This window comes from Longitalea luteola (genome assembly GCF_017356035.1).
In the GTDB taxonomy this organism is placed as follows: domain Bacteria; phylum Bacteroidota; class Bacteroidia; order Chitinophagales; family Chitinophagaceae; genus Niastella; species Niastella luteola.
The window spans coordinates 1-57671 of record NZ_JAFIQX010000005.1 but is presented as its reverse complement, the minus strand read 5'-3'; the positions used below and the strand labels follow the sequence as shown (position 1 = coordinate 57671).

The window sequence follows — 57671 nt, the reverse complement described above, 5'->3', positions numbered from 1 at the left end:
AGGGGAGCTTTACAGCTGATGACGGCAGCGGAGATCATCATTTGCTGGCTGCTGGTACTGGTAGCGATCGTAAAAAGAGAAAAACACTGGCGGCAGCTGTTGAAGAAACCCCTGCCCCTGTTCTGCCTTTGTTTCGGCATCACATTATATTTATTTATAGGATATACCATTCCATTTCCGGGGGCTATTGTACGGTACAAAGCCATTCCCGGGCTTTTATTGCTTACTGTTCCGATCGTTTGCACCAACTGGACCCTCCGGCGCCAGATTAGCAAAAAAATATATATTTAAAAAAATCGCATTTTTACCCATCATTTTAATTTAAAAGGCAGATTTGACCTCGTTTTTTCTGTGTTTTATCAAAAAAAACGGCTCATAAATTCAAAATTTTTTTTTGATACCGTATTTGTCGTTTATTTGCACAAAAGCAAAAATTTTAGTGATGGAATCATTACGTTTTAAAGCAATCAACGACCTGACTAGCCAGAACGGCCTGGATGTAGAGGGTTCTACCAAAATTACCGGCATATTCGGTGAGAATGTATTTACATTAAAAACTGCCCGTGAGTTTTTAAGTGATGAAGCGTACAAGAGTCTTAACGCCTCTATTAAAGGTGGTAAGAAGATTGACCGCGCTATGGCAAATCAAATTGCGGCCGGACTTCGCCAATGGGCAGAAACAAAAGGTGTAACACACTATACACACTGGTTCCAGCCACTGACAGGTACTACTGCAGAAAAACACGATTCTTTCTTCACATTGAAAGGCGACGGTACTGCGCTCGAAACGTTCGACGGCGATGCGCTGATCCAGCAAGAGCCTGATGCTTCTTCTTTCCCCAGCGGTGGTATCCGTGCCACTTTCGAAGCCCGTGGTTATACTGCATGGGATCCTTCTTCTCCTTGTTTCATTATGGAGATCGGCCAGGGTAAAACACTGTGTATCCCTACCATCTTCGTTTCTTATACCGGCGAAACACTCGACTATAAAGCACCTCTGTTGAAGTCACTGGAAGCTTTGAACAAAGCTGCCGTTGAAGTGTGCCATTATTTCGACAAGAATGTAACCAAAGTAAACGCTACCCTCGGATGGGAGCAGGAGTACTTCGTAATTGACGAAGCATTCTTCAATGCCCGTCCTGACCTGGTATTGGGCGGACGTACCGTATTCGGACACTCACCTGCCAAAGGCCAGCAGCTGGAAGACCATTATTTTGGTGCCATTCCTGACAGGATCTACGCTTTCATGCGCGATTTCGAGCAGGAATCTTACAAACTGGGTATTCCTTTAAGAACCCGTCACAACGAGGTAGCGCCTGCACAGTTCGAGTGCGCTCCTATCTTCGAAGAAGTTAGCGTGGCCGTTGATCATAACACCCTGCTGATGGATGTTATGGACCGCGTTGCCCGCCGTCATAAATTACGTGCGTTGTTGCATGAGAAACCATTCGCCGGCATTAACGGAAGTGGTAAACACAACAACTGGTCAATGGCTACCGATACCGGCATCAACCTGCTGGCTCCTGGTAAAACACCAAAGACCAACCTGATGTTCCTTACTTTCTTCGTGAACACCATCAAAGCGGTATATGATTATTCTGAGATCCTGCGTGCGTCTATCGCATCTGCCGGTAACGATCACCGCCTTGGCGCCAACGAAGCTCCTCCTGCGATCATCTCAGTATTCATTGGCCAGTACCTGTACAAAGTATTGAACGATGTAAAAGAAAGAGTAGGTGGTAAATTCGATGAGCAGGATGAAGCTATCCTGAAATTAGACCTGCACAGAAGCATTCCTGAGCTGTTACTCGATAATACAGACCGTAACCGTACTTCACCGTTCGCGTTCACTGGTAACAAATTCGAGTTCCGCGCTGTAGGTTCTACCGCCAACTGCGCCAACCCCATGACCACCCTGAACACGATCATGGCTGAAACGCTGAAGAAATTCAAAAAAGACGTAGATACACTGATCGAAAAAGGCGAGAAGAAAGAGATCGCTATCATGCACGTTATTCGCGAGTACATCGTAGCCAGCGAAAAAGTATTGTTCGAAGGCGACGGTTACAGCGATGAGTGGCACCAGGAAGCTGAAAAACGCGGCTTACCGAACGTACGCACTACGCCAAAAGCGCTGGATGCGATGGTTAGCGAAAAATCAAAACACCTGTTCGAAAGCAACAACGTGTTAACGCATGTAGAGCTGGAAGCCCGCCATGAGATCGAGCTTGAAAAATACATCAAGAAAGTACAAATTGAAGCCCGTGTAATGGGTGAGCTGGCTACCAGCCACATTTTACCGGCTGCTATCAAATATCAGAACGAACTGATCGCAAACATTAAAGGTTTGAAAGAGATCGGTCTGAAAGAAGAAAGCTACGCTAACCAGAAACAGATCCTGACCAAAGTATCTGAGCATGTAAGCAAAATGTCTGAGCTGGTTGAAAAGATGATCCAGGCCCGCAAAAAGGCCAATGCGATCACTGATACCCGCGAGAAAGCCATTGCTTATTGCGATACTATCAAAGAAGCGTATTTCGATCAGATCCGTTACCATGCCGACAAGCTGGAACTGCTGGTAGGTGATGAGTACTGGCTGTTACCGAAATACCGTGAGATGCTGTTCTTGCGCTAAGCCGCTTCCCACCCCTCTCCGGTAGAGGGGATAAAGAAGAGGATCTGGCATTACTATATTACAAGAAGGTATACTGACATGACAAGCAAGAGCCCTGTTCTGAATAAGGACGGGGTTCTTCTTTTACCCCCCGCCCCGTAAAGGGGGAGTGCTACCGCACCTTGCAAAGCATAGAAAAATTCTGCAGGCTGCCATAGCCGGAGTCAAAATAAAAGGCATGTTACCATCAGATAACATGCCTTTATTACTTTCAGAAGTTAAGACTGATGAAATCAGGTAATGACTTCTCAAAGCGTGCCGCCGCACTAAAAGTTACTGAATGACCCTGGCGACGGGCGGCGAATACACGGTCTGGTTACCCTTGCCGATGGCATATACGCGGAACCAATAGCGGGTAACAGAGTTCAGATTACTGAACGTATGCTCCCGGTTCAGGGAAGTTTCGCTTACCCATACGCTATCAGACAGGAGCGGGTCAGTCGTATACTGAAAAACATACGATCTTGCGCCCGTTACCCTTTTCAGGCGAATGGTTACAATACCAGGTGAATCACTTCCGACCACAATTTCTCTGATAGGCGGCAATTCCTGGGATTCATTCTTTAACCCCGCAATTTCAAAACCACTTTGCAACAACAGGGTTTTATCGCCCTTGCAGGTAGCTGTAAGGTAATCGTTCAGGACATCCAGGTGGCCGATCAAAACCGCTTTTTTATCGTTCTTAGCTGATAAAAGAGCCCTGTCTTTTCTTCCGGCCATAGAGCCTGCCAACCTGAAATCGTCACAGGCTGCCTGCAGAACGGATTGGAGCAACGGTGAATTGGCATAGATCGGATTATCCTTCATAGTATCCGATACCTGGTAACCATGTTTCAGCAGTTTTGGATCACTGCTGGTTCTGTATTTGGTGCTTATTCTGACTGACATAAAAAATAATTTAAAAAGTTAATAAAAGTGTTTACGCTTACGCTACGTTTCACAGCCGTACCAATTATCCATGACAATGCCTGTACATCACCCTGTTCCGGTAATATCGCTTTAGCACCATTGCTAAAGAAGTAACACACAGTTATTGAACGTTATGAATTGAGGCTTGGATGGAGTACGTATTGGCCAATACGGGAGGATCATAATCACCTGGCTGTATTACCGCTGTCACTGTCGGATTCCTTCTACCGGTAACAACAACTTCGGTTATTCATCCAGGTGTCATTGTTCATAACAAATATACGGTGGCTGTTATGCGATTTCCAAATAACGGCTCCCAAAATGGCGGGTTCTGACGGGTATTGACGGGTATTGACACCCTTTGTGTACTGTTTAACACAAGCAAAACTGATCATGGCAGCAGGATTTCGCCGGGCATTAACCATACCCCGGTATTATAATCCAGTCATTACTATACCGGCGATATCGTTTGAAGGCACACACCTGAGTACGTTCAATTACCAGCGGCAAAATTCACTTCACAATGCATGCAAAAAGCAAAAGTCAAGATGCCAACGTTGCCTGTTAACGACGACCAGCCGCTTGCGCTTTATCTTTTTTCTGATTCACCCATGCTTTTTCTGAATTCGATCGTCCTTTTGTTAAATCCTGTTATTCTTTTAATCAATACTATAAATCTTTAGTTGAATTGAATAGTGCATTTTCTTACTTCAATAAATCAATGGCAGGATTTTATAAATCTTTTATTGAATGATGTAAATAAATTTCAAGATCAGGTACACACATGAGCGAATGGAGCACAACTTTTTCCGAATAGGGATAACCATTTGACAAACTGTATGAACAATAAAACAAAAGACGCACTGCTTTTAGCGAAATGGCGTAACAAATAAACAAAAGAGAAACTCAATTTGCTAAAAGTATATATCAAAACTATAAACTATGTGCATCATTCAACAAAAGTGATCTTCAATTTCACTTATGAAGTATTAAAACCTCCAAATTGGTGATCAAAAACAATAAACAGGAATATCAATCCCGGAAATGAAGCACTCAGCTTGAAAAATGAAAGATCAAAACATGGAAAAGTGCGGTAACTTACTGGTATGAAAAAGCAAAGTGCCGGCATTTTGCCATACAAATTTGTGAAGAAGCAGCTGTACTTCTTTATAGCGCATCCGGGCGGTCCGTTTTACCGCAAGAAGGACAATGGCTATTGGAGTATTGTAAAAGGCGAAATGGACGAAGGGGAGGAACCGCTGGCTGCAGCCATCAGGGAATTTAAAGAGGAAACGAATATTGAGATCGATGGCAGGTTTATACCATTGACACCACGCAGGCAAAAGAGCGGCAAGCTGGTGCATGTATGGGCCATTGAAACTGATTTTCCAATCGATAATATTCGAAGCAATACCTTTTCATTGGAATGGCCGCCGAAGTCGGGCAAAATGATCGATGTGCCTGAGCTTGACAAATTTGAATGGTTTGATGCCGGGACCGCAAAATTGAAATTACTGCCGGCGCAGGTGGGATTTGTGGAGGAGGTGATGGGGATGGTGGGGAAGAAAGGATGATGGTTGTGTGAGGCCGGTGAGTGTATATAAAACACCAATCCCGCCTGTTGGCGGGACTACTGTAAAAGTTTTCACTGCGGAATAATCCTTATTGTGATTTACTTCAAAGCAAAGATATATAAATGATTCAATAAGTTTCAGTTTTCGGTATTGACTCAAGTCAACTAAATAATAAAAGTAAAAAATTTATTTTCCATTTTATAGTACTATTCGATCATTTTCTGTTTATATAGAAGAGCGAGTTAGAATTTTATGTCAGGCACATATGGCCTAACGTCTTCGTCGATCCCACACATACATTTAGTATTTAAGATACAACAAAATTGTATTAAATAGTACTAGTTGTGATTTACTTTAATTATTTATAATCGAAACGATTGCTATGCAAAAAATCCTTGGTTTAGACATTGGCACCAACAGCATTGGTTGGGCGCTGGTTGATTATGAATTTGGAAATAACGACAGTAAGATCCTTGGCATGGGTTGCCGCATTATTCCCATGGATGGGGAAATGCTTGGCAACTATGAAGCAGGTGTTTCTGTTTCTCAAACCGCTAACCGACGCCAGGCCCGGGGAAGCCGGCGACTCAAAGACCGGTATAAACTGAGAAGAAAAAGGCTGATTGCTGTTCTAAAGGTTCTTGGATGGCTCCCGGATAATTTCACCCCAGGCCATATACTACCGGTATTACCAGAAAGACTGGCTGAAATGCACACACTGTTCGGCACCACCCAAATAACCCAGGACTGGCTGGTGTATTATCTACGCAAAAAAGCATTAACCGAAAAAATAGAATTAACCGAATTAGCCAGAATATTACTGCACATGAACCAACGCCGTGGTTTTAAAAGCAACCGCAAGGCCAACAATGAAGCTCCGGCAGATAACAATAGTGAACAAGAAGATCAACTGCCAGCCAGGGAAAACAAAATAGAAGTAGTTTCTATAACAGCCGTAAAAGATACGGGTGAAATTACCCGCGGAAAAAAAGTATTTGAGATCACTTTAGCAAATGGCATTAGAGGAACGATTAGTAGAGATACTCCCCCGGATTGGGAAGGAAAAGAAATGGAACTGGAGATCAGAACGATCAGAAGCAAAAAAGATCCAACGCCCCGATACGAATTTGCCATGCCAAATAAAAGCGACTGGCAAAAAATGAAAGAAGCACTGCAAAAGGACATTTCTGCAGCTGGATTGCATATCGGGGAATACGTGCTTAATGAGATGTTAAAGAACAGGAACTACAGGGTCAGAGAAAGGATCGTCGATCGTTCCCTGTTCATTGCAGAGCTAACGGCTATTTGGGATACACAAAAACAATTTCATCCTGAGCTATCGGCTCTAAATAAAAACAATGAGATCGCAGATGCGCTTTATACTCACAACCAGGAAAAAAGGAAAGAGATCCAGGCAAACGACCTCCTACATGTGCTTCTTCACGATATCATTTATTATCAACGTCCGTTGAAATCAAAAATAAGCACCATTGGCGATTGCCGTTTTGAAAAAAAATCAGTCTGGTTAAAAGATGCAAAAGGTAATGACGTTCAACCTGCGTTAAAAGTTATTCCGGCCAGTGCTCCCCTTTTCCAGGAGTTCAGAATATGGAAAACCATTCACACTTTAAAAATATTCGTCAAAGAAAAGAAGATCAATGGTGAGTTGAAAACGGACGTAGATGAGACTGCGATCTATCTAACATCAGCCGTGAAAGAATCCTTATTCTATTTCTTCGACAACCGCGAAGAAGTTGAATTAAAAGATATTTTAAAATTTCTGAAGTTATCATCCGAAACGCACTACATCAATTATCCTGACAACACCAGATTTAAGGGTAATACAACAAAGTCCCAGTTCCGGAAATTATTTAACCGGTTGAAATTTGAAGCGGGCATTAACCTTATGCTGGACGCAGACAAAATGAACAGCTTATGGCATCTGGTATATTCTATAGACGACAGCTCAGCCATTGAAAATGCTTTAAAGCGAAAAAAATGGCAATTCCCTGAAAACGTTGCAAAAGCTGTAGCTAATCTACCTGCGTACCCATCGCAATATGGCGCTTATAGCAGCAAGGCGCTTAATAAAATGTTGCCTTTAATGCGATGTGGTAAACAATGGACTGCAGCAGCTATCGATACTGATACGCTCGGAAAGATTGAAAAGATATTAACCGGTGAATTTGATGAAAGTATTGATGATAGAATAAGAGGGCTGCTGACTCATTGTACGAGCCTTGATCAATTTCAAGGGCTTCCCGAACACCTGGCTACCTATGTAATTTATGGCAAACACAGCGAGAAGACAGGTGAACCGGTTGATAATCCAGACTTGATGAAAGGCTGGGAAGGCAAGGGCCCAGCCAACCCAATCGTGAAACAGGTTGTGAATGAAACGATCCAGGTTGTGAAAGCAGTATGGAAGCAATATGGCAGACCAGATGAAATTAGGATTGAGTTAGCGAGAGACCTCAAAAAAACCGCTGACGAAAGAAAGGAATTGTCTGCAGTTAATTTTAAAAACCAGGAAGACAAACGCCGGATAAAAGCAATTCTGCGGGAACTGAAACTGGGCGATCCTGAATCATTAGCTGACATTGACAGAATGCGCATATTGGAAGAAAATGGCAACTACGCAGCGCAGGCTAATTATTTAAAGTTCTTTAAAAAAGCATCTGAGCCAACCGGTGCCGAGATCGAAAAATACAGGTTATGGGTCGAGCAAAATTGTATTTCTCCTTATACCGGCAAACCTATTCAACTGTCACGTCTATTTACACGGGATTATGATGTAGATCACATAATACCGCGGTCAAGATATTATGATGATTCCATGGCCAATAAGGTAATTGTAGAAACCTGGGCAAATGCAGAAAAGGATAACCTCACTGCCATGCAATATATCCGGAGGAGAAGCTCAAAAGGAGACCTGCTCTCTGTGGAAGATTTCTCTGCTCACGTTAACAGAGTCTTCCGTCAGAAAAAACGCCGCCTCTTGCTAAGTGATGAAATTCCAGAAGGTTTTATTCAACGCCAATTGAATGACACCAGGTACATTACAAAAAAAGTTGTAGAACTGCTGTCTCAGGTCGTTGAAAGCAAAAAAGTAAAAACAACCATTGGGCAAATAACCGACGAATTAAAATATAAGTGGGGACTGAACGACATGATGAAACGTTTGCTGATTGAACGGTTTGAAAGGCTGGAAAAACTCACAGGAGACAGGAAAGTTGAATATGTTACTGATGAGGACGGCAAACGCCGCCTCCACCTGCAAGGTTATGAAAAGCGTATTGATCATCGACACCATGCAGTTGATGCCCTTGTTACAGCCTGTACATTACATGAACATATTCAATATATAAATACGCTCGAGGCACAAACAAAGGACGAAAACGAAAAATATAAATATCTAAAACTGCTCAAAAGCAAAAAGACAAGAGACTTTAAGGAACCGTGGCATTATTTTATTCCTGCCGCCGAAAAAGCGTTGGAACAGATCATCGTTTCATTTAAAAACCGTCACCGCATTTTAAACAAAGGTGTCAATAAACATCTTAAGTATATAGAAATAGATGGACACTGGGTTAAGGATTTTGTATCACAAACAAAAGGAGAACTATGGTCTGTAAGGCAACCATTGCATAAGGAAACGGTCTCAGGGAAACTGCAGTTCAGAAGATATAAATCAGGCAGCATTGGAGATGCTATTAAACAGCCCGAAAAAATCGCAGACAGAAAAGTAAAAGCACATTTATTATACCTCATACAGCAGTTAGGACCGGATGAAAAAAAGATCAAAAAAGCACTTAGAGAAAATCCGGCTTTTGACAGCAATAGCAATCCGATAGATAAGGTAACGATGTGGTACATGAAAGAATACTATGGCAACAGGGTAAATCTCGATGAAACTTTTACTGCAGAAAAAATAAAGGAAAAAATAGCGACCTACAATACAGAAAGTAAAAATGGTTTAAAAAACATTCTATTGACACATCTGGCCAAATGGAATAACGACCCTAAAGCCGCTTTTACAGGCGAAGGAATGGAAGCCCTGACGAAAACAGCTGGCAAACCAATCACGAAAGTCACCATCTATGAAGATTCAAAAGGAAAATTTGAGATAAGGAAAGGGCAGTTTGTTGAAGCTGCAAAAGGCACCAACCTTTTCTTTGTTATCTACGAGAATATACAGACAGGAGAAAGGGAATATGAAACGTTACGGTTAGATGAGGTGATCATAGCAAAAGCCAATGGATGGCCGTTGGTAGAGGCCAGAGAAGGCTTTAAGCACTTTATACTTTCACCAAATGATCTTGTGTATGTACCGGAGGAGGGGGAAAATACCAAAATGATCAATTGGTCAACTGAAAGGGAAAAGATCTCGAAAAGAATCTACAGAGTAGCCAGCTTCACAGGACCACAATGTTTCTTTGTTCCACATAATTATTCCAAAACGGTAATAGAAAAAGTAGAATTAGGATCATTAAACAAACAAGAAAAATCGCTGGACGAAATAATGATCAAAAAATGCTGTATCAAATTGAAGGTAGACAAGTTGGGGAATGTTTTGGAATTGTAAAGTTTAAGCTATTGGAGAATGTGGTTCAAAACTTGTCAATAATCAATAATTGATGTCAATGCATGCTCCTGGAAAATAATAGCAATATTCTGCCCGTTACAGTTAAATAACTCCAACCCTCATGATAAAGCGGACGCTTTATTTTGGCAATCCTGCCTATTTAAAAACAACGAGCGAACAATTGGTCATAGAAATGCATGATAGTGGAGAAATTAAAACAGCTCCTATTGAAGACATTGGCATATTGATTCTTGACCATCAACAAATAACTATTACGCAAGCCCTTATAGCGAAGCTTTTGGCAAATAACACAGCAGTTATAACTTGTGATCATACCCACCACCCTACCGGTTTGTTATTAAATCTTGATGGGAACAGCCTGCAAAGCATGAAATACCAGGCACAAATAGAAGCGTCAATCCCGCTTAAAAAACAATTATGGCAACAAACAATTTCTGCCAAAATTCAGAATCAGGCCACGCTATTGGCGATTCAAAGGGAAGAAAATAAGTATTTATTAAATTTGGCTTCTGCAGTTAAAAGTGGAGATCCTGATAATTGCGAAGCCAAAGCAGCTGCTTACTACTGGAAGCATATTATTCCGGATTTCCTCCAGTTCCGGCGAGAGCGTTATGGGCCGCCGCCTAATAATCTACTGAACTATGGCTATGCTATTTTACGAGCTGTGGTTGCACGGAGCCTTGTAATATCAGGTTTGTTGCCAACCCTTGGTATCCACCACCGAAATCAATATAATGCTTATTGCCTGGCTGATGATATTATGGAACCTTACCGGCCGTATGTTGATCAGGTAGTCTGTCAGATCATTCGGGGCAACGGCCGGTTTTTGGAAATGACCCCCAATATGAAAAAAGCGTTGTTGGCTATTCCGGCAATGGATGTGCAAATTGACGGGCAGAAAAGTCCGCTCATGAATGCTGTGCAGCGTACTACAGCCAGTTTGGCTAAATGTTTTGAAGGGAGATCCCGCAAACTCTTATATCCTGAAATGGAATGACTTTCATCCGACTATATCTCTTTCCCAACGGTGGAGATGGAGGAAGCCAGCATTTTGAACGCTTAAATGCCTATCGGATTATGTGGGTACTCGTATTCTTTGACCTGCCGACCGAAACCAAGAAGGATCGGAAAATTTACGCGCGATTCCGGAAGGATATATTGGCATACGGCTTTCAGATGTTCCAATTTAGCATTTATTTACGGCATTGTAGTAGTAGGGAAAATGCCAATGTACATATAGCAAGAGTAAAAAAGATACTGCCAGAAAGGGGGCATGTTGGCATAATGTGTATTACCGACAAGCAGTTTGGGATGATGGAAATCTTCCGCGGGCATGACCAGGTAAAAGCTCCGGAAACAGTTCAACAGTTGGAACTATTTTAAAAATCCGTTTCCCAGGATTGAAAAAAGCCATTTTTCCGTCAATTTTTCATTCTAAAAAACAGCCAGAACGCAGAACAGGACTGGGTTTTAGCCAATTCTGCTGTCGCTGATCCAATGTACAGAATAATTTGAAAGTAAATCACAACCTACTGCTGGTGGTGTTGCTGGTAGGTCCGGCTGTCGCTGATCCAATGTACAGAATAATTTGAAAGTAAATCACAACTTTGAGACATATTCATGCCGATTCCTAATGGCTGTCGCTGATCCAATGTACAGAATAATTTGAAAGTAAATCACAACAGCAATAAACGAATATGAAATACAAATCAAGCTGTCGCTGATCCAATGTACAGAATAATTTGAAAGTAAATCACAACGGTGAGTAATACCGAAGACGTTTAAAGAAGGCTGTCGCTGATCCAATGTACAGAATAATTTGAAAGTAAATCACAACAGCCGGTTGACGGGGAAGTATGCAAAGGAGGCTGTCGCTGATCCAATGTACAGAATAATTTGAAAGTAAATCACAACGAATATGTTATGCTTAAAGGTGAGTGCAGGCTGTCGCTGATCCAATGTACAGAATAATTTGAAAGTAAATCACAACTGAACTGGAACCTCATGCCATTAGCCTTATGCTGTCGCTGATCCAATGTACAGAATAATTTGAAAGTAAATCACAACGATTGCTACTTAGGTTTACGCGTATCGGATGCTGTCGCTGATCCAATGTACAGAATAATTTGAAAGTAAATCACAACTGCTGCCGTCGATTAATACAAAATCGTTTAGCTGTCGCTGATCCAATGTACAGAATAATTTGAAAGTAAATCACAACCCCATGCCAAATGTGCCTAGCTTGGGTGCGGCTGTCGCTGATCCAATGTACAGAATAATTTGAAAGTAAATCACAACTGACATGCACATTAAGTCGATGAAAATATCGCTGTCGCTGATCCAATGTACAGAATAATTTGAAAGTAAATCACAACCACCATTGGTATAAATCGTCCCTTGAAACTGCTGTCGCTGATCCAATGTACAGAATAATTTGAAAGTAAATCACAACCGGGCCGCGCTATAGGTACGTCCGATGAAGGCTGTCGCTGATCCAATGTACAGAATAATTTGAAAGTAAATCACAACAAGGATGAAAGGAATACATTTCTTATTGTAGCTGTCGCTGATCCAATGTACAGAATAATTTGAAAGTAAATCACAACAAGAAAGCCGCTGAATATCCAGACGAATAGGCTGTCGCTGATCCAATGTACAGAATAATTTGAAAGTAAATCACAACCGCATTGTTATAGTTTACCGGTAGTAGAAAGCTGTCGCTGATCCAATGTACAGAATAATTTGAAAGTAAATCACAACCAACATGATAGCAAGGATACACTGATTTATGCTGTCGCTGATCCAATGTACAGAATAATTTGAAAGTAAATCACAACCCAAAGGTTATTGAAAAGAAAGATTATACGCTGTCGCTGATCCAATGTACAGAATAATTTGAAAGTAAATCACAACGCAATTGCCGATGCGTTTATTACGTAATCAGCTGTCGCTGATCCAATGTACAGAATAATTTGAAAGTAAATCACAACGAAGGGTATGATGGTGTTGAGGGTGTTGTTGCTGTCGCTGATCCAATGTACAGAATAATTTGAAAGTAAATCACAACAGGGCTTTTCGTAAGATACTTATAAATCCTGCTGTCGCTGATCCAATGTACAGAATAATTTGAAAGTAAATCACAACTTAAAAGACTTTTGAACTGTCTTGTAGACAGCTGTCGCTGATCCAATGTACAGAATAATTTGAAAGTAAATCACAACAGATGATGCAGGCGATTTTCACCCTGCTGAGCTGTCGCTGATCCAATGTACAGAATAATTTGAAAGTAAATCACAACTGTTATAGTCCATCGCCTTTTCAGAAAGTTGCTGTCGCTGATCCAATGTACAGAATAATTTGAAAGTAAATCACAACCAATCACGAAAGCAACCGGTAAGGTGTTTCGCTGTCGCTGATCCAATGTACAGAATAATTTGAAAGTAAATCACAACACTGAAACGATATACTTTGAACCTTCCCAGGCTGTCGCTGATCCAATGTACAGAATAATTTGAAAGTAAATCACAACCAGGAGGCCATCATAATCGACAGCGGTTATTGCTGTCGCTGATCCAATGTACAGAATAATTTGAAAGTAAATCACAACGGAACCATTACAATCTTACATGAAAAAATAGCTGTCGCTGATCCAATGTACAGAATAATTTGAAAGTAAATCACAACTATGTTCTTTTATTCTGTCTCTTAATTGCTGCTGTCGCTGATCCAATGTACAGAATAATTTGAAAGTAAATCACAACATTGGGAATTGTTAAGTTATATAATCTGTAGCTGTCGCTGATCCAATGTACAGAATAATTTGAAAGTAAATCACAACTATAACCCCTTATATTGATTTTTACAGCCGCTGTCGCTGATCCAATGTACAGAATAATTTGAAAGTAAATCACAACTGTCGATCATAATTCCAATGTTTCAGTTTGCTGTCGCTGATCCAATGTACAGAATAATTTGAAAGTAAATCACAACTAAACGTTGGTGTGTATGGTACCGCGTCCGAGCTGTCGCTGATCCAATGTACAGAATAATTTGAAAGTAAATCACAACACTTCAATTGTTTTACCAACCGTTCTATCAGCTGTCGCTGATCCAATGTACAGAATAATTTGAAAGTAAATCACAACGAGAAGGAGATTTGAGCAAGTGCCGCCAAAGCTGTCGCTGATCCAATGTACAGAATAATTTGAAAGTAAATCACAACCAAAGCGAGGCCGATGCGAGATCACAGACTGCTGTCGCTGATCCAATGTACAGAATAATTTGAAAGTAAATCACAACTATGGCTTCAAGAGCTTTTCTACGGATACAGCTGTCGCTGATCCAATGTACAGAATAATTTGAAAGTAAATCACAACAAAACACGAACGCGACAGGCTGGACGGGTAGCTGTCGCTGATCCAATGTACAGAATAATTTGAAAGTAAATCACAACTGTCCTGACTGGACGGTAATCGATTATACAGCTGTCGCTGATCCAATGTACAGAATAATTTGAAAGTAAATCACAACTGGCGGAGCTGGCGGGGGTAAATCCTGGCTGCTGTCGCTGATCCAATGTACAGAATAATTTGAAAGTAAATCACAACACACCGAAGCGCAAGGATCAGAAGGATCTCGCTGTCGCTGATCCAATGTACAGAATAATTTGAAAGTAAATCACAACGTGCAACGCATAATCTTATTGTTTGAAAAGCTGTCGCTGATCCAATGTACAGAATAATTTGAAAGTAAATCACAACTCGTTCAGACATTAATACCTATCGTCCATCGCTGTCGCTGATCCAATGTACAGAATAATTTGAAAGTAAATCACAACCAAATTATTGTTAGATAAGAAACAATATGAGCTGTCGCTGATCCAATGTACAGAATAATTTGAAAGTAAATCACAACTAGTATGGGCTTCAGGTCAATGTAGTCCTCGCTGTCGCTGATCCAATGTACAGAATAATTTGAAAGTAAATCACAACTGCGATATTTTTAATTGATTTTAAATCAGGGCTGTCGCTGATCCAATGTACAGAATAATTTGAAAGTAAATCACAACAGCAGTAAACGGTATGTTCCATAGCCTAAAGCTGTCGCTGATCCAATGTACAGAATAATTTGAAAGTAAATCACAACATGTGGGGAGGTCCTGTATATCGAGACAAGGCTGTCGCTGATCTAATCTACAGAATATTTGCAAGCAATTCACAACGGGCCAAGGCATAATTAAGCGAGACCAACCCGCTGTCGCTGATCCAATGTACAGAATATTTTGAAAGTAAATCACAGCCCGCTGCCCCAAAACCCCACTACAACTTCTTAAACATTTCCAACATGGTCAGTTTATCTAAGGGCTCCATATCAACCAGCTTTAATGCCTTGACCATCTTCTGGGTAGACGTTTTGTAATGTTTGAAATGAGGCGTTCTTAAATGGGATTCATACGCGTCCTTATTCGCATAAATTTCGACAATCCTGATCTGATTAGGCTCACCTTGCTTAAACATCGGAAATATGGCAATTACGCCCGCTTCCTTTTTTACAGACGCGGCCGCCTCCTCTCTAAGTATATCTTTATAGTCATTGAGATATTCAGGAAAGATCTCTATCTCAGCAATCCGCACCATCATATCTTGATTAGCCTCCTGCTGTTGTGCGCTAGTTCTTGATATGCTTAAGATTAATAAAAGAACCAAAATGATTCGTGTACTTATACTTGAAGCCATTGCTATTCATTAATATAATTCAGGATCAATGCCGGCTAAAGGTAGCCTCCGTTTTGACTTATCGTTCAGCTCAATGTACTGAATAATCCGAAATAAATCCCAATGCAGCTTCAGCACGTCTGCAATACCGCCTGATCCAAACTTCATAATAATTTCAAACAAACCCATGTTGAATATACATTTTCCCTAATTTCACCCCCTAAAACCATTCTCATGGAAATAAAACCGAAAAAAGGCATCGGAGAATTCACCTTCGGCATGAAAGCTGACCAGGTAGTTGCTAAACTCGGCAAACCCGATAAAACGTACCAGGACGAAGATGATGAAAACCAATTGCTCTATCAATATAACAAACATAAACTCCGGCTCACTTTTTACCAGGACCATGACGGTAAATTAGGCTATATCAGATCGGCCAATCCTAACCTCACTTTCCAGGGAAAACCCGTCATGAATACTCCCATCGATAAAGTAAAGAGCGAAGTGTTTGGAAAGTTTATCGAAGAGTGGGAAGAAGAAGACTACGATTTCTTTGTAACCTATGTCAATGAAGATAACTGGATCGTGCTTAACGTTGAATACGATGAGGTCACTGAGATCGAACTCGGCGTGCCGGTAAAAAATGATGACGAGTACGACTGGTAATATAACATATCCATAAAGATCGTTTAAAAGGCAATGCTCAACCACCTCTGGTAAGCATTGCCTTTTTAAAAAAATAAAGTGCCGCATAACCTTAACGGCTTGACCGCTGTCAATAAATCTCCCCTCCCCGCGCTCATAATCAACTGTTATACACCGGTATAATATTCATCCCAGCGGAACTTGTTCTTCGTCAATAGGCCATCCCGCGCATAATTTCTATCATTACCCATTAATTCAACACTTTATGAAACGAATGTTTGCTGTATCCGCCCTGGTGGCTGCTGCCGCCTTTGTTACTGCTTTTTCCGGTTATCATTTCAGTGTAAAAGATCATCACGCTACCTGCAAAGGTTCGCGCTATTGCACAGCGTGTAAGAACTGTAAGGCCTGCGGCCACTGCGCCAAAAATGGCGGTTCCTGCGGCGTTTGCCGGTAAGGTCAATTTACTTCATTACCCTTTCACCCAAAACAAAAAGCCCCGGCACGCCGGGGCTTTTGTGTTCGCCTTTCGGCTTATTTCCCTATAAAACCACAATCTTCTGCACCATTCTTTCGCTGGTGGCCCTGTTATTCACCATCAGCATATATACCCCGGCCTTCAATCCACTCAGCACCATGTTGTCTTCATTATAATTGTTCCATTGCTTAATCGTTCTGCCGCCAAGATCGGCAATGATAATATCCCGCACTGCACTGCTGCCAAACAACACATTCATATTACCCGCTTTGCCTGGATTCGGATATACAGTCAGTTTACTTATCTCTTCCAGTCCGCGTACGCCTTTAACCGGTGTCACCGTGCTTTTACCATCTTTATCGATCTGCATAATACGGTACCAGCTATTCGCTTTCGCCATATTAGTTTCTTTGAACTGATAATACAAGGGAACGCTGCTGTTGCCATCGGGCGCTTTGCTGGCTACAAAGCCTACTTTTTCATATACGCCATTGCCGGTGCTGCGCTGGATCTCAAATCCATTGTTATTGCTTTCCATATTGGTTCTCCACTGCAGCGTTACATAGTTGCCGTTACGGCTGCCATTGAAATTAACCAGCGCCACAGGTAAAGTAGAAGCTGCAGGCCAGGTAATGGTCACCGTAGCTTCGTCGTACATATTGTCTGCCGATGTATTGATGTCATTGTCCGGACCGTTATCCATCATCCGGTACGTGAAGCTCAGTTCCGTTACGGTCGTTGAAGTACGGGTTACAGTAAAGGTTCCATCACTATTGATAATAACGCTTCCTTTGCTAACCAGCGGCGGCGTTACCAGCTCCCATTTCAGATCCGTATACGCATCATTCTGATCGTTATCGGTACCACCGGCGTCTACGTTACTGCTTACGGGGTAATTTAAATTGGAACCATACAAAGCGCCACTAAAAGAAGTTTCCAGCCCATTGCCGCGATTAAACACATCGTTGAGGGCTTCTGGCGCACAATTCGTTTCGGCGCATAATTCCTGTACCCCGCTGATCTTTACATTGTCGATATGATATTTAATGCTGCCCTGGCCACATCCTGCTTTAAAAGAGATGAACACCTTGAAATCTGACGCTGTTACAACGGCAGGAAAAGTAAATGTAAAACAGGTTGTACCGCCATTGGTGGGCAACAGGTAATTGTCCTGCCGGGCATAAATACTATCCGGCACCTCTGCCTGGTTCGATGTTTCTACTGTTGACTTGACAAATAAAATGTCTGCATACGAATCACAGGGGAAGGGAACGGCCTGGTCATTACCATTTACCTTTTTATAGGCATAAATGTCAAAACATACCTTAACGGTGTTGGAGGTCTTGCTTACCGGAGGCGTTCCGATATTAGCGGGGTTATTACCTCCTACACCGGGCGTTTGAATAACAACGTTATTGTTAACAGCATTAAAGTTGGCGCCTTGTGATAAGATCCAACCGGAAGGCGCCGGATCAAAATCTTCTTCCAGCTGGGCATGGGCAAGAGCTGTCATAGCTACAAATACAACGGATAGTAAATACCGCTTCATAAATAATACATTTTGTGGTTAAAAGGGATGTTAGGGGTGGTTTACAGCGGTATATTGGTCTCTGTTCTTTTCAAGGGGTATAGGCAATAATATCCTGTACTCCGGTTTACCGGAGGATATACAATCTGTGTTACTGATAAATAAAATGATGGGCTGACTGACTGCAATAGCCGCAGGTATATGCACAGAAGAATAGTCAGTGCATACTTTCTTTTAACGGTTAAAAAAGGTCAGGTACAGCCGTTCAGCGGATACTGAATGAAATTTTTAAGGAATGCAAATGATCAATAGAAGGTAAAATTGGTTTGAGAACGTAGGAGCGTTGGATAGAGATAGATCAAAAGTATAATGCGTTTGTCATATATGCAATGATGGCCATATTTAATTGACTTGAAACAAGTTTATCTTAAATAATAAGGGTTTGGCGTTAAGCGTTTTGCGTTAAACGTTCCTGCACCCATTTCTTGGCAATATCAAGCTGTTCTTTCATGGTTACATGGGAATTATCCAGCTCCAGGGCATCGTCGGCCTTGCGCAGCGGGCTTACTTCGCGGTGAGAATCAATATAATCGCGCATTTCCAGGTTGGCCCTTACTTCTTCCATGGTCACGTTGGGGTTCTTTTCATACAACTCCTGGAAGCGGCGCTTAACCCTGATATCGTTATCGGCTGTCATGAAGATCTTCAGCTCTGCATGCGGAAATACGACAGTTCCTATGTCGCGGCCATCCATTACAATACCTTTATTTTTACCCATATCCTGCTGCTGCTTCACCGCAAATTCGCGCACCTCCCGGATGGCAGCTACCTCGCTCACCTTTTCGGCCACCACCAGATCGCGGATCACATATTCCACGTTCTCGCCATTCAGGTACATCTCGCTCTGGCCGGTCTTATGGTTCGACATAAACGTAAGCTTTATATGCTGCAAAGCTTCATGTACCGCATCGAGATGGGTCCAGTCAACGTGATTACGCAAAAAATAAAGGGTGATTGCCCGGTACATGGCGCCACTATCTATATACAGGTATCCCAGCTCCCGGGCCAGCTGTTTGGCCAGTGTACTTTTTCCGCAGGACGACCATCCATCGATGGTGATAATGATCTTTTGTTGCATAGGTATTGTTGCAAAAGTAAAGCACAAGACATAAGAACCAAGACCCTGGCCTTTAGATTTTTACCAGTCTCAGCATCATCAAGAACGTTGATTTCTAAGCTAGTGCCTTTATGCCTTGCCCGCCGTAGCCCTGGCGAAGGCGGGCCCGTGCCTTTTAAGAATAATGTCGCCCCTGGTCAGGGACGACATCCATTTTGTAGTGGGACTAAATCGGCACACTACGCTGTGTCACCTGGTTAGCAGTCACCACCTTAGAGGTAACCCGAATAATATGCCGGCACATCGATAATGCCCATAATACCCGGGAATAATGTAAACCGAGGGACACGTTCTATTAACGTTGGGTCTGCTGATTAGTTGTTTACAATCCGGAAAATGCATAAAAAAACCCCTCCCGGTACACCGGGAAGGGTTATATATTATTTCTTATCGACTGCTTAGTTTGCTTCTGATCTTTCCTTGGTCGCCTTCAGCGAGAACTGGATCTTCGAGTTCTCTTTATCAAGGTCGGCCACCAGGGTGTCGCCTTGTTTAATGTGCAGGCTCAGGATCTCTTCTGCAAGCGGGTCTTCCAGGTATTTCTGGATCGCCCGGTGTAAAGGACGGGCGCCGAATTGCTGGTCGTATCCTTTTTCAGCGATGAAGTGTTTTGCTTCGGTGGTTAACTCCAGGGTAAATCCTAAGTTAGCCAGGCGTTTCATCACCCCTTTCATCAGGATGTCGATGATACTGAAGATGTGGTCTTTATTCAGTGAATTAAAGATGATCACATCGTCGATACGGTTCAGGAACTCAGGCGAGAAAGTGCGCTTCAACGCTTTTTCAATAACGGCTTTGTTATTTTCATTGGCGCTTTGCGTACGTGCCTGGGTTGCGAAACCTACACCATCACCGAAATCTTTCAACTGACGTACACCAATGTTCGAGGTCATGATGATGGTCGTGTTCTTGAAGTCCACTCTTCTGCCTAATCCGTCTGTAAGCTGTCCATCATCGAGCACCTGTAACAGGATGTTGTAAATATCCGGGTGTGCCTTTTCAATCTCATCGAGCAGGATCACCGAATACGGTTTGCGGCGGACTTTCTCGGTCAACTGACCACCTTCTTCATAACCTACATATCCCGGAGGCGCACCAATTAAACGGCTAACCGTAAATTTCTCCATGTATTCACTCATGTCGATGCGGATGAGCGCATCTTCAGAGTCGAACATGTAGCGGGCCAGTGAACGGGCCAGCTCGGTTTTACCAACCCCGGTAGGTCCCAGGAAGATGAATGTACCGATCGGCTTTTTCGGATCTTTCAAACCTACGCGGTTACGTTGGATTGCTTTCACCACTTTTTCGATCGCATCATCCTGACCGATCACCATACCACGCATATCTTCGGCCATGCGGCGCAGTTTTTCGCTTTCTGCCTGCACCATCCGCTTAACCGGGATGCCGGTCATCATGCTCACTACTTCGGCAATGGCTTCATCGTCTATGGGATAGCGTTTATGTTTGCTTTCTTCTTCCCAGCTTGCTTTTGCTTTTTCCAGCTCTTCCTGCAAACGTTTTTCGGTATCGCGTAAAGAAGCTGCTTCTTCAAATTTCTGGCTCTTTACGACTTTATTCTTTTCCACCTTTACATCTTCGATCTTCTTTTCCAGATCGAGGATCTCTTTCGGCACGTTGATGTTCTTCAGGTGAACACGGGCGCCTACTTCGTCCATCACGTCAATTGCCTTGTCGGGCAACAGCCGGTCGGTAATGTAACGGTCGCTTAATTTTACGCAGGCGTCGATCGCATCGTCACTGTAAGTAACGTTGTGATAATCCTCGTATTTGGATTTGATATTGTTCAGGATCTGAACAGTTTCATCAACACTTGGTGGCTCTACCATTACTTTCTGGAAACGACGATCGAGGGCGCCGTCTTTTTCGATGTACATTCTGTACTCGTCCAGGGTAGAAGCGCCAATGCATTGGAGCTCGCCACGGGCCAGGGCTGGTTTGAAGATGTTGGAAGCATCCAGCGAACCACTGGCGCCACCGGCTCCTACTATGGTATGAATTTCATCAATGAACAGGATCACATCCCTGTTTTTCTCCAGTTCATTCATGATGGCTTTCATGCGCTCTTCAAACTGACCACGGTATTTTGTACCGGCTACGAGGGCAGCGAGGTCTAATGAAATAACGCGTTTATCAAATAATACTCTCGATACTTTACGTTGAACGATCCGCAGTGCCAAACCTTCCACGATTGCTGTTTTACCTACACCGGGCTCACCGATCAGGATCGGGTTGTTCTTTTTACGGCGCGACAGGATTTGTGATACCCTTTCTATTTCTTCTTCACGTCCTACGATCGGGTCAAGGGCACCGCTCTCGGCTAAACGTGTAATGTCGCGGCCAAAATTGTCCAGTACCGGTGTTTTACTTTTTGTATTTCCGGCAGAGCGTGATTTCTGCTGCGAATATTTCTTTTCATCATCAAAATCGTCTTCGTTCTCGTCGGCATATTCACTGCGTACGTCGTTGCTTTTTACAACGCCTAATTCGTTTCTGAATAAATCGTAATCCACGTCGAACTGATTTAAGATTTGAGTTGCTATGTTTTCCTTATTCTTTAGAATGGAGAGCATTAAATGTTCCGTTTCTACAGTCGGACTCTTTAGCGCTTTTGCTTCCAGCACAGTTACGCGAATCACCTTTTCGGCCTGCTTGGTGAGTGGCAAACTGTTTATGTTAGCAATGTTTTTACCGGTTTTGTCTTTTACTGCCAGTTCTACTTCTTTCCGCAATTCGTACAGATCCACATTAAAGCTTTTCAATATACGGACAGCAGTGTTCTCTCCTTCACGGATCAACCCCAGCAACAAATGTTCAGTTCCGATAAAATCGTTCCCAAGCCGTAAAGCCTCCTCTCTGCTAAAAGAAATGATCTCCTTTACCTGGGCTGAAAAATTGTTGTCCATTTTATTTATAATTTGTTGTGTGTTATACAATAATAACGAATATTTTTGACATTCTGTTGTTCCCTTTTATTAACGGATTCCAGCTAATTAAAGTACTTAAAAGGTCTATATGCAGTTCAAAATTGATACCAGTGAGAAATTCCATGCCATTAGGATCAAAGAACCGGTTTTATCTGCTAATATGACAGGAGAATTGGATGCCTGTTTAAAGCCGCTTTTGAAACAGGATATTAAAAACGTGGTGCTTATTTTACAAGACATTCAAAACATCGATAACGCTGCCGGTGAACATCTTGTGCAATTGCAGCAAAGCTTTTATGAGCAGAGTGCATCGTTCGTGATCTGCTGCCTTCAAAAGCCCGTTGAAAAAGCCCTTGACGATGCCGGGCTGCTCGAATTATTGAATGTTGCCCCCACCGAAAGTGAAGCATGGGACATCGTTCATATGGAAGAGATCGAACGCGAACTGGGCGACGCCCTGTAGTTTGAATTTTGCAAGTGACCAGGCATTACAACCTCAAAAAACCGGACCATGACTAGAACCGCCGTTTCGTCACCTGGATTTGTCAAAAGTCTTTCTTTATTTGATATGTTAAAATTTGGGGGATCGGGAAATATAGGGATATGTTACAGGTTACAAGTTGCATGTTGCAGGGAAATACAAACAATTTAGCTGGAACCCGTGTGATATTCAGGACCTGTTATGTAGGAAGGTGTTACAGGTTACAAGTTGCATGTTACAGGGAAATACAAACAATTTAGCTGGAACCCGTGTGATATTCAGGACCTGTTATGTAGGAAGGTGTTACAGGCTTGCCTGCCGGCAAGCAGTTACAGGTTACAAGTTGCATGTTACAGGGAAATACAGTCTACTATAACCTGTAACCCCTGGTACCTGCAACCCATGTACCCCCTGAAACCTGTAACCTGGAACCTGTAACCATTGAAACCCCTGAAACCTGAAACCTGTAACCTGGAACTTGTAACCCAAGAACCTGTAGCTCCTGAAACCTGTACCCTGGAACCTGCAACGCAATACTAAGATCAGACAGCTATCATCTTATTCCCAGACAATAAAAGAACGCATAAACTTGAAAAAATACGCCATAATCGTCGCCGGAGGATCCGGTTCGCGGATGGGCACTACACTCCCCAAACAGTTCCTGCCGCTCTGTGGAAAGCCGGTACTATGGCATTCGCTCAACAGTTTCCTGCTTGCCTGGACCGACCTCGAGATCATTCTCGTATTACCACAGGATCATCTTACCGTCGGCCAGGACATCGTGAACACCACCAGCCACCCGGCCCGTATAACGATCACAGTAGGTGGCGAAACCCGCTTTCACTCTGTAAAAAATGGCCTCTCACTGATCAACGAACCCGCCATCGTCTTTGTACATGACGCCGTGCGCTGTTTGATCACCACCGATCTCATTCATCGCTGTTATGATACAACCCTCGAAAAAGGAAATGCCATCCCCGCCATTCAACCGATCGATACACTTCGGATAACAACGCCTGACGGCAATCAGCTGCTCGACCGCGACAAGGTGCGCATCATTCAAACACCCCAGACCTTTTACAGCGACATCATCAAAAAAGCGTTTCAACAACCTTACGATCCCTCCTTTACCGATGAAGCCAGTGTGGTGGAAAAACTCGGCATACCCATTCAGTTGATCGAAGGCGAATCGACCAATATCAAAATAACCCGCCCCCTCGATCTGCTGCTGGCGGAAAAAATACTCGCATCGAACAGTGCTTCCTGATGGGGTGCTTATTCCGTTCCGCTTCTTCGCTCGTAAGGTGATCGCTTTAACCAGCGTACTACAGGTGGTAATTTATTAATGGCCAGGTGCGGATACCAGTTCAACTGTCCGCCCAAACACTCGAACACAAAGGCAATGCCCGGCACATCGGACCCTTCAAAATCGAACAGATAGCCGCTGCCGGCATATTTTTTAATGAGGTTATCCAATACAAAATAGAAGCCGCCACACTCGTATGCCTCCGGCCTGTTACCGGCGAGCAGACTATACACGCGTTGTTTATGAACAATATAGGCATCGCTGGCAATGATGTTGCCGGCCCTGTCAACCGCGGCCATCGTATTACAGGCTTCTACATGCGGTTTGATATTTTTAAATAAGCTGATGAATTTCTCATACGCCTGCATAGGCACATGATCTTTTTCCGCCATCATCTGGTACGACAACTCCGTTATCTTCTCAATAGCTATTCCTTCTGCCGGCTGCAAACCCGCTTCTGCTGCTTTACGCAATTTGCGGCGGGCATGGCGGTTATAGTTTTCGTATAAGGTCGAATACGGGCTCTTCAATGGCAACACATAGTTCCGTCGTTGGGTAATGGCTGGTCCGTCGAGCACATTATTACCTTCGTTGAGGTCAATATCAATGAGTTTGAATATACCAGGTATGCTGCTGATGAAGGTTTCCATCAGCTGTTTATCAACAGGCCGCCCTGAAAATACACCCAGGTGCGCCGTTGTAAAGGGCTGGCACAAATACTTAATGCCATACTTCTTTCGCCACGTCAGGGGCATCACCGCTTCATAATCGCCCAGCACCAAAGCATCCCAGGCATCGGCCATATAGTCGAGGTAAAAGGAATACCCATACAACAAACCATTCGCTGCATGGCTGATACATCGATCCCATTTGCCGGTATCGATCTGGTGGCGTTGCAGGTATTGTATGTTGGGGTAAGCCATCTAAAACGGGATCTTATTACCTGTTGCCTTGCGGATATTAAACCGGTGTACGTCTATGCTGAAGGAGATCTTTTTAAAGAATGTATTTTCTTCCGGTACGGTCTTCATATTATCCCTGAACTCCCTGCTGTATAACACGGGTGCATAAATGTGCACCAGGTCTTTGAACAGGGTCAGCTGCAAACCGGCTACATACAGGAACCGGCTGGTGGCGGCATTCTTTTTCCACGCATCGGCATACGTACCTGCATCGAGGAAGATCTTCACCGGTAATGGGACCGGAAACATTCCTTTCGGCAAGGTCGTGGTCAGGTTCATGGAGGCGATCCAGTTATCTGAACGGCCCTGCAGTCCCTGGAACAGATCGGTACGCAGTTTGAGGCCGCCATCGCGCATCATGATCTGCTGGCTTGATAGTCCATCCGGTTCATTACGGCCGATGAAATAATTGCTGTAGGTATAATCTTCATAACCCCGCACAGCGGTTAACTTAGGCTGGTAGATCGACGTACGGGCCTGTTTCAGCACTGTTTTTTCACCCAGGTAACCGAATTTGGCAGCGAACACCCGCATTTGCAAGCCACCTGCATTCGCATAATTAAAGAAGTAATGGCCGGTGGCGGAAGCACGGTAAAAACCTTCGCCCTGCTGCACCTGCAGTTGCACATCATACGGATATAAAGCCCTGTAATCGGTGATATTGAAACTAAGCTGGTTCAGGTAACGATGGCTGGTGGGTCCTTCGGTGGGATAGAATTCCCCATCCTCATTTTTCATAACATAACGGAAACCGCCCTCCCAGATCAGAAAGCTGCGCCATTCCAGCCACTTTTCAATACTACTTCGGGGATTTTTATTGTTAAAGGTGAACCGCAAAGCCGGAGCGATCTTATGAAAGCCGGCATATACTTTATGGCCGTTGCTGTCGACCCCTTCACGGGTAGAAAAGCGGGCGCCGCTTACCGACAAATCAATTTTTTCAAACGCCCCGTCTGGCCGCCAGGTATAACCGACGCGGCCCAGGCCCATCAACTCTTTTGTACCGGTTGCGTACAGGGGCGCCACAAAGAACTGCAGTTTATGCGCCGGTAAGGTATAATTGTGCAACGCCAGTCCCACCATGAACTTATCATATACATTATACCCGGCCGCCGGCATCCAGTTGAGATAATTTACGCGGTCGTAATCTTTAAAGGAGAACATAAAAGCCGGCCGTAATTTTTTGGGCCTTTTATCCGGATTAATGCCTCCTTTTTGATCTAATGAATCAAACAAATGCTGCACGGCTTTTCCATCACCTACGGTAAAATGCTGTTTGAAATCTGCCGGGGAAGGATGTTTGAACTGCCATTGCTGATAATAGGCCTTCATACAACTATCGAAGCGTTGGGTGCCCATGGCCTGTTCCAAACGCTGCAATAATATCGCCGTCTTGGTGTAGCTCATGACCGCGTAATTCAAAAAAGTGAAATCAGCAGAATGAGTGGCAACGGGCTGGTCTTTTTTGATCTTTGCCAGTGCATCTATGAACAGGGCCCCTTCATTTTCAGGCAGTCTTTTTTGCACCCAGGCCACCAGATTGGATTTCTCATATTTACGCGCTTTATACCGGGTGTCGTAATAGCTGTTCACGCCTTCGTCGAGCCAGGGATGTGCGCGTTCATTGCTGGCCAGGATGCCATAGAACCAGTTATGCCCCACTTCATGTTCAATGGTCATGTCGAGCTGTTTGGCATCCATGCCCGGCGACAGACTGGTAATGGTGGGATATTCCATACCGCCGTCAAATCCCATTTTCGCTTCTACCACGCTTACTACATTATAAGGGTACTCGCCAATGAGGTTCGACCTGAAATGCACCGCATCTTTAATGTATTGAACGCTGTTCTTCCAGGCTTCGCTGCCGGCCGACCGGTAAAAGCTCATGGCCTGCACTACCCTGCCCGATGCCAGTTTGATGGTATCCTGTAACACGATGAAACTGGAATCGGCAAACCAGGCAAAATCATGGACGTTATCCTGTTTGTATCTCAGGGTTTTGGTGGTTTGTGGGATCAGGTTGGCGGGTCGTTTCGATGGAGGCGTTTGTGGTTTATGGTTTGTGGTTTGTGGTTTGTGGTTTGTGGGTTTTGGTTTCGCAGCTTTGCCCGCCGAAGCCCTGGCGGAGGCGGGCCGTTTAACGTTTGCCGTTTCACGTTTGCCGTTTGCCGGTTGCCGGTTGTCTATCGATTTGCCGTCTGCCGGCTTCGATTTCGTTTTCAACCAATTGATTTCCGATTCATTTTGTAATTCGCCGGTAGCTGCCACCACATACTGATCGGGAACGGTGATGCGCACATCAAAACTGCCAAACTCGCTGTAGAATTCGCCCTGATCGAGGTAAGGCATCGGATGCCAGCCTTCCCGGTCATACACCGCCGGTTTGGGATACCATTGGGTTACCTGATAGGAATGGCCGGTATGTCCGCCCCGTGAAAAATTAGCCGGCAGCTGTACATGAAAGGGTGTGGTTATTTCGGTTTCCTGTCCGGGTAACAAAGGCGCCGGCAGGTTTACTTTTATAATATCGATGTGTACCGGATGATCTTCTGTTTTAAGCGTATTATTGGCCACCCTGAAATCGAGCCGGTTGATATAGCCTCTTTTCTCGCGGGGAGAAAAATAAAAATCCGTCTTGCCATTGCCAAGGGCCTGATCGCTGAATGCGGTGCGGTCGTTCTTGAAGGCATTGGGCCATAAATGGAACCAGATAAAATGCAGCGTATCCGGGGAATGATTGATATAACGCAGCTTTAAAAAACCTTCCAGCGTATGCTCCCGGTCGTTCAGGGATACGTCAATGGTATAATGCACTTCCTGTTGCCAGTAAGGCGATTGGCCGATGGCCTTTCCACTGACTATGGCTATTAGTAAAAGAAGGTAAAGCTTTTTCATGGTGAATGGTGAATGGTCAATGGTGAATACGCTGAACCTGCCTGCCGGCAGGCAGGCGCCGAACGCAAATACAACTCAATAACTTAATAACTCAATAACTTGCCCTATAAACTTTGAACTCTGAACTTTGAACTTTGAACTATTTAACCAGCTTGCCTTCTTTATTCAACAAAGCAAAGTATTCATCTAAATTCTTACCGCTTACTTTCTCCAGTTCTTTCTTCAGATCTTCGGGTGTAGGATGTTTGTACTGCCAGTTGGCGAAATAGGCCTGCAACCCTTTGTCAAGCACATCGCGGCCCAACACATTCTCCAGGATATACAACCATACCGCTGTCTTCACATAAATAACCAGCCCATACTCATCTTTATTCGAAAAACCGGTTGATCCGGTGCTGATCGGCTGATCGGCCGGAATGGAGTTCAACACTTCGTAGATCCTTGCCTGGAAGGCCGCCACATCCAGCTCCTTCACATCCCTGGGGATCATCGATCCGAACAGGCTGTTGGTACGGTATTTCTCTGCTTCATACCTGAACTGGAAATAGGTATTGATGCCTTCATCCATCCAGGGAAAATCGCGTTCATTGGTTCCCAGGATGCCCATGAACCAGTTGTGGCCCACTTCATGCGTGATCACGGCATCCATCTCTTCTTCTTTTGCGTTCGGACTGGTAATTAACGTGATCATCGGGTATTCCATCCCGCCGGATGACAGGTTCTTCGGTCCTTCCACGGCCTGCACCACGGGATATGGATACTGACCGATCCATTTGGAATAATGGCGTACGGCGTCCTTAATATAATTGACACTATTCTTCCAGGTCTTATTACCCGCCGACTGCCCATAGGAAAATACGTTCACCGTATCCCGTTCGGTCAGCTGCAGGGTATCGTAGCGAATGATAAAATCCTTGCCGGCAAACCAGGCAAAATCATGGATGCGATCGCCGGTGTATTGCAAGGTCTTTAATTTTCCGGGCGTAGCCGTTTTATAAGGTACTGTTTTAATCCCTTTGTTATTTTCAATACCGATCTGTTTGTATTTGTTCAGTTCGCTTAATGTTTGCAGGGTGCCGGTGGCGCCTACTACATACTCGGAGGGCAATGTAATATTCACCTTGAAGCTGCCGTATTCACTGTAAAATTCTCCCTGGTCGAGGTAAGGGAAAGCATGCCAGCCCGTGCGGTCGTACACCGCCGGTTTGGGATACCACTGGCAGATCATGAACTGCTGGCCGCTGTAACCTGAGCGGGAATAATAGTTCGGCAGTTTTACATAGAACGGTGTGGAAATGGTCACCTGTTTGCCGGGCAATAAAGGCTGCGGCAACACCACCTTCACCACATCGATATTGGAATCGCTTTGGGTAACGGCTGCTTGTCCGTTGATCGTGAACCGCAGGCTGTCGATATAGCCGGGTTCGGTTTCAGTAACTTTCTTATCGCTGCTTTTATCGGCCGCCAGCTGTCTGGCCAGTGCGGTGTTCTTATTCTTATACGCATTGGGCCATAAATGGAACCAGATATAGGTAAGCGTATCGGGTGAGTGGTTGATATAGTCTACCGACAGGTCGCCTTTTAAACTATGCTGTTTATCGTTCAGCGCTACCTGGATATTATAATTCACTTCCTGCTGCCAGTAATCGTTAACCTGCGAAAAACCTACAGATGGCAAAGCCGCTATCAACAATGGGGCAATCTTTCTTTTTAAGTTCATTTTCCGAATTATGTATTTTGTATTCCATTAGCACATCAGCAAATTAGCTAATTAGCTAATTTGCTAATTAATTAGCGTCCTTTTCCAAGAAATATGATCCTCAAGGTATGCACCATGATCTTAAAATCAAGGGCCAGGGAGATGTTCTCGATATAGATGAGGTCGTATTTCATGCGCCTGATCATTTCGTCAACGTTCTCGGCATAACCGAACTGCACCATGCCCCAGGAGGTTAAACCGGGTTTTACTTTCAGGAGGTACGAATAATAAGGCACTTTCTGATGGATATGGTGAATATAATAAGCCCGCTCTGGCCGGGGGCCCACCAGGCTCATCTCGCCTTTGATGATATTCCACAGCTGGGGCAATTCGTCGAGCCGCCATTTCCGCATAACCCGCCCCCAGGGCGTTACCCGCGGATCGGTTTCAGACGACAACTGCGGTCCGTTCTTTTCCGCCGGATGGTACATTGAGCGGAATTTATAAATGCGGAATTTCCTGCCTTTATACCCTATTCGCTCCTGCGAATAAAAGACCGGTCCGGGCGAACCCATTTTAACCCGGATGACCGCATACAACATCAGGGGCAGCAGGAAGATCAATCCCAATATAGCCACTGAAACATCGATCACCCGTTTGATGTTCTGTTGCCACTCGGGCATGAGGCCCGATTTAATTTCGGTGAGCACAGCGCCAAACAGGTTGCTGGTCTTTACCGAACCCGATAGTATATCCAGGATATCGGGCACGATCTTCACTTCCACATCCATTTCGCTCAGCCGGTTCACGATCTTTTCTACCTCGTGTTTTTCTTCTTTTTGCAGTGCAATCACCACCAGCTGAATGTGTTGCCGCTGTACGACTTTTTCCATTTCAGGCAGCAGGCCAAACCAGGGAATATGTTTCCGCAGCCCGTTGGGTTCACCGGTGGTAATAAAACCGGTATAATGATAGCCGGCGAGCCGCAGTCCGTCGCGGGTTTCCAGGTAGATCTTTTCGGCAATGCTGTTGCCGCCGATCAACAGGGTATTGAAACGTACATGGCCTTCGCGCAGCTGATGCTTTACTTTATCTAATAATATGACCCGGCCGATCCAGGTAAAGACCAGTTGGGCGGCAATATAGGTGCTCAGGGCCTTGTAATAATAGGTGTATTCTTTTTGGGGGTCATTGATCACGATGGCGAAGAAGATGATGGTGCAACCAACGATACAACACAGGGTTGTTAATACGAATTCATTTAGCCGCGATTTTCCGTACAGGGAGTGATAGGCCCCTACCAGGGCGTAAAAGATGATCCAGGTAATGGGGATCAGGCTGATGCCCCACCAGAACCGGTTGTTGAGCAGCAGCTCGTTCTCTATAAAGATGTGTTCATTCAACAAATATCGCCGCGAGAAGTACAAAACGATCCAGGCCAGGATGGCCGCAAAGTAGTCCCCAAGCAGGTACCAGGTACTATGGATGCGTTTTACAGAAGGCATGTATAGGGTTACACAATAATATTATTGCTTTTGATCTTTTGTAAAATCTGGTGTGCTACATCCATGGCCCGGTAACCATCAACTTCCGATACCAGGGTTGGCGTATTGTTCACAATTGCATCTCGAAACGATTCGAGCTCTTTTTTTATTGCATTTACTTCGGGAACCTGCGGATTTACTACTGCAATGGTCTTTTTGCCATGCACCGTATCCAGGTCAAAGGAAAAAGCGTCGATGTCCTGGGGTGACTTTAATTTAATGATCTCGGAGGTTTTTGCCAGAAAGTCGATCCCAATATAGGCATCTTTCTGGAACAAGCGCATTTTGCGCATTTTCTTCATGGAAATACGGCTGGATGTGAGATTGGCCACACAGCCATTATTGAACTCGATGCGCACGTTGGCAATATCGGGGGTATCGGTCATTACGGCCACGCCGCTGGCGGAGATCTGCTTCACCTCGCTTTTTACCAGGCTTAAGATAATGTCGATATCGTGGATCATGAGGTCGAGGATAACGCTTACCTCGGTGCCCCGCACATTGAACTGCGCCAGGCGGTGCACTTCGATGAACATGGGGTTCAGCTCCATATTTTTTACGGCCAGGAAGGCGGGGTTGAACCGCTCTACGTGGCCTACCTGCAGCTTAATGCGGCTTTCCTTTACGAGGTTCACCAGCTCCCGCGCCTCCTGCATGGTATGGGCCATGGGTTTCTCCAGGAACACATGTTTGCCTTTACGGATGGCCATTTTGGCCAGTTCGAAGTGATAGTTGGTGGGGGCAATTACGTCAATCACATCTACGGCATCGATCAGCCGCTCTGCGTCGAGGAAACGGGGAAGCTGGTACTTTTCTGACACATCCTGGGCCGCATCATCGGATGGATCACAAAAACCAACCAACTCTACGCCTTTGATCTCCTTCCAGTTATTAAGGTGAAATTTCCCAAGATGTCCTACGCCGAATACACCGATCTTTAGCATACGTTCAATTAAGGCGCAAAGATAACAGCTTGCACAGTTTGCTTCGTACCTTTTTTATAACCAATAGTTACACTGGATGTTAATAAGTTACATGAAGGATTTCTGATTGCGAGATTTTTAGATTTTGAGATTTAAAATCCAAAAATCGCAAAACCTGCCTGCGGCAGGCAGGTCTCAAAATCTCCAAATCCCAAATCCCAAAATCTCAAAATCTCAAAATCAAATCCCGAAATCATAAATCTCAAAATCAGAAATCATTTTACAAGTTGTGATTTGGCCATATAGGCAATGCTGGGGTGATAGATAAACAGGCAGGAGCCTTCCTTCAGCAGGTCGATCAGCTGTTGCGATAGTTCGGGCGCCACGGCCGGGCAACCCCAGCTGCGGCCGATATAACCCTGGCTGTTGATCAGGTCTTCGTTCACATAATCGGCCCCGTGGATCACAATGCCCCGCCGCATGGCGTAGTCATTGATGCCTTTCTCCATCCCCTTCAGCTTCAGCGAATACCCATTACTGCCCTGGTAGGCATAACCGGTTACATAAAAACCCAGACTGCTTTTATTAGAAGATGGTTTATTACTGAAAGAAACCGCTTTTTCCTTACCGGTCTTCATGCCATGCGCCACCCAGGTATTGAACAGCAGCTGGTACGAGTTGAGGTCGATCACGTATAACCGCTTGTTCACGCTGGGCTGACTAAAATCTACGATCGCCAGCAGGTTGTCTTTGATATGCCGGGTCTTCACCAGTTTGGCCATACCCTTCAGGGCCATGGTAAATACTTTTTTCGACAGGCCCGCTTCCTGTAAATGAAGGCTGTCGTACACATTCAATTTGTTCTTAATGGAAAAAAAAGAAGGCGCGGCGGCCGGGGTGGCCGAGGTGTCGGAAAACAGGCGTTTACCCGTTCCCGCTTCCCCATGCGCGGGGGAGAATAACAGTAAGATCAAACCTGCTACAATGGCGAGGTTCAGCCGTTTTCCCGGTTTCACGATTAATGGTTTTCGCATGGATCCGTTCCCGTTTTGTAGATAGTTGTACAGAAATATTGCTGCTCTTAAGCGGCTATCCCGGCTACCCTGAAAACTGCCGGGCACTTCTAAAAACAGCGCTTTTTAGTAACAATAATCAGTCCGGTAACGGCATTACCCACGAATTAAGTATATCACTAAACCGTTTTTAACTTTTTTACAGCCCCGTTTAAGTGAAAATGTGAATAAATTTTAGGGGTTACCGGGTACCGGTTACGCAACAGTCTCTAGTAACCATGCCCCTGTAACCTCCACCTTGTAACCTGTAACTCATGCTAAGGAGAAAAGTCATCCACTTTAATGAAAGCTATCTAGGTCGATTTATCCTTATTAAAGAGATAGTTCACCACTACGTAGAAGAAACCGAACACATTGGCGGTGGTGGTGGTAATAAGGGCGATCAGTACGCCGTCGGAAAGGACATACACTTTGCGGCTGCACTGCACCACGATGAACAATACCAGGAACATCCACAGTACGGTGATCGCAAAGATGATAATGCTGAAGACCTTCCGTGCCCGGTTATCGTCGAGCAGCCGTTTCAGTTGCGCCCGCGAGAATGCCTCTTCCATGTCGAGCCCCTTCACCTCATTTACATTCGCCTCCTTGACATTTACTTTGGGATCTGCCGGCTTTTCCAACAAGGTATGCAACAGGTTCTGCGCCTCGTGTTCCGAGGCTACGCTGGGATGAGGCGGAGTTTTCATCAGGCTTTGATTAGCAATTTTTCGAAGTAGTGTTGTATTTCATCGTTGTGAATGGGGGTTGATTTGGCATCGGGGTTATAGACTTTTGACCAGGGCCCGTTGGGCTGGTGTGTCCAATGCGACAGTGACATGGCGGAGAAATCTTTCAGGACGCCCCAGGTATAATTGATGGATTCGAGTGCCCGGTCATCGAGGCGAAACGGCGGCTTATAACTGGCCGATGGAGTGACCTCGGCGGTATCGGTGATAGGGCGGCTGCCATAGAGTTTAAAATCCTGGTAGATCTCGGGAATGACCGGACCATACATCCATGCCTGAAAGGTTTCATTGATCAGGGGCTCATGGTATTTGGCCAGGTGATAGCCCTGGGCAAAGTATACCAGTTTTTGCAACTTCATTTGAGTTACAAACTTCCCTTCATCGATGCCTTTTTTCACAAAGGCAAAAGCGATCAGTGATGCAGGATAGGCCATTTGGTATTCAGGTTTTTGATTTTCCTTTCACACCAAATATAAACATTTATTTTTAATTACTAATTTTCTTAGGAAAACGCTCAACGCTAAACGCTTAAGGCGGAACGCTTGCTCCTCTTAATTTGAACGATTGGCTTGAATAGCCTTGTTTGTATTAGCCTTCAGCCTTCAGCTCTCAGCCTTTTGCCTTTAGCGTTTAGCATTAGGCGTTTAGCATTAGGCGTTCCGCGTTGCGCGTTGCGCGTTAGGCGTTCAGCGTTAGGCGTTCAGCGTTCAGCGTTTAGCGTTCAGCGTCTTATAGTTTCTCCCCAATAACAGCGTATAAGGCATTCCGGTAATGCTCGCTGCAGGGCAATTCGGTTTCGCCGAGCAGCACGGCTTTGCGCGAAACGGTATCTACCTTACGCAGCGAGATAATATACGAGCGGTGAATGCGAATGAACTCATCGTGCGGCAGGCGGTTCTCAAAATACTTCAGGCTTTGCAGCGTAATGAACGGCTTCTTGCTGTCGACCAGGTGGATCCTGGTATAATCTTTCAACCCTTCGAGGTACAGGATATCGCTGTAAAAGATCTTCTGGATCTTGTGCGATGTTTTGATGAACATAAAATCATCTTTTTTCAACAACGACCTCGCCTTTCTATAGCTGATATACTCATACGCTTTGTTCACGGCCGACATGAACCGGTCGAACGGAACGGGTTTCAGCAGGTAGTCGATGGCATCGAGCTCGAAACCTTCCACGGCGAACTCATTGTGCGCGGTTACAAAGATCACGGCCGGCCGCTTGTTCAGGGTTTTCAGGAACTGCGTACCGCTGAGGTCGGGCATGCGAATATCGAGCAGCACCAGGTCGATCTCTTCTTTTTCAAAATAAGGAAAAGCCGATACCGCTCCTTCGCAGCGGGCTACCAGGTTCAGGTAAGGCACCTTCCTGATAAAATCTTCCAGCAGGTCAAGCGCCCAGGGTTCATCGTCGATGATAATGCAATTAATGGTCATGGTCCAGTTCAATTTTCAGATTAACAATGTACAGGTGATCGTTCTCAATAACATCCAGCAGGTGCCGGCCGGGATAAAGTACATCCAGCCTTCTGCGGGCATTGATGAGCCCCACACCGCCGGTGGATCCCCTGTTTGATCGGATTATGGCGTTTCCCACTGTTAGCGCTAGCGTATTGCCGGTAACGGCAATGGATATGTTGATAGCTGATGGTGCTGTGTAACTGATGCCGTGTTTAAAAGCGTTCTCTATAAAGGTGATGAGCAGTAACGGCGCAATGAATAAACCGTTTACCGGTCCTGAAACGTCATAATGAACAGAAATATTTTTCGACAGCCGTAGTTGCTGCAGATCAATATAATTACTAATATATTCCAGGTCCTGTGACAGCGGAATTTTACCGGCCGCCGAATCGTATAACACATACCGCATGATGCGCGAGAACTTCAGGATGCTGTGTTCGGTTTGGTCTGACCGCAAATGCGCCTGCGAATAAATGCTGTTGAGGGTATTGAACAGGAAATGCGGATTGATCTGCAGCTTCAGGAAGTTCAGCTCGGCATTGAGGCGCTCATTTTCCAGCAGTTTTTTCTGTTTCTCACTGATGTACAGCGAATGGGCCAGTTTGAAATTGATAAAGAAGAGAACGATGAGGAAAGACTTGTTGATTAGTTCGCCGTAGAAGAAACCGGTATCGGGGGTATTCATCCGGTATAAGAGCACAGGCAGTATGAGGAACAGGCCCCATAGCAGAACATGCACGCTAATTACCAGCAGTTTGTGCCGCACCCTTTTTACCGGTTTAAACCCCAGCACGGAAGCCAGGGCATCCCGGACCTTTTCTTTGGTCATTACTCAGATTGAGCAGCTGAGACGCCCGGACGTTGCTCCGGCTTTCGACCAAACAGGGGATCATTGCCTGATTTTATACTTTCTATAACAGTTTTAGCGCGGGTGGCCGCTTCCTGTTCGGTAGCGAAACCATCGCTGCCCGATTTACCGGGTATGAATGGCTGGTGAATGATGATGCGGTCGTTGAACAGCACATCGTAGCCCCAACCCTTTGCTGTTTTGAAACAGGAGTAGTGTAATCCTTTGGGAGATGCCGGTTGTATCACCAGCATAAAAAAAGTACTGCCGGCTGCAAAAAGGATTGCCGCCAGCAGTACCAGTTTATGTTTTTTAGAGATTGTCATTGTCATCGTCTTCAACACCAGGCTGCAGTTCGTACATATTGTCGAATGGAGCTGTACCGCTGCGGCCGCTTACCACGAAACCACGGTTCTTCAAAGTAAAACCGATAGCGCCGGTACGGGCAGCGCCGCTGAAAGTTGTTTTTTCATCCCAGGTATCAGTAGCGGGATCATATTCCCAGGTGCGGGTGTTCAGGCTTCCGGATTCCCCGGTAACGAGGTAACCTTTACCATCGATCACAAACGTAGCGCCATTGAAGCGGGCGATGGTCGTGTACTCATCATCGTAGCTCTCATCGCTGGAGTTGGTGATCTTTCTGAGGTTGGTCCAGCTATCAGAATTCTGATCATATACCTGCATATCGGTCAGTGCAGCGCCATTGCTTTCACCACTGATCAAATACGCCTTATCGTTGATAACAAATACCTGGGCCTTGCTTCTTTTGGCGCCGAGGATGCCGGCTTTCTGGGTCCAGCTGTCGGCAGCAGCATTGTATTGCCAAACGTCTTTCAGGTAGCTGTCATCGTAACCGGTAGCTACATAAGCATTGCCGCCTACCACAAAAGCAACCGCATCAGCACGGGCAGTACCGCCAAAATCATTTCTGGGCGCCCAGCCATTGCTGTCGGGGCTGTATTGCCACATGTCTTTTTTGTAGTTGGCATCGAAGTCGTAGCCGGTTCCCACATAGCCTTTGCCATTTACGGCAAAACCAATGGCCGAGCTGCGTTTGCCGCCTTTAAAGTCGGCGATCTGTGTCCAGTATCTTTTATCCAGGGAATATTTCCAGAAATCTTCAAAACGTCTTGTATTGGTGTTGGTGAAACCAGTGCCAACGAACACGGTATCGTTGATAATGAATGATACCGCTTCACTGCGGGCCGGACCATCAAAAAAATCGCTGATTGCCCAGTTACCCACCAGGTCGCTTGTTGAATCATTAGAACTTTTACTACAAGCTGGAATGATCAAAAGTGGTGCGGTAGCAATCACAAGGGCCAGGGAGTAAACTAGAACATTCTTCATTTTTGTTTATTTTCTGTTTTGTTTTTTTAGCAGTTGGCCGGGATCCGGGCGACGCCGGGGCGGCTGCATGGTTACATGCGTTCGCTAGTTAATCTATTATTTCGACAGGTAAAAATATTTCCGGCTATTCCAAACAAGTTTATAAAATAGATCAATATGGTTTTGGACTCGACGAATCCGGCGCAAAAATCTTCCATTTTTTTGGCCGGCGTCAACATCTAAACAATTTTTTTTTGTAAAAAGCTGCAAGCTTACACAAACAACTTATAGGTTAAATATTGTAAACCACAAGATTAACCAAGTATTAACATATCCGGCGGCCCATATCATTTTCCTGTATGCACTTTTGCACAACTTGTTTCAAAGAGGCCGGGAATATTTCCGGGCTTATTATAAATTTGCAAATTTGCAAAATTTCGGTCGCCAATCAGAAATTTAGTTTTCGCCGGCAAAAATAAACGGTTCGTCGATTATCCGGCGGCCATCATATATAATAACAAAATTTCGTGTTGAAGGCCTGATAAATTGCTCTTTGTTCCCGTAATGGCGCGCAGCAAGCTATATCAAGACGGGTGGAATTGAACACAAAGAGGTGTTAAAATGAAAACAAATATAACGCAGCGCAGAAAGTTTAAACCTTATATTCCATTACTTTACACCTTGCTCGCCGAAGCTTTAGCGAAGGAGAGCCCAATATTTAACCAGTAAACCTTGAACTAATTCAGCTTAACAATCACTCACTAACCATAATATGTATATACACAAAAGGGTACCTGTCATTCTCACGCTCTGCTTCCTGTTCTCCGGCCTGTTGTCATCCTGTTATAAAAAAGATATCCAGGTAGGTAGCGAACTCGCAGAAAGCCATACCCGCATTATTACCGTAGACACCGTAGGGGTACTGCTATCGAGTTTTGTGCTCGATTCTTTTCCAACCAATGGAAATTCTTTTGCTCTCATAGGCAACTATCACGATACATACACCGGTAAGACCAATGCCAGCACCTTTTTTCAACTGGGTTTGCCTACGCTGGCGGAAGACCTGCTGCCCAAAAGCGCCGTATATGATTCCCTCGTGCTGTTTTTGAAACCCAACGGGTACTATTATGGCGATACTACGCAGCCGCTGGCTATTTCCATTTACCAGCTGGCCGAACAACCCGTTGCCAAGGTCCTTTCGAACGGACAGCAGGAGATCTACAATCGCAGCAGTTTTGCCCTGAAAGGCGCTCCCCTGGCCAGCTTTTCGCGACTGATCAGGCCGCGCAACGAAACAGATACGATCACCGTGCGTTTACCACAGGCCATGGGCGAGGAGTTTTATCAGAAGATCCAGAACAAGGCCAGCGAATTTACCAGCAGCACCAATTTCCTGGATTATTTCCGGGGACTTTGCCTGCAGCCTACCAACAACAATGCCGGCGCCGTTTACGGGTTCAATATGGGCGACAGCAGCATCAGCATGCGCCTGCATTACCACCTGACGGTTCCCGATAAACAGGATAAAGTACTGGAGTTTGTGATGACCAACTCCAGCCTGCAGTTCAACCGCATTCTTACCGACCGGCAGGGCACCCTGCTGGAAAAGACTTTCGCCAATCAACAGGAATTTGTGTCGAACAATACCCACCCCTATGCCATTACCCAAAGCGGCACCGGGGTATACCTGAAAGCCAGGTTCCCTTCCCTGCGCGATGTGCTTAAGATCAATGAAGTGGTGCGGCTGATGGATGCCCGGCTGGAAATTAAACCGATCAGAGGCAGCTACAGTATGTTTGTGAACCAGCTGCCCGGCACCTTATTCATGAAATCGACTGACATCACCAATGTACCCGGCGGCATTCTCACCGATACCACCGGCGGCGGAACGCCGATGATCAGGCGGCCGGAGATCGATTACCTGTATGGCGCCTCCACCAAATACACGTTCCATGTAACCAGTTATATCAATGCCTTGCTGAACACCCCCGGCAGTATAGACAACGGCCTGTTCATCCTGGAAGAGGATCCGGCAGCGGCCAAACAGATCAACCGCGCCGTTATCGGCAATTATCTGAATGGCACCAACTACCAAACCAGACTGATCTTAAATCTTTTGACAATCGAATAACCACTATATAATGAGAAAAATATTTGTACTGACCGGGTTCTTTGTGGTGCTTGCAGCTGCAGCCAGCGGGCAGAATATGAGCTCACCGTATTCTGTGTATGGCGTTGGGGAGATCCAGGCCCAACACCCCGATCGCAGTAGTGGCATGGCCAACACTTCTGTCTCGTTACTGTCGACCCCGGGTTTTATCCTCAACAAAAACCCCGCTTCCATCATCGGCCTCGAAAGAAGCCTGGCCCAGATTGACCTCGGCATCGTTGGCAAGATCGTTTCTTTTAAAGGCAACGTGATCAATGGCGACAACAGTTCTACCCGCGATGTTACCATCAAACGCATTTCTTTATCGGCCAAACTGAATAACCACTGGGCCAGCAGCATCGGCCTTATGCCTTTCAGTTATGTAAATTATTCATTCAACGCCCCCAAGACCGTGGAAGGCGCGCCCACCACCTATACCGGCCTGTACGAAGGGAATGGCGGCCTGAAACATATCTTCTGGACCAACGGTTTTGCCCTGGGCAAAAACCTGGCCCTCGGCGTACGCTCTTCCTTCATCTTCGGTTCTATTAACCAGATAGAGACCCTCGCCGGCGGCGGACTCAACTCTTCGGTAGTGACACAGCTCACCGATTATTACAGCGGGTTCCGCTTTGAAGGCGGCGCCATCTATGGCGCCAAACTGAGCAAGGACTGGCGGGTTTCCTTAGGTGGAAAAGTGACCACCAAAAGCGATCTTACCTCTAACAAGACCATCACGGTTACCGAAGGCGGCAGTGTGGTAGAACAGGATAAACAATTAAGCGATGGCACCTTCACCCTGCCCTGGCAGTATGATGCCGGGATCTCGTTTGTAAACAAAGGCCGCACGACCTTCACCGTTGACTATTCGTATGGCGACTGGAACAAACTGAACCCCGGCGGCGGTACCTGGACCATGGTGAACAATGAACGTATATCTGCAGGTGTTCAATTCTCGAAGCAGGTACAACGGTTTGGGATGGTGGCGGAGAAAAGTTATTTATCGGCCGGTCTGTTCTCCGACAAATCGTACCTGCAGGTAAAGGGACAACATATCGAGGGCTATGGCGCTACTATTGGTTATGGTGGTTATTTAAGCCGCGGCCTGGCGTATAACCTCGCCGTAGAGGCCGGCCGCCGTGGTACGCTTACGAATAATCTCATACGGGAGAATTACTTTCAGTTTACGTTGTCTTTGTCGTATAGGGAAGTGTTGTATAGTAAAGGAAGAAAATATGATTAGTGATGGTTACCGGATACCATCATGCCGTTACAGGTTACATGTTGCAGGTTACAGGGGGCTTAGGGGCGGGGGCAAAGTTTTGCCGGTGAATAAGTTTGAGGTTTGAAAATTAGTCCCTGGAACATGCAACCTGGAGCTTGTAATGCTTGTTTCCCAGCGATGGCCTGTTGTGATCAAATTACTTTCATAACGGAACAAAGCCCTGCAACCTGTACCCTGGAACCTGTAACGCTCGCTAAACCACGTTAATTTCTTTTATAAAAGTAAATCTTCACTTTCGAGGCTAAAGCTTTCTCGCTTAGCGTAAAGTATCCCGAATCACTATTATCGAATACGATCGCCTCGCCCTGCGGTTCCTGCACATAGGGCAGTTTAACCGGTTCTTTATGCAGCGCCTGCACGATCGTTTCGCCGGCTGAACGATGGTATTGATAAATGGCATCGTAGGTCTTCACCACGATCTCGTTTCCACCGGGCGATAAAGCGGCACTTACCGCATAATTAAAACCAAGCGTAGCCACTTCTTCTACCCGGTTCATGTGGGTGGTGCTGTAGGGATATTTCATCCGGAAGACCTTTGACCGGATCTCTGTTTTCGTGATGATATAGATATCTTTTGTAGCCGGATCCACGAGGATCGCTTCGGCATTATGACTGCCATCCGGATAAAAGAAGGCGATCCTGTCTACCTGCTGCACGGTATCCGCAGCCGCCAGCGGTTCTTCCAGGCGGTAGATCGCATAATCGGCATATACCAGCAGGTTATCGCCTGTTTCAGCAATATACAGGTAATTGGTAGCCGGTTTGGGACCTGACGACAACACGATGTCTTCCCAATCGCGGTTGATCACGTGCGGCAGGCGAATGGACTTCCCATCCGTTCCATCCTTTTTTACCAGGGCGATTTCAGGCGGATTACCACTGTCCTGCTGCACCCATAAATAACCGGGGTTTGCTTTGCTGTCGGCAATACCAGACACTTCATTCAGGCGGGCATTGGTGAGGGTATATTCCTGCGGCTTTTTTTCAAAGCCGGTCGCTTTCTGGCTCGACTTTGCCTGGTTGCAGGCGATCAGACCCATAAAACCAAGTAACCACAAATAGCGCGCATCGCACAGGGCGGGACATCTCTTTATAACCATAGCGGCAAGGTATTAAAATTCCCGGCATTGTGGTTTGCCAAATCCTTTAGGCATTTGTGAAATTCTCAGCAGGTAAATATTCTCCCGATTTCATAATCAAAAAACCGAACGGTTAATTATATTGCCCGGGTCGCGTGCAATGGCGGCCACCTAAAACTACTTCTATTCCGGCAGTTACCTGACCAGGTCGCCGGGATCTTATTCCCTTTATCGACCAGGATCTGATTTTTTCAGAACGCCCGGCGCAGGCGGATCATGCGTTCCGTGTTTTTGCGTTGAGCGTTAAGCGTTGAGCGTTTTGCGTTTCGGTTTTGCGTTAAGCGTTAAGCGTTAGGCGTTAAGCGTATTAAAATGAATGCTATTGCCATGAATACAACCTTATCTTTATACACACCACTTGTGCCCGGTAATAAATACGATCCTGTGTACCGGCAATCCTTTGCCAAAGGAAACGTGACCATCACGCTGCGTCCTTTACAGCTCACGGAAGACTGGCCGTTTATTTCGCGGTGGTTACTGCGCGAAATAACGCGCAAACTGCCCATGACCAGCCACCTGCCCGAAAAACATTTGCGCGAGACTTATAGCATCATGCTGGAATGCGATTTTGCCCAACCGCTGATGGGATTGATAAATGAGCAGCCTGCATTTCTCATCGAGATCTGCCATGGCGAAAAACAGGGCAATGGGCTCGATGAAGGACCGCATGATTTTATCAGCGGCGATCATAGCATCCGGCTGCTGCTTTCCCCTACAATTACGCATATACGTCACGGCGGTGATTATACACTCTTCACCTGCCTGCATTATTTCTTTTCGTTCAACGAAGTGCAACGGCTGGTGTGGGAATTGCATGAGCGCGACCGCCAATTACTACAGCTGGCGCAGCATGTAGGGTTTGACAAATCTATCGGCCGCCGCTGGCAGGGCATACAGGTTTATCTGTATTCACGCGAAAAATACCAGCTGCTTTCGGACATCTATCCCAGATATGCACAAAAACAAACGTAAATTAAATAAACGCCGAACGCTTAACGCCGAACGCGAAACGCAAATACAAAAGGCTGAAGGCGCAAGGCTGAAGGCTGAAGGCACAAGGCTAAAGGCGCAAGGCTAAAGGCTGAAGGCTCAACGCTAAAGGCTTAAGGCGGAAGGCTAAGGCTGAAGGCTGCTGAAGGCTCAACGCGGATTCCCCTCCTTCCGGAGGGGGGTTGGGGGGAAGCCCTCGGCGGGCAAGGGAGTTCGGAGGAGGCCTTAAATAATTTAGATTCCGTATTTTCGTATGTTAATTACCGTTCTACAGTAGATCAGACAAGTGCGTTTAAACCTTATTGTATGCCCTTAAGTAATCAGGATATTTTGAATATCCAACAGGCCAGAACGATCCTTGCCGAAAACTTCGACAAGCACATAACGATACCGCAGTTAGCGCGGCAAACCGGTATCAATGAAGCTAAGCTTAAAGAGGGATTCAGGGAATTATTCGGGCAAAGCATCCATGCCTGCCTGCAGCAATTGCGGCTGGAGAAAGCGCAGGAATTACTGCTGACCACCGATCTCTCGGTGACCGACATCACCTATTTCATCGGCTACAGCCAGGTGACGCATTTTACCACTTTATTTAAAAAAGAGTTTGGTTTAACACCAACAGAATGGCGGAAACAGAAGAAGGTTTAATTTCCGGCTATCGGTCGCCAGTTACCGGTTACCAGTTACCAGCATCTTTTGATAACTGATAACTCAATAACTGAACAACGGAATAACGCCATTAAAGGTTGCCATTTTTTAATTGAGCGACGGCATAATCAGCCGCCCTGGCCGTTAACGCCATATACGTCAATGACGGGTTCTGACAGGCCGAGGAGGTCATGCAGGCGCCATCGGTGACGAAGACATTGGGCGCATCCCATACCTGGTTGTGCCCATTCAGCACCGAAGTTTTGGAATCGCGGCCCATGCGCGCCGTACCCATTTCATGAATGCCCTGCCCGATGGCATAGTTCTCCGAATCCCAGGTGGAAATATCCTTCACCCCGGCCGCTTCAAACATAGCCACCAGCTCTTTTATAATGTCTTTACGCATTTTGAATTCATTCTCCTTCAGCTCGGCATCCATCGACAACACAGGCAAACCCCATTTGTCCTTCACCGTGGGATCAAGCGAGATCTTATTTTCGTGATAAGGCAACACTTCCCCGAAGCCCGTGGCGCCGATATGCCATACGCCCGGTTCGGTAAGCGCTTCTTTCAGTTCAGCGCCAATGCCTAATTCTGCTACATCACGCGCCCAGTTATCGCGGCTGGCGCCGCCCTGGTAGCCATAACCGCGCAGGAAATCGCGTTTATCGCCAAACAGGTTGGCAAAACGCGGAATATAAAAACCATTGGCGCGGCGGCCATAATAATATTTGTCTTCAAATCCTTCCACATAACCTTTGGCGCCCAGCATATAGTGATGGTCCATCACGTTATGCCCCAGTTCGCCACTGCTGCTGCCGAGGCCGTCGGGCCAGATGTCGGTAGCCGAGTTCATCAACACCCAGGTAGAGTTCAAAGCCGAGGCACACACGAAAACGATGCGGGCATAATACTCGTAGGTCTTGTTGGTTTCAGCATCCAGCACTTCCACGCCTCTGGCTTTTTTGGCGTCTTTGTCATAAATGATCTTAGTAACGATGGACCATGGCCGTAAGGTGAGGTTACCGGTTTTGGTAGCGGCCGGCAAGGTAGAAGACTGTGTGCTGAAATAACCGCCGAACGGACAACCCTCCCAGCAGCGGTTACGGAACTGGCATTGGCTGCGGCCTTCGATGGGGGCAGTTAAATTGGCCACACGGCCGATGAACAAATGACGATGGTTCTTATAATGGGCTTTGATGCGGGCGGCCACTTCTTTCTCCACACAGTTGAGGTCCATCGGCGGCAGGAACTGCCCGTCGGGCAGTTGCGGCAGGCCTTCTTTGGAACCGCTGATGCCGGCGAACCGTTCTACATGATCGTACCAGGGCGCAAGGTCTTTATAGCGGATGGGCCAGTCGACCCCTACCCCGTCTTTGGCATTGGCCTCAAAATCGAATTCACTCCAGCGGTAGCTTTGCCGGCCCCATAAGAGCGAGCGGCCGCCTACCTGGTAACTGCGCCACCAGGTGAATGGTTTTTTCTCTACGTACGGACAATCCTTTTCGTTCGTCCAGTAGCCGACGTTCTCTTCATGAACGATGGTGCCGCCGGCCCAGTCGCGGGTGGCCACGGGCAGCGCCTGTTTATGTTGTTGGGTATGTTTCCCGCGGTGGGTAAATTGCCACGGGTCGTAGGTAGCAGAAGTGTAATCTTTGATATGTTCCACATTACGGCCTCTTTCGAGCATCAGGACCTTGAGGCCTTTTTCGGTGAGTTCTTTGGCGGCCCAGCCGCCGCTGATACCGGAACCTATTACAATAGCGTCATACGTGTGTTGAATAACAGCTTTGCTGTTGACATGCAGTGTATCCCCCGGCATAGCAAAAGTTTGGTTGATGGTTCAATATACTGGATTTAGAGGGATTAATGTCAATTCGACGATAATTTTTTGTTGAACGGTTACCGGTTACCAGTTGCCGGTTACCGGTTTCACGTTCAAGGCGTAGATGTTTTCCCTGCAACCTGTAACCTGTAACCTGTAACTTGTAACAACACAACAATGGTTTTCCCTGCAACTTGTAACTTGTAACCTGTAACGCTTTCTTCTGGTCGGTGGCCCGTTTACAACAGGGGCATTCATATAGATAGTTATAATCTGAATTCGTGTGCATCTGCGGTATCGAACACGGCCTTCAATCTGATGTCGGAGTAATCCTGTTTTGTCTTCACTTCAAAACGCAGCAGCTTATCGGCATTGGTAGCGAATTCGTGGCGTAAGGCCTTGTATTGTTCTTCGGTAATGAGACCTTCCTTCAGGTATTTATCGAGTTTGCGCATTCTTTTCTCATACGCTTTAATGATAAACCCTTTCGCTTCGATCACCGCGTGAATAAAGATGGGATGTTTGGCAGGCCGCCCATTATTGTCTGGATAAGCGTCCATATAGCAATCAGCATTAGTTGATCAAAGGTATCGATAAAGCGATTCCACCGGCAGCATAGTTTTTTTAACCATATATAGCAGCCTGTTACTCGATCAGGGAAATCTTTTTTATAAGCGCATAAAGGAAAAGATGAAAGAAGTGTTCTGCTTATTAGTTGTCGGTTAAGGCGCCCAGAAAGGCCACGATCGCTTCCTGTTCGGCAGTTGTGAGCGATAAGGAATCGAAAGGCAATGACTGGTGCGGCAGCTCGATGCCTATGCCGCTGCCCCCACCCTTGTTATAAAACTGCACCACTTCGTTCAGGGAGGTATATACGCCATTATGCATATAGGGCGCGGTGCGGGAGCTATTACGAATGCCGGGTGTTTTCAGTGAATACAATAATTCAGGGATCTGATTGATCGCATAGCGGCCCGAGTCGCCATCAATGCGCGCCTGTTGCCACAGCGGTTTGGCAGGCACGCCAATGATCTCCGATTCTGATTTGGTGAACCACGGCGGTATAGTGCCGTTGAACAAAGGCATAAAATGGCAGGTGCCGCATTTGGCTTTGCCCATGAAGAGGTTGAAGCCGTGGATCTCCTGTGTTGTTAGTTGTTGCTGCTGCCCGCGCAGATAGTCATCGAAGCGCGAAGCAAAAGGATTCAGCGAACGCACATAGGCTGCAATGGCATTGCGGATCTCATATCCGCCGATCTTTTTATCAGCACCATAGATCGCCGACAACTGTGACCGGTACGCGGGATCGGCCAGCAGCTTTTCCGCCGTAGCCCTTGCATCGAGTGCAAATTCATTGGTGTTAGACATCACTTCATTCACCTGGTCTTCAAGGGAAGTGGAGCGCAGGTCATAGAACTGCGCGGCCTGCAGGGCGGCATAATATAAGGTGGGCGTATTACGCGGTAAGGAGCCTCCATGCACCAGGTTACCGGCTTTAGGCAAGCCATCGGTAAAAGCCAGCTTCTCTTTGTGACAACTGGCGCAACTGATGGCGCCGGAAGCAGAGAGCCGGGGATCGGCAAACAATTGTTTACCCAACGCTATTTTTTCTTTGGTAGCCACCGCTTTCGCATACCCGGCATAGAAGTCGGGGTTCCAGGCCCTGCCTTCCATGAGGTCGGCAAACGTGCCATAAAAAGGTTTTGATAAAGCAAGCGTATCCTTGCCGGCCGCGACCGCCATCCGTTGATCCAGTAACCTGCTTAAGGGCATCAGGTGATCCGTAATAAAAACCAGCCGGTCGAAGGAATTAAAATCACGATGGTTTAACAGGTAATTTATACTGTTGTCAAACCGATCAGGCACACTGTCGTTCAAAAGCTGCGCACCAATATACGAGCGGCAAAACAACTGAATTCCCTTCAGTGCTTCAGCCGATTCGGGCAGCGATTGAAAACTGACCGGCGCATCGAAACCGGTAATACCCAAGGTAGCAATGCGGATCAACTGGTGCTGCACCAGCTCGCGCGCATGGCGCGGTAAGATCGCGTGGTGCGGCATATTGGCTTTTACAAAACGCAGGTCGGTGATCAGCAGGTTCACTTCATTGGATACGGTGGGGCGCAGGGAATCGTGGAAGCTGCCATACAAATATTGTTCAATCACCTGGAAACCGTGAGGCGGCCATACCTGGCCGTCTTCTGTTTTAATGTCAGGCAGGGCCGGACCGTTAATTCTTCGCGTGAGGCCCTGGAAATAGTATTCGGTAATCGCTTCTGCTCTTTTGTAGATATGACGGCTGGTTACAAAGGCCGGTCGTAACACCGGTGTATCAGCGCCCTGTTTTATCAGCGTGTCTAATTTAAGCAAGGAGGTGATGAGGCTGTCCATTTGCGCATTGAACAGCGCTTTGGCAGCGGGTTCGCCGGTGGCTGCTTCTTCTTTATTAAAACAGGCAGAAAAACAGATCAACAGAATAAAAACAGCAGTAATAAGCCGGGCAGCAGGTTTCATGTTGTGGAAAGATAAAGACCTGTAAGGTGGCAGCAACCAATGCTCCCCTTACAGGTCATTTATTATTTGTTATCTCGGTACACCGGTTAAGATCAGGGTTTGTCCGCCCTCCGCGTTTGGCTGCACGGAAGTGGCTTTACTGGGATTCAGGAAACGCGTGCCTTCCACCCAGCTATGCGAATGGATATTGATGAGGAAGGTGCCGGTTACATCGATGTCTTTCGAGATATCGATCATGGCGCCGAATTCCCATTGACCAAAACGCTGGTCGTTGGCCGGATTGTATTTGGTGCCGCCCAGGGTTTTGTTCTTCAGGTCGATGAATACCTTTTTGGTGCCGGAAGCGATATCGTGCTGCCATACGAGGGAGTTATGGGTAGCGCCGGTCCAGTAAGAATCGCCGTCTTCCTGGATGTACACATAATTTTCGGTTACACACAGGTTATCGGGATTGATGATATCCTTGCCACCATTGAGGTCGCCGTCTTCAATGATCGACAGTTTTCCTTTCAGCGGATCATTGGCATTCATCGTAAGGTGGTATACGCGGCCCCAGTGCGTTTTCTCCGGTGTAGTGGCCACACCGGTAGCAACGAAATACAGTTCCCGGCTTTTAGCGCCGCCGCCTTTCTGGTAGTCGAGGTCTTCTACACGGGCGAACTGGATCGATTTCAGGGAGCTGTTCAGGTTCTCGATATCGGCGCCGGAGAGGTTAGCGGCATCGGGCACTTCCACAAATTCCACATCGTAGGTATTGCCTTTGGTCATAGCCGTTTCAATCTGGTTCAGATCGGTGCGGCGCAGTACATAGAGTTTACCATTGTCGAGATCGCCGGGCGTGTTGGACACATACAGGTATACCTGGCCGTTGGAGGCGTCTTCGCCGAGGATGATGACGGTTTTGCCATGGTAAGCATCTTTCGCGAGGGGAACGGCATTTTCACCGCTGAATTTGCCGAGGGCTTTTTTCACGCGCGAGTTGTCGGCGGGGTTGGCAGCGCCAATGGGATCGATGGCATGGGTCATGGCGTTGGGGTTGCTTTCGCCGGTGCTGAGGAATACGGTTTTGGGGAAACCATGTTCTTCAGGTGTAGCGAGAGAGCCCGAGCACAAGCGGAACATACCACCATCGGTATTTACAATATATTCCCCTTTAACGGGATTGAGTTTTTTATCGAGGTATACGCGCGAGATGGCGAAGGTATTTTCGTGGTTGGTGACCATGATATAACCGGAGCCGTCGGGATTCTTCAGGAAGCCCTGGCCGTCGGGGGCGCCGCCGTATACGAAGTTGGGATGGCCGGGGATGGTGTCGCTGCTGCTGATGAGGGTGTAGGCAGTAACGGAAGAAGCGAAGGCCGGATCGATGGTCATCAATGCCTCGGCATTGGACCTGTTCCTGAACTCGGGCTTTTCGGTATTGTCGTTGTCGTCGTTCTTATCGCAACCGAGGAATACCAAAGGAAGCGCCAGAGCAGTCAGTAATTTTTTCATGCGTGGAGATTTAAGGCCGCAAATAAGGCCCTTCCTGTTACCAAAACGTTACCCCAGCGTTACCGAAATGTTTTAGATTATAATATGTAGTGGCACTAATAATTGGAACGCCTGTATGAACTGTTGAAAAACCGGGATGAACTGTCATTTACCCGTTATGACCAATGCCACGGTAAGGTTACATTTGCGGTCATATAGGAAATTATAGCCGTTATGACCAAACCATTATTACCACTGTTACTACTCACCACCCTGGTTAAGCTTTTTACCGCCTGTGACAAAGACGACAAAATTGACGAACCCGGGATCGATGTACCGCAATACTATTTAAAGACCATCACCTGGAGCAATGGGCTCACCGGCAACTTTGTATACCATCCCGACAGCAGCCTGCAGCGTATTGATTATACCTACCAGAATGTAGGCGGCAGTACCGTCTTCGGTTGGGCGGGTAATAAATTGACTGAGTTATACGATGACCGCTCCATGTACAAGAATGTATTTGAGTATGACGCCTCGGGGAAAGTAGTAAAAATGAAAAACCAGGAGAAGACGCCCAGCTCCGACCGGCACTACCAGTTTCAATTTATTTATAATGGCGCTAATAGAATTGATACCCTGAAGTATTCCATCACCAATGAAGCCGGCACCCAGTTAAGAGGTCTGAGCATCTACGAATACAATCAACACGGTGAGCTGGCAAAAGTGATCACCCGCCAGGGCGTTAATGAAATTACGCATACGATCGATGCGTGGTCGCCACCGGTGAGTTTTGTGGCCGGCCATTATATAGAAAGCACGCTGATGGAGAACTATCCCATTTACAACCTGGCGGTGATGATGCAACTGCAAAAGGCCAACAAGCTGCCGGCCAAGGTAACCCGGGTAGTGAAAACAGGCGCTGATCCGGCGTATGTTGATAAAATAGAGGAGCACATTTTTACGGTCAGCAATTACCGCATCGAGAAGGTGCAATCGACAACCACTTACCCGCAGATGCCGGATTATACTGCGCACCTGGATGCGGTGTACAGCTACCATTAAGTTATGGCGGCGCCGGCCGTTGTATGATATATAAACAGGAACTAATCTGACCGGGCAAGGGAGCGCTTTTAAGCGGCGCTCTTTTGCCCTTTTTATGTTCGGGGCCGTGCCAATTGTTGTAAAACCGGTGCTAATGGTGCAAACTATGACATCATTGGGCAAAACATGAATTGATTTTTTAAGCGCGGTAATTGTTTAGCTGTATTTTTGATAAGGATTAAACTTTTATTAAACCTTATACGAAATGTAGAACGATGAGAATGCGATCAATTTTCCTTAACATGATAAATCGTTCTGCCATGCTCGACACGAAACCTTATTCAAATTATGTGCTAGCGGCGGTAACTTCCATTAAAAAGCACATTGATACGGATCCTTTTCATTACCGGACAGCCGCTGAATTACTCGATCATTTAAGTACGCCCCATCGCAATTCGGTTGAAAAAGCGTTTAAAGCCCTATACGGCACGCGCATTAAAGAGTACCAGGTAAAGCAACGCCTGTACCTGTCGAAGTTCCTTTTAAAGGAAGGGATGTCTAAAAAGCAGATCGCCAAAAAATGCTATTATGGATCTTCCAGTGCGTTCTGTACGGCCTTTAAAAAAGAGTTCGGCATGTCACCTACTGAGTGGGAAAAAGCCTTCCAGGAGCACATGGCCGCCCTCAGTGATGCAAAAAGATAAACAGTTACTGCAAAAAGATAAAACAATCATGCAAAAAGATAAAGTTCACGCATGTAACTTGCATACAGAATGAATGAAGCTCCGGTGATTGCCGCCGGAAGGAATCAGGAGATCGGTTACAGGCCATTTGTAGTTGTTTCACCTTCCCACTTCAGGCAATGTAAATTCAAATTGTTTCATCTTATTAAATAATCGCACCCGGATACAAGATCCGGACTTACCAATCTATTGTACTGTCATTACTGAACTATCCTTAATGGATAAGGTTTCCGCCGGTACGCCGTGTTTTTCTAAACACAGCCAATACGGCAAGCCAAGATCAAAGGGAATGTACTATCATTCTATCGACCCCTTTCACTACTAGCTGTTACAACGTACATTTTAAAACGACCCAACTCGTCTCCACTGCTGGCGGAAGTCGAACGGGAATACCATTAAACATTATCAACCATATACCATGGAAGGTCCTGTTATTCAAAACCGGAAACCATTTGCAAAGATCATCTCCTTCACCTGGCTATCAAAATCTACTATTGTAGAAACTATAGCTATACTGTTTATCATACTCTTCCTATATACTGGTATCAGTAAATTAATGGAGTATAGTGTATTTAAAGAGCAAATAGCCGAATCACCTATCTTAAAGCCTGTTTCTTCTTTCATAGCCTGGGCATTACCGATAACAGAATTCATTGTATCCCTTATGTTAATGATACCGCGTTGGCGGTTGAAGGGGTTATATGCTTCGCTGTTCTTAATGATAGCCTTTACCATATATATAGGAGCAGTAATGACCTTCTTTAAAGAGTTGCCCTGCAGCTGTGGCGGTATTATCTCGTTGCTATCCTGGAATGGCCATCTACTATTCAACAGCATCTTTATTCTACTGGCCTTCATTGGTGTACGGCTGGAAAGGCAGCTGAGAAGAGCAGCCAAAGCAGACTGGAACAGGATTCAATTGTAAACCTTGAAAAATTAACCTTATGCCTGATACAATTCATTCAAGCAATAGTTTGATCGTGCAGCCGGTGCCTGAGACGCTGCCCGCAGCAGTGGAGCAGGATAATCAAAGTACAGGACTTTCACAAACTGCACAGGAAAAAGCCATTGGCATTAACCGGCTATCTATAATAATACCAGCTTATAATGAGGAAAAGACCATTGGGTTGATCCTGGACCGGATCAATGAGGTGAAGTTGATCCGCAATATTGAGAAGGAGGTGATCATTGTGAATGATTGTTCGAAGGATAATACGGAGGCTGCTATACAAAATTATATTGCCAATACACAGAATCTCACGATCAATTACTTCAAATATATAAAACACGATGTAAACCAGGGAAAGGGTGCGGCTATCCATACAGGCATTGCCCAGGCAACCGGCGAATACCTGTTGGTACAGGATGCTGACCTTGAATATGATCCGGGCGAGTACAACACACTCTTGAAACCCATTGTACTTGGCTCGGCAGATGTGGTATACGGCTCTCGTTTTATGGGCGGCAATCCTCACCGCATCCTGTTCTTCTGGCATTCGATCGGCAATAAGTTTCTCACGTTCTTAAGTAACATGTTCACCAATTTGAATTTGACGGATATGGAAACAGGGTATAAAATGTTTAGGACGGATATCATTCAACGGATTTCGCTTGATGAAAAGCGATTTGGGTTCGAACCTGAAGTCACTGCGAAGATTGCACAAGTGCCAAGTATACGGATCTATGAGGTGGGTATTAGCTACTATGGGAGAACGTTTGCTGAGGGGAAGAAGATTGGGTGGAGAGATGGGTTTAGGGCAATTTACTGCATACTAAAGTATGCATCGATCACAACAAAATCATTAATCAAACAGAAAGTGAAGAACTAAATTTTCTATTTATTAATTGATCGTTATAACATTTGTTTCAAAAAAAAACATGAAACCGTTGCGACAAAAACTAACGCCTCCAGAAAGCACTTCCTTTAGTATAGAAAAAATCAATACTTCTTTTCTTTTTAAATGACCCACATGAACATATAGAAAATGAACTTATTTTATTTACTCAAGGAGCAGGTATTGTATATAGACGACTGCATAGAGGACGAAACAGGCGACATTTATTACAGTAAGTAATCTGCTTCGTAATACATTTTCGTGACAACAGCCGGGGCAATCATTTTATCAACATGCCTGAATGTAGCGAAATAAACAAATACTGTTATTATCAAGAATGGATTAAAACTTAATGGCAACATCAACCTTAATATCAAATCACTTGTTGACGCGTTAGAAACACCCTCAGTAATTAACTGTAAAATACCGTTTATGCAATGTTTAGAAATAATGACCAGCACTAATGAATACGTCATTCTGAATTCCAAAATGTCGAATTTAACTAACTATAAAAAAGTATATAATATCAATATAATTATTGAATTTACTTTAGCTTCTTTCCACCAGCGGATTTCTTTGAATCAAGTGGCTACGCTGGCATGTATGAGTGTTTCAGCTTTTTGTCATTATTTCAAACGTTGCATGCAGAAAACTTATATTGATTATTTAAACGAAGTTCGGTTAAGATATGCTTGCGAACAATTGCTGCAAACAAATAAGCCGGTAAAAGATATTGGATTTGAAAGCGGTTACAATACTATAACTTACTTTCATCGACAGTTTTTGCGGATATATAAAATTACACCCCTTCAATATCGGAACCAGAACAAAATGCCTTCTGAAGCAAAAGTTATACCGTTATAAATTTAAAAAAACGCTCAATCTATGATTTCTTCAGATAATACTCTAAAAGAGCAATCCTTTAAAGATTTCTTGTATAATAAGTCCGGGAATAGGATTATCTTATATTTGGCCGCTCTGGCCATTGTCCTTCAGTTCGGCATCTTCAAATACTTATATCCATTTGTAAGCTATATACATGGCGATTCATTCTCATACCTGGAAGCAGCCGATCAAAATCTAAGCATAAGTACATATATGATTGGTTACTCAAAATTTCTAAGGCTTTTTAGTGTATTCAACAAAACCGATTATACTTTATCAGCTTTTCAATACTTATTCATTCAATGTAGCGCTTTGTACCTCTTATTTACAATATTCTATTTCTATAAAACAGGCCGGCCTATACAATATGTACTATTATGTTTTATGGTATTGAATCCATTGTTCTTACACCTAGGAAACCTTGTAAGCAGCGACTGTATGTTTGCTGGATTAAGCTTTATTTGGTTTGCCTTGCTACTCTGGAACATTCACCAACCGAGCACCAAAACTATTGCGTGGCATGCTGTCATACTGTTTTTAGCATTTACTTTTCGTTACAATGCCTTAATCTACCCATTTATTACAATGATAGCTTTTGGATTATCAAAATTACCAATCCGTGCAAAATTAGTGGGTGCTAGTTATGGGATAATATTATGCGGAATATTTGTATGCTTTACAATGTATAAGTACAAACAATTTACCGGTTATTGGCAATATAGTCCGTTTAGTGGATGGCAAATGGCAAACAATGCTATGTATGCTTACCGATCCGTAGATAGTGCCGATAGAGGGCCGGTGCCATTAAAGTACCAGGCGTTAGATAATATGATTAAGGACTTTTATGCCAAAACAAATAATGGAAATGTATTTCCTTCGGAGAAAGCATTAGCCAGCACTTTTTATATGTGGACTCCAAGTATGCCACTTATGAGGTACAGAGATAGCATATTTAAATTAAAGGATCCGAAAGCTGGAGAATTTAAAAAGTGGGCTAGTATGGGACCATTTTATAAAAGCTATGGCATGTATATTATCAAAAAATATCCCTATCATTTTGCTGAGTGGTTTTTATGGCCAAACACTCGTAAATATTTTGCGCCACCAGTTGAGTTTCTAGAAAACTACAATTCTGGCAGGGATGCAGTCACCGATCAGGCCAAAGTATGGTTTGGTTATAAAAGTGTAAAAGTCAAAAGCAGATTAAATAATCCCCATATCTGGATACTCGCATATTATCCTATTGTTACCGGTATCATAAACATATTAATGTTGTTTGGATTATTATATTACGTGTTACTTAAAGGCTGGCGAATCAATGATGTTTTTAACAAAACGATTATAATAGGCGGCGCGGTATGGATGTTTAATGCCTTTTTTACCATCTTCGCATCATCTGCAGCGTTGAGATTTCAAACATTCCCTATTTTACTCACTACCATAATCGCTCTTCTTTTGGTAGATTGGCTTTCTCAACTGTTGCGCAGTATGAACCTGAACAAACGTCAAGTAACAATAGAAGAAAAAGAAGGCAACGTATTTGTAGCATAGTTGCATATCCTTTCCATGCACCACTAGGAAAACGGTAATAAAAAGGGCTTGTCAACGTAAAGAATTTGCATTTATAAAGTCACTTTTGAAATGGTTACAGTAATATGGATTTTATCAGTCATCTACCAAACTTATTTCCATTAAATTAAAGACCCAAATTTCCAATAAAATAGAAAGAATATGAAAAATATCATCCAGCTCGTGCTTATTAGTTCATTAGCCGGTTGCTTTAGTTCTGAACCGCAAAAAAGCGGTAAGGAAGGACAGTCCATGCCTGAATTCAGCATCTTATTAACAGATAGCACAACTTGGCTGCGAAGTGCCAAGTTTCCAAATGATAAAGCATCTATATTTTTCTACTTCAGCCCATATTGTTCTTTCTGCAAAGCGCAAACTAAAAACATTGTAGAAAATATTGATAATTTAAAGAATATAAATTTTTATTTCATTTCCTATTTTCCTCTATCTGCTGTGAAAGAGTTTAATAACGAATACAAATTATCAAAATACCCTAACATTATTGTCGGGTTGGATAGCGCGAATGCGGTCAATGACTATTTTGAAATTCCTGCATTTCCTTACCTCGCGATTTATGGCAAAAACAAGAAATTGAAAAAAACATTTATCGGAAAAATATACAGCCACCAATTGAAAAAAGTGGCAGAAGAATAAACACATTGCGCAAGTCCGACTACCTTATTGCAAACGATGCTAATACCACCTGCGGCAGGGCCCGCTGCTGGACGGTTTTGGCGGAATGTTCGAAAAAACATCTAATTAACTTTCAAATAGTTCTTTCGATGTTTCTCTGAACACCGGTCGCCTTGTATTATAGTCGAAGCTCATTAATTCGATGAATTGCAAAAGCTATAAAACACTAGCGACAATATCACCATGTGGCGAAGCCGAAAACCACTATAAACGAGTAGGCTATTTTTAAAATCAACCTTTAGCTTTTTCAATTGTAAAAGGCATTTTATTTTATGAAGAAAGTAAAAATCATGTTGCTATCTTTAGGTTTATTAGCTGTTGTAGGTGCAGCACTGGCATTTAAAGCAAGATATAGCGCAGATTATTGTACTGCGGCATCTGTAAATAACGCATGTGTTAACTTAGCGTGTCCAAACACAGCTTTTGCAAGAACAACCACTAACAGCGGAACAACTATTTTCTGCACCGTTACCGCGAGCATTGATAATCAAGGTAATCCAACTTGTACAGTGAATGGACTAAATCCAAATTGCCTTAACCAAGCTCCTACTACAATAAAAAGACAATAATCTAAAGTAAAAACAGACGTCATTTATAACTAAATGTAAAGGCGTTGAATAAATATTGTCCCTTAACAAGGGACAATATTTATTTATTGCATACGATTGTGTCAAAGCCATACGGCTTTACTGTGAGCCATCTGTTTACTGAATAAGGACTATAAAACTGCCAGACCCCCATACTGCTTGTTACTGTAGCCATTTTGTAGTCGACTTCCCGCAGAGAAGCAACTGCTAATAGAGAACGAGTCACTTTCTACCGTTACAAAGACAAAGAAGGTGATTCTGCCTTACAAGAAGTTAGCCGACGTAAACCATACACTAAGAATCCAACAGAGGAATATGGTGAAGGAAATTATTGGCTATGGCGACTATAAAGCCTGCTTATGGCAACTTCCAGCAAGTTATGAATTGAAAAGTAAGTCATTTTATATCTGCAGATGGTGTTAGATGTGTCTCGCTTACGTTATAACAAGGAAACGATGTTCAACGCCTAAAAGCTGCCTTAGAGGTTAATTAAACCAGGAAGGCATAGTTCATACCGAAGATCAGATCATAGGCCTGGAAAGAGCAAAAGAGGAAAAACAAGCGTATGCCGAAACAAAAACCGACCATCCCCGGGCCAGGATACTTTTAACATTGGCATCTCCAAAGGCGTAGATTGTACTTAGCTTCAGAAGCGTATCGATACTAATGATAAAACAGTACACTAAAAATGAACTATACGATCATATGAAATAGCTTCAATATGATCTGACAGTTTGGGATTAACTTTAAAGTAACTACACAATTAAGTAATCCCAAAAGCTGTCAAATCATGA

At 45.0% G+C, this 57671-nt stretch carries 44 protein-coding genes and 1 CRISPR repeat array (1 of these 45 running past the window's edge); of the genes, 22 read left to right on the top strand and 22 right to left on the bottom strand.

Annotated elements, in window-relative coordinates; translation table 11 throughout:
* A protein-coding gene (locus tag JUB15_RS14255; protein ID WP_207513174.1) for a hypothetical protein crosses the window boundary here: on the top strand, positions 1–291 show its 3' end. It extends 924 nt beyond the left edge of the window; the window shows 291 of its 1215 coding nt (coding positions 925–1215); the start codon falls outside the window, past its left edge; it ends in the stop codon at positions 289–291.
* A 151-nt stretch (positions 292–442) separates the two neighbouring features.
* On the top strand, positions 443–2635 hold the full coding sequence (locus JUB15_RS14250) for a glutamine synthetase III family protein (RefSeq protein WP_207513173.1): 2193 nt from the start codon (positions 443–445) through the stop codon (positions 2633–2635).
* A gap of 312 nt (positions 2636–2947) precedes the next feature.
* On the opposite strand, the gene JUB15_RS14245 is transcribed toward JUB15_RS14250, so the two are convergent.
* A complete protein-coding gene (locus tag JUB15_RS14245) occupies positions 2948–3562 on the bottom strand; it encodes a fibronectin type III domain-containing protein (protein ID WP_207513172.1) in 615 nt (204 codons plus the stop codon).
* Positions 3563–4689: 1127 nt separating this feature from the next.
* On the opposite strand from JUB15_RS14245, the gene JUB15_RS14240 reads away from it, so the two are divergent.
* The 4 genes from JUB15_RS14240 (at position 4690) to cas2 (ending at position 11146) form a co-directional block, all read left to right on the top strand.
* A complete protein-coding gene (locus tag JUB15_RS14240; RefSeq protein WP_207513171.1) occupies positions 4690–5157 on the top strand; it encodes an NUDIX hydrolase in 468 nt (155 codons plus the stop codon).
* A 382-nt stretch (positions 5158–5539) separates the two neighbouring features.
* Positions 5540–9742: a type II CRISPR RNA-guided endonuclease Cas9 gene (gene cas9 / locus JUB15_RS14235; RefSeq protein ID WP_207513170.1), complete on the top strand. Its 4203-nt coding sequence runs from the start codon at positions 5540–5542 to the stop codon at positions 9740–9742.
* Positions 9743–9863: 121 nt separating this feature from the next.
* Positions 9864–10760: a type II CRISPR-associated endonuclease Cas1 gene (gene cas1 / locus JUB15_RS14230; RefSeq protein WP_207513169.1), complete on the top strand. Its 897-nt coding sequence runs from the start codon at positions 9864–9866 to the stop codon at positions 10758–10760.
* Positions 10757–11146 (top strand): CRISPR-associated endonuclease Cas2, encoded by a 390-nt coding sequence (gene cas2, locus JUB15_RS14225; protein ID WP_369411540.1) that lies wholly within the window; start codon positions 10757–10759, stop codon positions 11144–11146. Before cas1 ends, cas2 begins: the two co-directional genes overlap by 4 nt.
* Before the next feature lie 99 nt (positions 11147–11245).
* A CRISPR array of direct repeats spans positions 11246–15062; the repeat unit is 47 nt; unit sequence GCTGTCGCTGATCCAATGTACAGAATAATTTGAAAGTAAATCACAAC.
* A gap of 19 nt (positions 15063–15081) precedes the next feature.
* Here the strand turns inward: cas2 and JUB15_RS14220 are convergent.
* Positions 15082–15498: a putative quinol monooxygenase gene (locus JUB15_RS14220; protein ID WP_207513168.1), complete on the bottom strand. Its 417-nt coding sequence runs from the start codon at positions 15496–15498 to the stop codon at positions 15082–15084.
* Between the two features lie 213 nt (positions 15499–15711).
* Here JUB15_RS14220 and JUB15_RS14215 point away from each other — a divergent pair, with 213 nt between their 5' ends.
* Positions 15712–16143, top strand: coding sequence for a hypothetical protein (locus tag JUB15_RS14215; protein ID WP_207513167.1), 432 nt, complete (start codon positions 15712–15714; stop codon positions 16141–16143).
* Positions 16144–16387: 244 nt separating this feature from the next.
* Positions 16388–16579 carry a hypothetical protein gene (locus JUB15_RS14210; protein WP_207513166.1) on the top strand — a complete coding sequence of 64 codons (192 nt, stop codon included), beginning with the start codon at positions 16388–16390 and terminating at the stop codon, positions 16577–16579.
* An 85-nt stretch (positions 16580–16664) separates the two neighbouring features.
* Here JUB15_RS14210 and JUB15_RS14205 read toward each other — a convergent pair whose 3' ends face one another.
* The 3 genes from JUB15_RS14205 to JUB15_RS14195 all read right to left on the bottom strand — a co-directional run bounded on the left by JUB15_RS14205 (position 16665) and on the right by JUB15_RS14195 (position 22229).
* On the bottom strand, positions 16665–18149 hold the full coding sequence (locus tag JUB15_RS14205) for a T9SS type A sorting domain-containing protein (RefSeq protein WP_207513165.1): 1485 nt from the start codon (positions 18147–18149) through the stop codon (positions 16665–16667).
* Between the two features lie 427 nt (positions 18150–18576).
* Positions 18577–19266 carry a (d)CMP kinase gene (gene cmk / locus JUB15_RS14200; RefSeq protein WP_207513164.1) on the bottom strand — a complete coding sequence of 230 codons (690 nt, stop codon included), beginning with the start codon at positions 19264–19266 and terminating at the stop codon, positions 18577–18579.
* A gap of 437 nt (positions 19267–19703) precedes the next feature.
* Complete coding sequence (locus tag JUB15_RS14195) at positions 19704–22229, bottom strand: ATP-dependent Clp protease ATP-binding subunit (RefSeq protein ID WP_207513163.1); 2526 nt, start codon at positions 22227–22229, stop codon at positions 19704–19706.
* A gap of 109 nt (positions 22230–22338) precedes the next feature.
* On the opposite strand from JUB15_RS14195, the gene JUB15_RS14190 reads away from it, so the two are divergent.
* Entirely contained in the window at positions 22339–22713 is a 375-nt protein-coding gene (locus JUB15_RS14190; RefSeq protein WP_207513162.1) for an STAS domain-containing protein, read from the top strand.
* 607 nt (positions 22714–23320) lie between these two features.
* Positions 23321–23998, top strand: coding sequence for a 2-C-methyl-D-erythritol 4-phosphate cytidylyltransferase (locus tag JUB15_RS14185; RefSeq protein WP_207513161.1), 678 nt, complete (start codon positions 23321–23323; stop codon positions 23996–23998).
* Positions 23999–24006: 8 nt separating this feature from the next.
* On the opposite strand, the gene JUB15_RS14180 is transcribed toward JUB15_RS14185, so the two are convergent.
* The 12 genes from JUB15_RS14180 to JUB15_RS14125 all read right to left on the bottom strand — a co-directional run bounded on the left by JUB15_RS14180 (position 24007) and on the right by JUB15_RS14125 (position 37519).
* Positions 24007–24960 carry a GNAT family N-acetyltransferase gene (locus JUB15_RS14180; protein WP_207513160.1) on the bottom strand — a complete coding sequence of 318 codons (954 nt, stop codon included), beginning with the start codon at positions 24958–24960 and terminating at the stop codon, positions 24007–24009.
* On the bottom strand, positions 24961–27894 hold the full coding sequence (locus tag JUB15_RS14175) for a M1 family metallopeptidase (RefSeq protein ID WP_207513159.1): 2934 nt from the start codon (positions 27892–27894) through the stop codon (positions 24961–24963).
* A 139-nt stretch (positions 27895–28033) separates the two neighbouring features.
* Positions 28034–29614: a M1 family metallopeptidase gene (locus tag JUB15_RS14170; RefSeq protein ID WP_207513158.1), complete on the bottom strand. Its 1581-nt coding sequence runs from the start codon at positions 29612–29614 to the stop codon at positions 28034–28036.
* Between the two features lie 71 nt (positions 29615–29685).
* Positions 29686–31098, bottom strand: a complete 1413-nt coding sequence (locus JUB15_RS14165; RefSeq protein WP_207513157.1) for a sugar transferase — start codon at positions 31096–31098, stop codon at positions 29686–29688.
* Positions 31099–31106: 8 nt separating this feature from the next.
* Positions 31107–32081: a Gfo/Idh/MocA family protein gene (locus JUB15_RS14160; RefSeq protein ID WP_207513156.1), complete on the bottom strand. Its 975-nt coding sequence runs from the start codon at positions 32079–32081 to the stop codon at positions 31107–31109.
* A 254-nt stretch (positions 32082–32335) separates the two neighbouring features.
* Positions 32336–33094 carry a murein L,D-transpeptidase catalytic domain family protein gene (locus JUB15_RS14155; protein WP_207513155.1) on the bottom strand — a complete coding sequence of 253 codons (759 nt, stop codon included), beginning with the start codon at positions 33092–33094 and terminating at the stop codon, positions 32336–32338.
* 332 nt (positions 33095–33426) lie between these two features.
* Positions 33427–33822, bottom strand: coding sequence for a hypothetical protein (locus JUB15_RS14150; RefSeq protein ID WP_207513154.1), 396 nt, complete (start codon positions 33820–33822; stop codon positions 33427–33429).
* Positions 33822–34295, bottom strand: coding sequence for a Panacea domain-containing protein (locus JUB15_RS14145; RefSeq protein WP_207513153.1), 474 nt, complete (start codon positions 34293–34295; stop codon positions 33822–33824). Before JUB15_RS14145 ends, JUB15_RS14150 begins: the two co-directional genes overlap by 1 nt.
* 295 nt (positions 34296–34590) lie before the next feature.
* Positions 34591–35298, bottom strand: a complete 708-nt coding sequence (locus JUB15_RS14140; RefSeq protein ID WP_207513152.1) for a LytR/AlgR family response regulator transcription factor — start codon at positions 35296–35298, stop codon at positions 34591–34593.
* On the bottom strand, positions 35288–36151 hold the full coding sequence (locus tag JUB15_RS14135) for a sensor histidine kinase (protein ID WP_207513151.1): 864 nt from the start codon (positions 36149–36151) through the stop codon (positions 35288–35290). The genes JUB15_RS14140 and JUB15_RS14135 overlap by 11 nt, the downstream gene beginning before the upstream one ends.
* Positions 36151–36495, bottom strand: a complete 345-nt coding sequence (locus tag JUB15_RS14130; RefSeq protein WP_207513150.1) for a DUF4907 domain-containing protein — start codon at positions 36493–36495, stop codon at positions 36151–36153. Before JUB15_RS14130 ends, JUB15_RS14135 begins: the two co-directional genes overlap by 1 nt.
* Positions 36482–37519: a Kelch repeat-containing protein gene (locus tag JUB15_RS14125; RefSeq protein ID WP_207513149.1), complete on the bottom strand. Its 1038-nt coding sequence runs from the start codon at positions 37517–37519 to the stop codon at positions 36482–36484. Before JUB15_RS14125 ends, JUB15_RS14130 begins: the two co-directional genes overlap by 14 nt.
* Positions 37520–38270: 751 nt before the next feature.
* Between JUB15_RS14125 and JUB15_RS14120 the strand changes: the two genes are divergently transcribed.
* Together JUB15_RS14120 and bamG are read left to right on the top strand one after the other, a co-directional pair.
* Positions 38271–39629, top strand: a complete 1359-nt coding sequence (locus JUB15_RS14120; RefSeq protein ID WP_207513148.1) for a DUF4270 family protein — start codon at positions 38271–38273, stop codon at positions 39627–39629.
* A gap of 10 nt (positions 39630–39639) precedes the next feature.
* Complete coding sequence (gene bamG / locus JUB15_RS14115; protein WP_207513147.1) at positions 39640–40890, top strand: BamG family beta-barrel-assembly machinery protein; 1251 nt, start codon at positions 39640–39642, stop codon at positions 40888–40890.
* A gap of 245 nt (positions 40891–41135) precedes the next feature.
* Here the strand turns inward: bamG and JUB15_RS14110 are convergent, their stop codons facing one another.
* Positions 41136–42032, bottom strand: coding sequence for a hypothetical protein (locus JUB15_RS14110; protein WP_207513146.1), 897 nt, complete (start codon positions 42030–42032; stop codon positions 41136–41138).
* Between the two features lie 366 nt (positions 42033–42398).
* Here JUB15_RS14110 and JUB15_RS14105 point away from each other — a divergent pair, with 366 nt between their 5' ends.
* Both JUB15_RS14105 and JUB15_RS14100 read left to right on the top strand, forming a co-directional pair.
* Entirely contained in the window at positions 42399–43043 is a 645-nt protein-coding gene (locus tag JUB15_RS14105) for a GNAT family N-acetyltransferase (protein WP_207513145.1), read from the top strand.
* Between the two features lie 324 nt (positions 43044–43367).
* On the top strand, positions 43368–43709 hold the full coding sequence (locus JUB15_RS14100; RefSeq protein ID WP_207513144.1) for a helix-turn-helix domain-containing protein: 342 nt from the start codon (positions 43368–43370) through the stop codon (positions 43707–43709).
* 91 nt (positions 43710–43800) lie between these two features.
* Here JUB15_RS14100 and JUB15_RS14095 read toward each other — a convergent pair whose 3' ends face one another.
* The 4 genes from JUB15_RS14095 to JUB15_RS14080 all read right to left on the bottom strand — a co-directional run bounded on the left by JUB15_RS14095 (position 43801) and on the right by JUB15_RS14080 (position 49542).
* Positions 43801–45531: a GMC oxidoreductase gene (locus tag JUB15_RS14095; protein WP_207513143.1), complete on the bottom strand. Its 1731-nt coding sequence runs from the start codon at positions 45529–45531 to the stop codon at positions 43801–43803.
* Positions 45532–45800: 269 nt separating this feature from the next.
* On the bottom strand, positions 45801–46094 hold the full coding sequence (locus JUB15_RS14090) for a hypothetical protein (protein ID WP_207513142.1): 294 nt from the start codon (positions 46092–46094) through the stop codon (positions 45801–45803).
* A 151-nt stretch (positions 46095–46245) separates the two neighbouring features.
* Positions 46246–48048: a cytochrome c peroxidase gene (locus JUB15_RS14085; protein WP_207513141.1), complete on the bottom strand. Its 1803-nt coding sequence runs from the start codon at positions 48046–48048 to the stop codon at positions 46246–46248.
* Between the two features lie 69 nt (positions 48049–48117).
* The gene (locus JUB15_RS14080; RefSeq protein WP_207513140.1) at positions 48118–49542 is read right to left on the bottom strand and encodes an alkaline phosphatase PhoX; all 1425 of its coding nucleotides are present in this window, start codon (positions 49540–49542) and stop codon (positions 48118–48120) included.
* Positions 49543–49755: 213 nt separating this feature from the next.
* Here JUB15_RS14080 and JUB15_RS14075 point away from each other — a divergent pair, with 213 nt between their 5' ends.
* The 8 genes from JUB15_RS14075 to JUB15_RS14040 all read left to right on the top strand — a co-directional run bounded on the left by JUB15_RS14075 (position 49756) and on the right by JUB15_RS14040 (position 56859).
* A complete protein-coding gene (locus tag JUB15_RS14075) occupies positions 49756–50586 on the top strand; it encodes a hypothetical protein (protein ID WP_207513139.1) in 831 nt (276 codons plus the stop codon).
* Positions 50587–50867: 281 nt separating this feature from the next.
* A complete protein-coding gene (locus JUB15_RS14070; protein WP_242696348.1) occupies positions 50868–51269 on the top strand; it encodes a helix-turn-helix domain-containing protein in 402 nt (133 codons plus the stop codon).
* 457 nt (positions 51270–51726) lie between these two features.
* Positions 51727–52233 (top strand): MauE/DoxX family redox-associated membrane protein, encoded by a 507-nt coding sequence (locus JUB15_RS14065; RefSeq protein ID WP_207513138.1) that lies wholly within the window; start codon positions 51727–51729, stop codon positions 52231–52233.
* A gap of 19 nt (positions 52234–52252) precedes the next feature.
* Positions 52253–53137, top strand: a complete 885-nt coding sequence (locus tag JUB15_RS14060; RefSeq protein ID WP_207513137.1) for a glycosyltransferase family 2 protein — start codon at positions 52253–52255, stop codon at positions 53135–53137.
* A 438-nt stretch (positions 53138–53575) separates the two neighbouring features.
* Positions 53576–54007 (top strand): helix-turn-helix domain-containing protein, encoded by a 432-nt coding sequence (locus JUB15_RS14055; protein ID WP_207513136.1) that lies wholly within the window; start codon positions 53576–53578, stop codon positions 54005–54007.
* 459 nt (positions 54008–54466) lie between these two features.
* Positions 54467–55579, top strand: a complete 1113-nt coding sequence (locus JUB15_RS14050) for a hypothetical protein (protein WP_207513135.1) — start codon at positions 54467–54469, stop codon at positions 55577–55579.
* 180 nt (positions 55580–55759) lie between these two features.
* Complete coding sequence (locus JUB15_RS14045; RefSeq protein ID WP_207513134.1) at positions 55760–56251, top strand: TlpA family protein disulfide reductase; 492 nt, start codon at positions 55760–55762, stop codon at positions 56249–56251.
* Between the two features lie 311 nt (positions 56252–56562).
* Entirely contained in the window at positions 56563–56859 is a 297-nt protein-coding gene (locus JUB15_RS14040) for a hypothetical protein (protein ID WP_207513133.1), read from the top strand.
* Positions 56860–57671 lie beyond the last annotated feature (812 nt).

Coding starts and splice junctions, on each gene's coding strand:
- JUB15_RS14250 (WP_207513173.1), top strand. CDS start 443: ATGGAATCATTACGTTTTAAAGCAATCAACGACCTGACTAGCCAGAAC.
- JUB15_RS14245 (WP_207513172.1), bottom strand. CDS start 3,562: ATGTCAGTCAGAATAAGCACCAAATACAGAACCAGCAGTGATCCAAAA.
- JUB15_RS14240 (WP_207513171.1), top strand. CDS start 4,690: ATGAAAAAGCAAAGTGCCGGCATTTTGCCATACAAATTTGTGAAGAAG.
- cas9 (WP_207513170.1), top strand. CDS start 5,540: ATGCAAAAAATCCTTGGTTTAGACATTGGCACCAACAGCATTGGTTGG.
- cas1 (WP_207513169.1), top strand. CDS start 9,864: ATGATAAAGCGGACGCTTTATTTTGGCAATCCTGCCTATTTAAAAACA.
- cas2 (WP_369411540.1), top strand. CDS start 10,757: ATGACTTTCATCCGACTATATCTCTTTCCCAACGGTGGAGATGGAGGA.
- JUB15_RS14220 (WP_207513168.1), bottom strand. CDS start 15,498: ATGGCTTCAAGTATAAGTACACGAATCATTTTGGTTCTTTTATTAATC.
- JUB15_RS14215 (WP_207513167.1), top strand. CDS start 15,712: ATGGAAATAAAACCGAAAAAAGGCATCGGAGAATTCACCTTCGGCATG.
- JUB15_RS14210 (WP_207513166.1), top strand. CDS start 16,388: ATGAAACGAATGTTTGCTGTATCCGCCCTGGTGGCTGCTGCCGCCTTT.
- JUB15_RS14205 (WP_207513165.1), bottom strand. CDS start 18,149: ATGAAGCGGTATTTACTATCCGTTGTATTTGTAGCTATGACAGCTCTT.
- cmk (WP_207513164.1), bottom strand. CDS start 19,266: ATGCAACAAAAGATCATTATCACCATCGATGGATGGTCGTCCTGCGGA.
- JUB15_RS14195 (WP_207513163.1), bottom strand. CDS start 22,229: ATGGACAACAATTTTTCAGCCCAGGTAAAGGAGATCATTTCTTTTAGC.
- JUB15_RS14190 (WP_207513162.1), top strand. CDS start 22,339: ATGCAGTTCAAAATTGATACCAGTGAGAAATTCCATGCCATTAGGATC.
- JUB15_RS14180 (WP_207513160.1), bottom strand. CDS start 24,960: ATGGCTTACCCCAACATACAATACCTGCAACGCCACCAGATCGATACC.
- JUB15_RS14175 (WP_207513159.1), bottom strand. CDS start 27,894: ATGAAAAAGCTTTACCTTCTTTTACTAATAGCCATAGTCAGTGGAAAG.
- JUB15_RS14170 (WP_207513158.1), bottom strand. CDS start 29,614: ATGAACTTAAAAAGAAAGATTGCCCCATTGTTGATAGCGGCTTTGCCA.
- JUB15_RS14165 (WP_207513157.1), bottom strand. CDS start 31,098: ATGCCTTCTGTAAAACGCATCCATAGTACCTGGTACCTGCTTGGGGAC.
- JUB15_RS14160 (WP_207513156.1), bottom strand. CDS start 32,081: ATGCTAAAGATCGGTGTATTCGGCGTAGGACATCTTGGGAAATTTCAC.
- JUB15_RS14155 (WP_207513155.1), bottom strand. CDS start 33,094: ATGCGAAAACCATTAATCGTGAAACCGGGAAAACGGCTGAACCTCGCC.
- JUB15_RS14150 (WP_207513154.1), bottom strand. CDS start 33,822: ATGAAAACTCCGCCTCATCCCAGCGTAGCCTCGGAACACGAGGCGCAG.
- JUB15_RS14145 (WP_207513153.1), bottom strand. CDS start 34,295: ATGGCCTATCCTGCATCACTGATCGCTTTTGCCTTTGTGAAAAAAGGC.
- JUB15_RS14140 (WP_207513152.1), bottom strand. CDS start 35,298: ATGACCATTAATTGCATTATCATCGACGATGAACCCTGGGCGCTTGAC.
- JUB15_RS14135 (WP_207513151.1), bottom strand. CDS start 36,151: ATGACCAAAGAAAAGGTCCGGGATGCCCTGGCTTCCGTGCTGGGGTTT.
- JUB15_RS14130 (WP_207513150.1), bottom strand. CDS start 36,495: ATGACAATCTCTAAAAAACATAAACTGGTACTGCTGGCGGCAATCCTT.
- JUB15_RS14125 (WP_207513149.1), bottom strand. CDS start 37,519: ATGAAGAATGTTCTAGTTTACTCCCTGGCCCTTGTGATTGCTACCGCA.
- JUB15_RS14120 (WP_207513148.1), top strand. CDS start 38,271: ATGTATATACACAAAAGGGTACCTGTCATTCTCACGCTCTGCTTCCTG.
- bamG (WP_207513147.1), top strand. CDS start 39,640: ATGAGAAAAATATTTGTACTGACCGGGTTCTTTGTGGTGCTTGCAGCT.
- JUB15_RS14110 (WP_207513146.1), bottom strand. CDS start 42,032: ATGGTTATAAAGAGATGTCCCGCCCTGTGCGATGCGCGCTATTTGTGG.
- JUB15_RS14105 (WP_207513145.1), top strand. CDS start 42,399: ATGAATACAACCTTATCTTTATACACACCACTTGTGCCCGGTAATAAA.
- JUB15_RS14100 (WP_207513144.1), top strand. CDS start 43,368: ATGCCCTTAAGTAATCAGGATATTTTGAATATCCAACAGGCCAGAACG.
- JUB15_RS14095 (WP_207513143.1), bottom strand. CDS start 45,531: ATGCCGGGGGATACACTGCATGTCAACAGCAAAGCTGTTATTCAACAC.
- JUB15_RS14090 (WP_207513142.1), bottom strand. CDS start 46,094: ATGGACGCTTATCCAGACAATAATGGGCGGCCTGCCAAACATCCCATC.
- JUB15_RS14085 (WP_207513141.1), bottom strand. CDS start 48,048: ATGAAACCTGCTGCCCGGCTTATTACTGCTGTTTTTATTCTGTTGATC.
- JUB15_RS14080 (WP_207513140.1), bottom strand. CDS start 49,542: ATGAAAAAATTACTGACTGCTCTGGCGCTTCCTTTGGTATTCCTCGGT.
- JUB15_RS14075 (WP_207513139.1), top strand. CDS start 49,756: ATGACCAAACCATTATTACCACTGTTACTACTCACCACCCTGGTTAAG.
- JUB15_RS14070 (WP_242696348.1), top strand. CDS start 50,868: ATGATAAATCGTTCTGCCATGCTCGACACGAAACCTTATTCAAATTAT.
- JUB15_RS14065 (WP_207513138.1), top strand. CDS start 51,727: ATGGAAGGTCCTGTTATTCAAAACCGGAAACCATTTGCAAAGATCATC.
- JUB15_RS14060 (WP_207513137.1), top strand. CDS start 52,253: ATGCCTGATACAATTCATTCAAGCAATAGTTTGATCGTGCAGCCGGTG.
- JUB15_RS14055 (WP_207513136.1), top strand. CDS start 53,576: ATGCAATGTTTAGAAATAATGACCAGCACTAATGAATACGTCATTCTG.
- JUB15_RS14050 (WP_207513135.1), top strand. CDS start 54,467: ATGTTTGCTGGATTAAGCTTTATTTGGTTTGCCTTGCTACTCTGGAAC.
- JUB15_RS14045 (WP_207513134.1), top strand. CDS start 55,760: ATGAAAAATATCATCCAGCTCGTGCTTATTAGTTCATTAGCCGGTTGC.
- JUB15_RS14040 (WP_207513133.1), top strand. CDS start 56,563: ATGAAGAAAGTAAAAATCATGTTGCTATCTTTAGGTTTATTAGCTGTT.